Below are 41,448 nucleotides of genomic sequence, written 5' to 3'. Positions count from 1 at the left end.
GGTTTATATCAGTTATTTATGGGAGACATAGATTGTTGGGGAACCCGCCCCTACCAGAGATTTATTCTTCTTCGGATGTGACGCTGACTCGTTGCCCTATGGGGATTAAAATTGCAGTGAAAATCAACCCGACAGCCACACTAAACGCCAGAATAACTCCGACCGGAATTTGTATAGACTCGAAGGTAAGAAACTTAATTGAGACGGGGGTCGCATTTTGGACTGAAACAATTGCGATCGCACTCATTCCAACCGCTAAAATCAGACAGGTTAAAATCGGGGATATGATTTTCATAGGAAAGCGGCTATCCAATCGCACGTCTAATCACTCTAGCGATCGCCAGTATATCACATCAAAATAGAGGATAGGAAACTGTAATTATGCTTCGCCAACGTTCTACACCTTGGATTCAACGCAAATCTCGCTTTATTATCGCAACGATTGCCGCTTTTGGGGCTGTTGTTACCGCTTATCTGACGATTGTCAAGTTGACGGGAGGAAGTGCCGCTTGTCCCGTAACAGGGTGTGACAAGGTGCTGTCAAGTCCCTATGCTGTCGTGTTTGGTTTACCGTTAGCTTTGTTTGGGTTTTTAGCCTATAGCGGTATGGGAACAATGGCTGTTGCACCTTGGTTGATTAACCCGGAGTCTCAAAAAGAATTACGTCAAAAAGCCGAATATTGGACTTGGTTGCTGATGTTTGCGGGGGGAGTCGCCATGATGATTTTTAGCAGCTATTTAATGTATTTAATGGCGTTTAAAATTCAATCTCTCTGTTTATATTGTATCGCTTCGGCTGTTTGTTCGTTGAGTTTATTTCTGTTAACGATTGTCGGTCATTCTTGGGAAGATATCGGTCAACTTATGTTTACAGGCTTAATTGTGGGGATGATCACCATTATTGGGACTTTAGGTGTTTATGCTCCCTTAAACAACCCTCAAGCAGGAACTCAAGAAACTTACGGCGTGACAACAGCATCTAATCCGGCTAACATAGCCCTAGCCGAACATCTGACTCAAGTGGGAGCGAAAATGTATGGGGCTTTTTGGTGTGATCATTGCAAAACTCAAAAGCAATTATTCGGAAAAGAAGCTGTTACGAAGCTGACTTATATTGAGTGTGATTCAAAGGGGAAAAACGCTCAACCCCAGTTGTGCCAAGCTGCAAATATTAAGGGTTATCCCACCTGGGAAGTGAACGGTCAACAGTATTCTGGGGTGCAACGGTTAGATAAATTAGCTGAGTTATCCGGTTATACTGGCTCACAAAGTTTCGGCAATCCGTAAACTTTTACCCCCTAATAAGTTAGGCAAGGATAAGCAGTTGTTCAATCGTTATTTTTTATCCTTGTCTAGTTTTTAATTAATTTTTCCTTTAATTCTTGACTCAAATCTCAATATCTCAATAATTGTAAAACTGTAAACTCTGCAACAAAGCACAAGCTGGGTTGTGATAAACAATCGAATCAGAAGCTCTGCGGAGATATTGAATGAAAAGACAAAAAAATGTTCCATCTACTTGTAAAAATTGCCGCTCCTATAAACCTGAAGGGCGACGTGGTGGCTTATGTCAATTGTTTCAAGTCCCGGTTCAGAGTGAGTGGGAATCTTGTTGTTTTGGAACTCTTCCCTTTAAAATTTCTTGGGAAAATAAAGAACCGGAGTTACAGGAAATCCCTGAAGTGATTGAAACGAGTTTTGAAGTCACGAGTTAATGGATGATTAAATGAGATCAAGTCCGGTTGATTAACTCTAATATTAGGGCTGGGGCGGGTTTAAACAGTGACCAGTGAACAGTTTACAGTGACCAGTCAACAGTCAACAGTCAACAGCGCGAAGTGCGAGCTTGGGGTTACGCCTGCGTAGAGCGCTTGCCTTGCGGCGGGCGCGGTTTCCGGCGAGAGCAAAGTTTGCAAGAGAGCAACTTCGTGCATAGAGTCAACAGTCAATAGTGATAACTGAGAACTAATAACTAATAACTGTAAACTGTAAACTGTAAAAGCTGGTAACTGATAACTGTATAACTGTAAACTGTAATGAACCCGCCCCTACAGAAATCCTATTTCTTGAATCGGATATAATATCACCTAGTAGTCAGGAACTCCGCCTTATTGCTAGGTGTCACAGGATAAGATATAGCAATCGGAAATCATTTGAAAATTGTTTAGCCCCCAAACCCCCAATAATGGGGGCTGTAAACTGGTAGGATTTTTCCGAATTATTTCACACTGCTATAGACAAGTTTTATGTCGTCTCAGATTTACTCTGCACCTGCTGAAAATAATACTCAAACCGTTTTCGCAATTGTTCAATCGTTAAATCTTTTGTCCAATATTCCACCAAGGCATGACCAAATGCCCAAGCATTTTGCTCCGGTTTACCGGGATTTTCTAATAATAACGGCCACAGCATTAGCAAGTCAAAATTCCGGCGATTTTTGCCTTCATCGGGATTTAACAGAGAAAACAAATCATATCCCATTTGTAGTTTCCCAATCACAACAGGTAACTGTTCAATCGGAATTTGTTCAGCCAGTAAATAAGCCAAAGTCGGGGAACCTGTTGAGAGGGTAGCAATATATTTGAGAATTGGACTTTTGACTAATGCGGCTAAACCTTGAGTCGTTGTCATTTGGAAAGTATAACGATCTATAATCTTAGCAGAGGCAACAGTACGAGCATCTAAATTGCGTAGAAATCGGGCTAACCGGAGTTGTTTTGTCGGCGAAATTAATTCTACTAAAGCAATCGATAAAGCATCCATCCCCCAATCTTTTCGACTGCTATTTATATCTCCTGTTACTACAGGTAAAACCTGATGACAAACTTCTCCTAATCGTTCACTTCGATATTGGGTTGCTTCTCGAATTGCAATTTCTTTGGGGCGATTTCCACTTTGCCAATTATAGGGCGGTTCCCACTCTCGAAGGGGACGTAAACGATCCACTTGCGTTACAATCGTAATTGCCCGTAAATCTTCAACTTCTGCTTTTATATCTTGTAAAAAGTCTACATCCATTTGTAACGCTGGATCAAGAGCAGGGGTTACTAATAATAACAAATCCGTTTTGTTGATAAAATCTAACACTAAATCCCGCAAATCAGACCGATTAATTTGTTCATAACCCGGAGTATCCCACAATATTAACGTTTCGCCTGTGGGCGTTTGCCATTGATAACTTTGAATTTTATCGGTACTCGGTAAAACATCAACTTCGGCTTTTTCGGCTTGAAATAAAGTATTGATTAAACTACTTTTTCCCGCTCCGGTTCGTCCAGCCAGTAAAATATTAACAGGTTTTTGTTCAACTTCTTCTGTGGGTTCTGCTTGTTCAAAAATCTCTCGTAGGGTTTGAGTTTGGGCTTTCGGTAAAGTTGGGGTTTCTGTGGAAAAAACAGACGCCGGAAGTTGAGTTCCTGAATACAATGTAATGGCTTGACGACTGAGATTTCTGAGCGCAACTTCTCGCAACATTTGACTCAAATTTACCAATAATTGTTGATTAGCTTGATCATTGTAGCGTTTACTGGCAACTCTTGCAGCAGCAGCAGCCGGGTTAATCACCCACATTGCCCAATTCCAAACTTGCCAAAGTTTACGCGCAGAAGGTTCTAATTTTTGGTAAACTTCAATGGCTTGGTAAGCTTGACCAACTGTTACTTGATTCAGGGCAGGGGATAACTGTTGCATCCACCGATCCATATCATCAACAGTACCACGAATCAGTCCATAAGCTTGGGGAATGTAGATATTTAATAAAGGATATTTGACTTCAGGATAGTAAGTATTAGCGACTGTGACAACGACATCCTGACATCGTTGCCAAAATGTGACCCAATCTTGCCAAACAGGTGCATCATTGCGAGTTTGTTCGATGATTTCTTGTAATTTTGTTTCTATTTGTTGAGTCGCTGCATCTCCGGCTAAGGGCGTTTCTGCATTGTCTAAACTGGCTTCGAGATCTTTATTCACTTCTGCTATCACTGCTTCCATTTGTGCGATCGCAGGTTTTGTCCATCGGACTATCAACCACCGCCAACCGACAAAAACTAGGGTAACAATTCCCCAGATCCAGTTAATTCCCCATTGATTAATTTGATATCCTGCTGCTACCAGGATGAAGATGACAACAGAAGCGATCGGTAAAGCTAGAATAACCCATTGCCAAGGTTTTAATCGCACCATAATATTATCCTCAGTCAAACTGCACCGTTTGTATCAAGTTTAGCGTGTTCGGGTTAAATCGTTGGCGGGGATTTGTTATAATAATCTTGAAAATTTGTTCGACAGTGACACCGTTACACCAATGATAGAACCAACGATTTTAGATAAATTTGCAGCCCTTCCTGACTCCCTGAAAACGGAAGTTGTTCACTATATCGACTTTTTGTTAGAGAAATACGTCCAGACATCGCCCCAACTCGAACCCCCGAAAAAAAAGCGTGAAGCGGGATTATTGAAAGGAAAAATTTGGATGTCGGATGACTTTGATGCACCGCTTGAAGACTTAAAGGACTATATGTAGATGTTGCTAGACACTCATACTTTACTCTGGTTTCTTGATGATAATCCCAAGCTAACCCCAGAGATTAGAGACACTATTGAGACTGCTGATACTGTGGTTGTTAGTATCATTACTCTCTGGGAAATTGCCATCAAGCTTTCAATTCAAAAGTTAGAGTTACAGTTGGAATTTCAAGAACTACCTAGTTTGTTAGAACAGCTTAATATAACTGTTTTACCTCTAATTTTTGCTGATTTACAGTGTTATGCTAGTTTGCCACTTCATCATCGCGATCCCTTTGATCGAATGTTAATTGCACAGGCGATCAATCATTCTTTGGTAATTGTTAGTAGCGATAGGGCTTTTGATCATTATGAAATTCAGCGAGTTAGGTCAGAAAAGCTTTAAATTTTCTAACTGCTCAACAAACGTTAAACCGCAATAGCAACTCGGATTTGCTAGAATACTAGAATCATAGACAAACCTTGAGGTATTAAAAAATTAGCCCATGTCAATTGTAGTCAATCTAACTCCAGAAATTGAAGCCAAGCTTCGGGAAAAAGCCATACAACAAGGACGAGATATTTCTGTTGTTGCGGCTGAACTTATTACCGAAATTCTCGAAGGGGAATTGCAGGATACAGAGGAAGCGGTTAAGGGTATCCAGAAAGGATTGAATGACTTTGAAGCAGGTCGATTTCGTTCTTTTGATGAATTTGCTGATGAACAACGTAAGAAATATAACCTATCCATTGATTGATGAAATATCAAGTTGAAATTTCGAGTCTGGCTGAAGCTGAAGCTGATTCTGCGTTTCTTTGGATGTCTCAAATTACATCCATAAGTAAAGCGAGTAGTTGGTATGAAGGATTACTGAAAGCAATCTCTTCTTTATCAGAGATGCCAAGACGTTGTTCTTTAGCCAGAGAAAATGAATACTTTACCTTAGAAATTCGACAACTGCTTTACGGTAAGGGACGCAATCAATACCGCATTATTTTTACAATACTAGAGGATGATGAAGTTTCTTTAGTTCGTATTCTCCATATTAGACACACCTCACAGCAAGCCTTAAATCCGACGGAAGAAGAAACTGAATAAATTGAAAAGCTTTCAATTGTATAACTTTATTGGAAGGGTTAGAGTGATGGCGATCGCTCCTATCGCGTTACTCTTTATTTTACATAATTTTTCCTAAGCCTCTTCGGTAACATGGGGCGGGTTTATATAAATTATTGATGGGAGACATCAATTTTTGCTGAACCCGCCCCTACAAAAATTTTACCCAATTAAATAGGGTGGGCAATGAATACCCACCCCGAAAAAATTCAGACGTTAGAGTTAGTCAGGCTTGTTCGTTTTTGAGGAAACTTTCGACTTCCAAGCGGACTGATAGTAAATCGGACTTCCCGCGTTTGGAACAAAATGACAAGTCATGTAAGAGTTAATAAAACTCTTCCAAATGGGTTCGTCAGACTTGTGATAATATTCACCCAAAATCGGTTTAATTGCCTCTGTTGCGGTTTTCAAATGGTAGTGAGGCATATTGAGGAAAATGTGATGGGCGACATGGGTACCAATATCGTGATGAATGGAATTGATAAAACCATAGTCGCGATCAATGGTAGATAATGCGCCTTTTAGGAAATACCAATCTTCGTTCCGATACCAAGGAATATCTGCTTCGGTGTGATGTAAATAGGTAACAAGATCTAACCACATCACAAAAATGATATAGGGAACGAGATAATATTTCAGCAGGAATAACCAGCCAAATTCATAGGTTAGGAAACCGAGAAAACCTACCATTAATACCCAGCAAGTTGCACTGGTGATAATATCCCATTTTTCTGAAGGACGGAATAGGGGAGTATTCGGAGAAAGATGAGAACCTGCCGGATGAAGGAGGTAAACTGGATAAGCCAATAAAGGGATATAAAAGCGGAATAGCTTTTCATACCAAGGCATTTGATCATACTGACTTTCAGAAACCGGATACCAGCTTTCGTCTCTATCAATATTTCCGGTATTGGCGTGATGAGTTCTGTGACTAATTCGCCAGCCATGATAAGGTACAAGGATGGGAATATGAGACAAATGTCCGATGAGATTATTCAGCCATTTTTGCTTAGAAAAAGAACCATGACCACAATCATGTCCCACCACAAATAACGCCCAAAACATGGTTCCTTGCATTAGCCAAAAAATCGGGAAAAAGAACCAAGAATCGAGGCTATAGGCGATCGCATACAACCCGGCAATAATGGAAATATCGAGAAAGAAATAACTCAAAGACTTCCAGACTGAGGGTTCAAAACAATGGGCGGGAATTGCCGCCTTTACATCTTGGAGAGTAAAAGGTAACTCTGTTGTAGAGGAAAATGAGGCGGTAATAGTCGCCTGACTAACAGTATTTGATTGCACGAAATTTCCGATTTTACTTGAGTTAAAAAAATCTACATTTTGGGTTTAACCTAACACATTCAGCCTGTGTTAGCCGCTATTTTGACTCTGCAAAAGTGTCCAAGCGGTAGAATGCCGACGAACCTTCAGCTTGTGATTTTCTCCTAAACTGGCTTGTTGAATGCCCAGTTTGGAAAGAGGGCTTTGACTCTGTTGCTGCATCAAAATGTTCCGTGTGTTAGGCCAAACTGCAAAATGCAATTCATAAACAATGTATATTCTACCTTGGGATGGTTGTAGTTTTGACAATTAATTGCTAAATTCTGCGGCTTAGGCTTTTTTTCTTCACAAGTCTGGCATCTGTTGCCGCCCAACTCGCTTGCTGCCCAAGTTTTTCACAGATTAGTCACGTTTTCGAGACGGTTTAGGATGCCAGTTTGCCATTCTGATGAATGTTTCGCATTTTTTTACAAGGCTTTTCCGTTATATTGAAAGGCGTTATCCCAAACCCAATCAATAACAGTTCTTGCTTGTTTTAAAGGGATAACGTGACAATATCCTTGTTGATCATAGGATAATAACGGCACTTCCGGTTCATTCACATGATCTTCTATTTTACCTCTAATTTCTTGCAAGTTGTTTAACGGGCCATGAATATCAAAGTTAATTCTAATTCCTAAGTTTTCCTTCATCCAACTCTCTATTTTAGCATCTAACTGTTCAGGGTTCAAGGGGTTTTGACTCGTTAACAGATGATAATAGACTAAAATTATTTCTTTGCATTCTTCTTCTTCGGCAATATCAATGAATCGCTGAAAAACACTATCATTATTCGCTAAATTTTTAAAAAATAGTGTATCGGTGACATCTTTTTGAAAGAGGATTTTCTTATTTTTGTAATGGCTATATTGTTTGAAAGCAAACCCGCCGAGCGTCATGGCTAAAGATAACGTTGCGACTAAAATCGGCATGATATCTTGAAGTTTATCCTGTTCTACATTTAAAGACTGAATTAAATCTCTAGCATTTAAAACCAGTAAGATTGCAGCAATCAGTAATAAAATATTGGGTAAAGTTTTTAAGATTAGAGGAATTGCCGCTCCAATTGCCGGAATTCCAAACAATAACCGATCTTTCCAAGTCATACTGGTTTTCAGATTGGGAAACAATAAGTCAAGATCGAACTTGGGAATATTTTTATAAAAATAGACATACATTTTGCCGGGTGTAAATTTGAGTTCATCTAATGCTTTATGGTTGGACTCTTTGCGGCGAAAATATCCTTTTCCTTTGAATTTAAGTAGTAAAACAATTCGTTCAAAAATATCAATCGTTCTTTCTTCCTCCCAAAAGAAGAACTTTTTCACTTTAATTGTTGTCGTGGTATCACCCCGATAATAGCAGATAAATTCCTCAAAGTCATTAAAATCAACAGAAGTGTGCAAGTTAATCAAAGACTTTTTTCCTAACGCTTGATGAACGATGGATTTTGACAAGCGAACATAATTCGCTCGTTCTAAAATATGGTTAAACGCCTCAATCACTTTGGACTGCATTTTGCTATATTGATCTAAACTGGGTTCTTCTAAGGGTTCAATATCAGCATTGGGGTTAAAAACGGCGTAGTTGTCTTTGATAATTTCGAGGGTTTGATGAAAACGAAAGTGATAAAAAGCCGATATAATTTCGCAAAACTCTTTAAAGGTTTGACTATCCTCCCGGTTTAATTTGCCATCTTTAAGACAGAGTTCGATAATATCGCTACGACGATAGGGAATATAGGCTTCTAGATTGATGTTATCAGTCATAATACGCTCATAATTTTGTAATATAATTACCCTAAAAACAGTTGATAAGCGGGATTTTTATTTTCATCCCAATAGCGATAACCGAGAGTATCCAGAAACGCTTGCCATTGTTCCATTTCTTGGGGAGGAACTTGCATTCCCACTACAATTCTGCCATAGTCTGAACCATTATTTCGGTAATGAAATAGGCTAATATTCCAGTTGGGACTCATGGAAGCGACAAACTTCATTAAAGCGCCAGGACGTTCGGGAAATTCAAAACGATATAATAATTCGTGGTGAGCCAAAGGGGAACGTCCGCCAACCATGTGACGCAAATGTAATTTGACCAATTCGTTATCGGTTAAGTCTAAAGTTTTCAATCCCTGCGCTTCAAAGCTTTCCATTAATTGTACCGCATCGGCACGGTTTACAATTTGAACTCCGACAAAAATATGCGCTTCTTTTTCGTCAGCAATTCGATAGTTAAATTCGGTTAAACTGCGCTTTCCTAAACAGTCACAAAACTGACGAAGACTACCGGGTTTTTCGGGAATTGTGACTGCAAAAATTGCTTCTCGACGTTCTCCGAGTTCAGCACGTTCGGCAACAAACCGCAAACGGTCAAAATTCATATTCGCACCACAAGCGACAGCAACTAACGTTTTATCTTGAATTTGTTCTCGTTCAACATATGCTTTTGCTCCCGCAATTGCTAAGGCACCGGCAGGTTCTAAAATCGAACGAGTATCTTCAAAAACATCTTTAATTGCTGCACAAGTATCATCGGTTCCGACTAATATAATTTCATCTACATATTGTTGACAAAGGCGAAACGTTTCATCTCCAACTTCGCGCACCGCAACGCCATCTGCAAACAGTCCGACTTGCGATAATTTAACGCGATGTCCGGCTTTAAGTGACTGCGACATGGCATCCGCATCAACAGGTTCAACGCCGATTATTTTAATTTCTGGACGCAAGCGTTTGACATAAGCCGCAATTCCTGAAATTAATCCACCACCGCCAATTGCCACAAAAATTGCATGAATCGGTTGTTGATATTGTCGCAAGATTTCCATGCCAATTGTACCCTGTCCAGCAATCACATCCGGGTCATTAAACGGATGAATAAAAGTTAAGCCTTTTTCGACTTCTAATTGACGAGCATATGTATAAGCTTCATCAAAGGTTTCTCCGTGTAATACCACCTCGCCACCTCTGGTTTTAACGGCATCAATTTTCACTTGGGGAGTGGTGACAGGCATGACAATAATCGCTTTTGTTCCTAAATAATTCGCCGCCAAAGCAACACCTTGAGCGTGATTTCCAGCCGATGCAGCTATCACCCCAACGGCCAGTAAATCTGGGGTAAGTTGTGCCATTTTGTTGTAAGCTCCCCGCAATTTAAAGGAGAAAACCGACTGCATATCTTCCCGTTTGAGGAGGAGTTTATTGTTCAGTCGTTTAGAGAGGTTGGGAGCGGGTTCTAACGGCGTTTCTTGAGCGACATCATAAACACGGGCGGTGAGAATGCGTTCGAGGTAGTTGCAGTGCATGGAGTTAAGCGAGTGCGAACAACAGACAGGGTATTATTTTACAGGATTTTTGTTACTTTTATGTCAGTCCGATTAAAAGTTAATGGTTTTACAGATTGATGTTATAATGATAAAACAGATTGAATATTGTTATAGTTTAAATAAAATTTACAATTTACTCAAGCGATCGTTTAAAATGTATTGTAGAGAAGAATAGGATCTAAGTGCAGCCTATCGTCAATCTTTTCGATCCGTTAATTTCTCTCAATTTAACCGTTCTTGGTTCAACATCAACTCACCATTCGGGATCAAAACTGAGTTGTGTTTTGAGAGATAAAACTTGGCTATCATCGCCTCATCAGGGTGAAAACTTAGTAATTTTTAGAACGTTTTTTTGGAGGAATGACTCATGGATAAATCCATTATTCAGTTAGCTGACGCACTTCCCACCGATAATATTACGGTCAAAGTGTTAAAGGCACTTGATTATATCATGCCCGGTCAGTGGAATAATTTAGTCGGATTTGATAACAGTATTCGCAGCATTACTGGAGAAACTAATTCTCAGCTAATTCAGAGAATTCGCGATCGCGCTGTTGCATTATATCACGATCCACAAAAAGGTTATCAAACGGCGATTAAACTTTATCAAACTATCGATACAGCCGATACGATCATGGCGACGGCAGCTTTGGCGAATAAAATTGGTGAAAAAATTAGCTTTCTTTCCTTTTTAAGCAATTTTACCCCGAAAGCAGATTTAACACAAACCATTGATTTATTGCTCAAAATTACCGTTGAAATTATCGCGTTTTGTAAGTTAAATGGCATTCCCCAACCGAACCCCCAAGTGTTTGCAACGGCGTTAGCCAATAACTATCAAGATGCGGCGTTAATGCGGATGGTTTCATTGGTTTGTATTGATGCTATTTTACCGTTAGGCCCCGATTTTATTGGGAAAATTCACGGGATGATTGATGGTGCAGATAGTAGCGTTATCGCCCAAAATCAAGTCTTCAATTCAGTGAGTAATGCCATTCCCGGTAACAATGCTTCCGACAAATTTGGGTTTATCAAACAAGGATTTAACTCCATACAAGGCTGGATGAATAATTTAGTCCAAAAAACCGGGGTAACGCCTCAGTCTGTTCTCGACCAGGTGGGAAGTTTTATCCAAATTGCTGATGATAACTTAGACTTTGTAGCAGCCTTTCTTGATCAAAGCACCAACTATTATGAACATACCGGAATTCAAACCGTAACCCGTAAACTGATTCTCGATGCTTATGCTTCTGTTCAAGCCGAACTTCCCGCAGCTTCGGGTAATTTTACTCCGAGTTTTTCTCCCACAGAAACGGTTATCACCAGTCGTTTTTCCGTCGGTGAAACTGTAGAAGTTTGGGATAAAGACGAAGGCGAATGGTATGAAGCCACCATTAAAGAGATCCGAATCAAAAAAGAGAAGAATCAATATTTTGTGCATTATGTTGGGTATGATTCGGATGAGGATGAATGGGTGAAAGAAAAAAATATTCGTTCTCGCTAAGAGAAGAAATTAGCAACAGATTATAGGGTAAAAGAAAGCTAATTTTCTAAAACAGCGTTTAGCAATTTGAGCTGTTTAAAGAGTAGAGATGCCCCGAACATCTCTACTTTTTTTTACCAAATTATTAATCATCAGTTATAATAGAATTGATGCCTTGCAATGGTGCAGTTATGACTCAGTTAAAAACTCAAGTTTTGATCGATACTTGGATTAAAGCCACTTGGGAAGAATACCTTTTCGCTATAGAAAATCCGGCTTATGAACAAGCCAGAGGTTATTATTTTAATGGACGTATGAGGTTAGAAATGTCTCCCCTTGGAAATCCCCATTCTCGCGATCATGCAGCAGTTATTGGCTTTCTCTATTTATATGCAAGTCTTCGAGGTTTAGACTTGGATGTTCACGATAACTGCACTTATCGCAAAGTTGGCTATGATGAAGCACAACCGGATGTTTCTTTTTATATGGGTTCAAAAGCAGAAATTGTGCCTTGGGAAGCAACAATTATCGATCTTAATACCTATCCTGCGCCGGATTTGGTGATAGAAGTTGCCTATTCTTCCCTATCTGATGATAAAGGAGAAAAACGTTTACTTTATGAATCTTTGGGAGTCGGAGAATATTGGATTATTGATGTTAAAGCCGCTCAAATTATTGCCTTTAAAATTGAGAATCGAGGAAGTTATAGAATTGAACAGTCTCAAGTTTTCGCAGGTTTAGAAATTGCACTGTTAGAAGAAGCGTTACGCCGCAGTCGCCAAATGAATCACGGTAAAGTCAGTGCTTGGCTGTTGTCTCAGTTTCAAGCTTGAGGCGAGGGGAGACAAATTTCTGAAAAGGTTGTAAACTTTTATTAAGTATAACATTTAACGTTTAACAACCATGACGACAAAACAAGGATTCGCAAAAACTCAGCCCCCAGCCAAACCCTCCAAACGCGCCGTTGAACGCAGCAAAGCGGCGAAGGAATATGAGAAAATGAAGTCTGACGGCACCCCTGATTATGAGATTTATATCCGGGTTCAGGGACAAAAGAACTGGTATCCGGTTGGTGTAGTGGCGGTAAAAAGTTCAACTCAGATCAATCAAGCGATTTTTGGGAGTCAGGAAGACTTGCTACAAGGGGCGTTTCGACTCTTCCCCCGTTTGCGGAAACACCAAAATCAACTCGAATTTGGCTATCGTCTCAAAGAATTTAAAGATGAACCCATCCAAGTCGCGGTTCCGCCTCAATCTCGATCTAATGGTTTACAAACTGCGATCGCATCCCTGAAAAATCGGGTTTCATCTCTGTTGAAAAAAGGTTAAATTTTCGGTGGGGTGGGTGGATTCTCACCCCTTTTTTTCTGGACAAAATGAGCAATAAAAGAATAGGAATTTAAAAATGGGACAGTTAGAACGTCTGGTATTAATGGCTGAAGATGAATTAACTCAGTATAGCACAGATGCCCGTAAAATTCAACGATTGCGCCGCAAAATAGGGATATCTGTTTCCCTGGCAGAACAACAAAAAGTGAAAGCTGCACTATTAGAAGAAATGCCAACTGATTGGATTAGTAAGTTAATTGAAGAACAGCGTCAAACCGTTGCGTTACCCTTTTGGGGAATTGCGGGACTCGGCTTATTATTTGGGATTTCTTTTATGCAACCGTTGGATTTAATTGCTACTGTTTTCGGGGGTTATGCAGCGATAAAAATTCAACAAATTGGCTGGAAATTGCAAGCCAAACGGTTAGTGATTCAAACCTTAGAAGCAATAGAAGAAGATATTCAAAAACCCGCTACTCCCGAAACAACTTCGACTTAAAACAAAAGATTGGGTTAGCAACTGTTAACCCAGTCTATAGCAAATGAGATATTTCTGCCTATTAAATTTTATAAAGACTGAATCCTTTACTGATTTTGATATCAGTGTCAAACTTTAATCCGACCTCTATTTCCGAGGTTATTTTTACAGTCTCTTGAGAAACATCGTTAATTTTAATACTCTCAATTTTGGCTAATTGACAGCATGAAGATTCCTCATTGACGATAAAAATATTATCTCCTACTGTCAAACTTATATCTTTAACTTTTGCAACTGCTGCTCTTGGCTTCTTAAACCATTCTGTTATTTTTCCAACATTCTTAGCTTGTTTTACCCTCTTTTTTTGCTCAATGACTTGATAGGTCACTAACTCAGCTAAAGCTTTACATAACGCTTCTATAAAATCACCTAAATTGAGAAGTTCATCAGTTCCTAAAATTTCATCAATAGTTCCGTGCGCCGCTTCATTTCGATAGTCAACCAGTTGCTTTAGTTCTCCTTCGGGTGTATTTTGATTTCCTCTAATTTCTTCTACAAAATACTTAATTTCTCTATGCTTAATTACCCATCTCCAGGTATTTTCTATACCCGCATCTGAAAATAATTTTTCTAGTATATCCTTGCGTAAGTTTTGCTCATGTAATAAAAAGGCTTCCGGGAGAAGTTCATACTTTCCTGTAGCCGTAATTCCAGAAAATAAGCCTTGAATAACTGTTTCTACCGAAAGATGCTGAAATCTATTTTTATTGATATCCAGTAGTAAACGTCCTATCCCTTCTCTATGGGTATTCTGGATTTTTTCACCTAACTGTGAATAACTTGAAACTATCTCAGGTAGAAGTCGCAGCCAATCAGTAATTAAATCCTCAACAAATCGTTCATAAATAGCATACAGTCGCGTAACTACAGCACAATGATCGTAAATTTGCCATTCAGTTTCACTAGGAACAGCGTCAATTAAATCTGTTTTATCCTCCAATAGTTTTCTAATTTCATTCTCTTTTCCAAAAAGAATACCTCTCAGTATATCATTACTTTTGATGATTGCACGCACAGTAGAAATTTCTTGACTTGCCCTGTTTATCAATTCGTCAAACATTGCAAGCTATTCTCCTATAACCTGCAAAAGCATATTGTCAAATAGTTCGATTCTTTTTTGAATTTCCGCTTTTGTTTTTCCCGATCCAGTTAAGAGACGTGATTCCTCCTTGCTAAATAGCTTCTTCGTTTCTTCAATAACGATTAATTTATTTTGACTTAGTATTTCTGCTTTTGATAAATGCCGACTCAACCCGACCATCACAGCATCGTAATAGGCTTTGTAAGATTTATCTTTCCAAGTGTCTTTTTGGGGATCAAAAGGTTTAAATAAATACTCTCCATAAATTTCATAAGCTAACTGGATAGTCTGTAAAAAAGTAATTTTTAGAAATTCTATATCTTCCCGTGTAAAAGTCAAGCTTTTCATCATATAGAGGTCTAGAAATTCCTTCATTCCCCGGCGAAAATGTTCGACATTTCTGAGAGCAAAAAAACGAAGAATTAACTCAGTATCTTCCATTTTTTTATAAAGATTATTTTTGTTAATATTTGGGTTATCTTCGTCTATCGGAATTTCCCAGGCTTGAGTGAAGATCGGATTACGCGATAATTCTAGCAGTAATTTCTCCAATTCTCCATAATACAAGCAGTGTCTAACTTCTTGATTACTTAAATCCACTCCACCCGTATTTAGACGTTCAAAGGTTTTTTGCTTTAGAAATAAAGCTTCTTCGGGATCGGAAGTTGATTCGGCGATGATCACGATAGATGATATCGAGCGCCTATCAATTCCTGCACGAACTTTTACAGGTAGTTGACTATAGGTATATCCATTAAGTTCTGGCCAGAGTTCTAGTCCCGTTAATTTGAGTTTATCGTCGTAAAAATTTTGAATTGCAGTAATTCTTTGTTGACCATCCATGACTTCATAAGAATTGAAGTCTATTTCAAAAAGAATAATCGGCGGAATCGGAATATTAATCAAGAATGACTCAATTAATCGCGATTGCTTCTTTTCATCCCAACGAGATCTTCTTTGAAAAAAGGGTCGTACATTTATATACCCAGGTTTTTTTAATGCCTCAGCAAAACTTGGGAGCTTTTCACGATTAATTTCGGTCAGTATTCTTTTATCTCTTGACTCGTATTTATCGTCAATATCACCATCAGCCTTTTTAGTATCCAATTTGGAAACAGACTTATTCCACATTTTTTCTTCAACTGGTGCAAGCGGCATTCTTTCAATCCTCCTTGAGTCTACTTTTATACAATAATTGTAGCGATCTTAATCTTTAAATCGAAATTAGCTGATACTTTAGGTTGGTTGTCTCATCTCTATTATAAATTGAGTTAACGAAAAAAACAACATCGGTTTTTATATGCGATCGCCAAATCAACTCAACCTCTAAATTACTTCCGTTTGGTCTTTGCCGCTCTTGATTCTATTGTAAATTCTGGAATTTCTTGCAATTCAATTTCACTCAAATTATACTGCTCACAAACCAAACTTAAACGGGTTCCAGTGGTTCTAACTGCATTAACAGAATGGGTAAGATTTCCCTGAAAAAAGAGTAAAGTATTAACTTGAGGTTTAACCTGTCCCACTTGTTTTTTATCCGAACGTAAAACCAGTTCTCCCCCTTCTAAATTAACCGGAACTTGAACATACAAAACACTGACAACGACAGGAGGTTCAACGGTTTTACAATAAGAGCGTAAAGAGCGATCAATATGCGGATCAACTCGCGAACCGGCTTTTAACACCAGAGGGTTAAGATAAAACGCATTACAAGAAGGTTGTAACGCCTGTTCTAGATAGCTTTTAAAAAAAGGAAAACGCCGTTCAACTTCCGCCTGTTTCGAGCGTTTAAACACCACAGAAAAGCCTTTTGTATCGATAAAATCACGATTAAGGTTGTTGATGGCGAGATAGGGACAAGCTAGGATTTCTCCCCGTAGAGAGTTAAGATAGGCGGGAGAGAAAACATCTCGGCGTTGTGAATAATAGTTCATTTTTAGAGCGAATCGTTTAAAATTTATTATAGTCAAATTAGGTGACTCAATGGCACAGTCAAGGTTTTCCAACTCATTACAGTCTCAACGTTTAATTGCTGCATTCTTTGGGCTACTATCAGTTATCTACATTTATATTTTACTCCTTTCTCCGCCCCAACAACTCCTTCCCGGCGAACCTCTTTGGGCGGTTCAACCGGAAACTTTAAAGGAAATTGTCAACGAATCGATTAATTTCTTCTTTATTTTACCCTTTTTAAATGCGGTGGGCATTGAATCTATGCAAGCCCCAATTATTCATCCTTGGATCGAGAGTTTATTTAACTTTGCGGAAGCTTGGATTTTTATGTTTTTGCCTTTATTACTGCTTGATTCTAAAGGACGAGAACTCCCGAAAATTATTATTTGGAGTTTGGCAATGTTCCTGACTAATACTTTCTTACTTCCTTATATGGCTTGGTGGTTTACCGTTCCCAATGGGGAAACCGAAGACAAACCAACCAAGGGTTTATTAGCTAAAATATTTGGTTTTATCGGCTTAATAGTCGGGACTATTTCTCTGGTTTGGGCTGTTGTCGGTCGTCCTGAATTTGGAGATATTGCTGCGAGAAGTGAATTTTTTGTGCAGAATTTTATGAGTAATCGCGTCACGATAGCCTTTTGTGTTGATGTGGTTTTATTTTATATCTTTCAAATCATACTGATGGGAAGTATTGAACCTGTTGAGAGTCAAAAGCGATGGTTAAGATTTATTCCGTTTTGGGGTTTGGCTGTGTGGTTAATCTTGTAAAATTTTACGGATGAACCAATTAATTATACACTGTTATAAAGACATCTACATCGAGTTAAAATGCAAACGAATCAAACACTTTCTCTACCCGAAATGGGTTGTGGAACATGGGCTTGGGGAAACCGACTGCTTTGGGGTTATGATGAAAGTATGGATCAGCAACTCCAAGAGGTTTTTAACTTATGTGTTAGCAATGGAGTGACTTTATTTGATACGGGAGATTCCTACGGAACCGGGAAATTAAACGGACGTAGCGAGAGTCTTTTAGGACAATTTTCAAGTCAATATTCCGGTTTAAATTCCGATCAAATTTGTATCGCCACAAAACTAGCCGCTTACCCCGGTCGATTAACGCGAAATGCAATGATTTCCGCTTGTAAAGCCTCAGCCAAACGGTTAGGAAGAAAGGTAGATTTAGTGCAGATGCACTGGTCAACGGCGAACTATTTTCCTTGGCAAGAATGGCCGCTATTAGATGGTTTAGCTGACCTTTATGAACAAGGAGAAGTCAAAGGAGTCGGTTTATCAAATTATGGTTCTAAACGACTGAATAAAGTGTATCAAAAATTTCAAGAACGTGGTGTTACCATTACCACTTTACAAGTACAATATTCCCTCCTCTCTACTTATCCGATAACAGAATTAGGCTTAAAAGACGTTTGTGATGAACTCGGAATTAAAATCATTGCTTACAGTCCCCTCGCTTTGGGAATATTAACCGGAAAATATGCAGAAAACGGCCCTTTCCCCAAAGGAATTCGCAGTTTAGTTTTTCGTCAAATTTTACCAGGAGTTAAACCCCTTTTATCTTGTTTAAAAGAGATTTCCGAATCTCGAAATAAAACGATGTCACAAGTCGCAATTAATTGGTGTATTTGTAAGGGAACTATTCCCATTCCTGGGGCTAAAAATCCCGAACAAGCCAAACAAAATATTGGGGCGTTGGGTTGGAAACTCGACTCCGGTGAAGTTGAAGAACTCGACAAAGCCGCAGCTAGCGTTGATAAAAAAATGGTGCAGAATATTTTTCAAACGAAGTAATTTAAAACCCTGTAATTTATTGAGGATGGGGAAAGACAACTTAATTCAAAATATATAGCGGCGTTGCTTCGGAGGTACATCCCAAAAACCCTGTTTCTATTGAGAAACCGGGTTTTTAATCTTGAGGATGGGGAAAGACAACTTAATTCAAGATACAACTTACGCCTCTTCAATTTATTTCAACTCCGATCCGGTCAATTCCGCAAAAAAATAAAACTTATTTTTGGGGTATAAAAACTTACATTCACTCCGTTTTGAAAAGCATTTGCTAACATAGAGATAGATGCAACTAACCGTTTTTTGTTAGACATCATAACCTCAACACTTGTTAGACAAGCAGAAGGATAATAATATGGGATTAATTAGTGGTCTTCTCGGAAATGCCTCTGAAGTCAAAGCAGATGCCGCTAGACTTGATAAACTGTTTAGTGAAGTCTTGGTCGAGGGAGAAAGAATCGAAAAGGCTTATCAACTGATTCGTGATTTGTTTGTCTTTACCAACAAACGTTTAATTCTGGTTGATAAACAAGGTGTAACCGGGAAAAAGATAGAATTTCTCTCCATTCCCTACTCAAAAATTACTAAATTTTCTAAAGAAAGTGCAGGTCATTTTGATCTAGATGCTGAGTTAAAAATTTGGGTCGGAAGTGAATCAATTCCAATTTCAAAAGAGTTTAATCGCTCAGTGAATATCAATGAAGTTTATTCAGTTTTGAGCAAGTATGTTTTGAATTAAAAGAATCAAACAACTCTCTTAATTAACCCAGATTTTTGCTATAAACTAGAGAGTTTAAAAACGGGGTAGCTCATCAGAACTACCCATATAGTCAACCCTCAAAATATTTATTGAGCTATCGTTAATTGTTGCAACTGTTCGGCTGAAATATCAGGCGGTAGAATCACTTGATCGATAGCATGAACTACGCCATTACTTGCTTGAATATCAGGCTGTGTAACATTAGCACCTTCGACTTGAACCATACCGCTTGCGACATCAATATTTACTCCACTTCCTTCGGCTGTTTTAAAGAACCCTGAACTAATCGTGCTGGAGTCTGCTTCACCTAAAACAACGTGATATTCTAAAATTCGACGCAATGTGTCTTGGTTTTCTGGACGTAATAATGCTTCTAAAGTTCCGGGAGGTAACGCTTCAAAAGCTTGATCAGTAGGTGCAAATACAGTGTATTGACCTTCATTTTCCCAAGTATCTGCTAAACCGGCTGCTTCAACAGCTTGGGCGAGTGTATTAAAAGATCCCGTCTCGGACATTGCACCAACAATGCTTTCATTTCCAGAAGAACTTCCTTGTTGATTTTGCTGCATTTGATTGTCACGCATTCCCGGATTTTGCTGCATTTGATTGTCACGCATTCCCGGATTTTGTTGCATTTGATTGTCACGCATTCCCGGATTTTGTTGCATTTGATTGTCACGCATTCCCGGATTTTGTTGGGGTGAGTTCATCTGCTGGCTTATTTGATTATTCTCACCAGTATATTCATTGGCAACGGCTCTATTAATATTACCGAAAGCAGAAACAGTCGCTAAACCTCCTAAGCTGACGATAGTTGCGAGTAAAGCTTTGGGTAATTTAATTTTTAATGCTTTCATAATGATTGTTACTTACGCTTCTTAACATCTCTAATTTAAGTCTTAACGGTTTGCTTTGGTATCCTTCGGATGAGGGAGATTTAAAATTTTACGGATTTTAATTATTGGTAGTCAAGTTAACAAAATCAGTAAAATCTCTTCCGATAGAGTGATCGCAAGTTAATGAAAATTTGTCAAAACTTTCTGAGCGTAAGTGACTTAATCTGCAAAAAAAAGGGATTTCTTGGATGATGTGATCGCTTGTCTCCTTGGTTCTCTCCGGGGTTCGCCGGATGAGTTCGGTTAAAAATATGGCGAGTCATACGTCAATGGTTTATTATCTAAATAGGTTAAATCTAAAGTCATATCAATAGAACGATTCACCTTTCAAATTTTACGGAACAACTGATGAGTAACGGTCCTTCTCCCGAAAAAAAATACCCACTTCCCGAGCAAACTCGACTGGTCTATTTAAAGAATATCATCAAAAATCCCAATATTATTGTTGGAGATTATACTTATTATGATGACTTTGAGAACCCTAAAAACTTTGAACGCAATGTTCTTTATCACTTTGATTTTGAAGGCGATAAACTGATTATCGGTAAATTTTGTTCGATTGCTTCTGATGTTAAATTTATTATGAATGGTGGAAATCACCGCACAGATTGGTTTACCAATTATCCCTTTCCGATTTTTGGATCAGGTTGGGAAGTCGCAATGCCAGATTCTTGGCCGAATAAAGGGGATACTATTATTCGTAATGATGTTTGGATTGGTTATGGTGCGACAATTATGCCGGGTGTTCATATCGGTGATGGTGCGATTATTGCCAGTTTATCTGTTGTCACTCGCCACGTTGAACCCTATGCTGTTGTTGGGGGAAATCCCGCTAAAGAAATTAGAAAACGGTTTGAGGAGTCAATCATTCAAGAATTGTTAGAAATTCGCTGGTGGGATTGGGAAATTGATAAAATAACCCGTAATGTTCAAGCGATTTGTGGTTCAGATATTGATGCTTTACGAAACCCCAAGTAGCAGGGTCAAATGTCATTATTACAGAATTTAGATAAAATAGTATAGCCACCTCTCAAGTGCTAATCAGATACAGCTTACTATTGAAGAAGTATTTGGTTGGTTATTGGAGTAATAATCACAACCGAGCCAAAAATGCTATACTTGCTAGATATATAGAAATATTCTAGCTGAACTGGTGAGATAAAATGACTGAAGGTGAATCCACTCAGAAAAATTCAATGTTATCCGTGAACCCCCCTCTGACTAAAGATGATTTTATCAACTCTTCCTGGCAAGAAGTGATTAATGCTAGTGAAGTTAAAGAGTGTTTTGCATATAGTGAGGGATTTTTGGGAAAAGCACAGGAAGCAGAAAAAGCAGGAAATATTCGGGAAAAAGTTGTATTTGAGATATTAGGATATATCACTCTAGTTGAAATTCAGTCCGAGTCAAACGAGGAGCATTTTGCTAAAATATTCGATAACTTTACAGACGAGTATTTAGACTTTCTTGCTGAAATTGCTAGGGAAATTACCGATCCTGAACTGCAAGCACGAGTTACAGATATTCTCTGGTGTAAACGACGCAACTATCAAATGGCTCAACTAGCGGTTCCTGCTTATATACAGTCAGCTATAGAGTTAGAAAATTCTGCGAGGTGGGTTAGGTGCTTTACAAGAATAGAGAGAGCATTTAGATTAGCCAGAAAAATTAATTATCAAGTCGAAACAGTAGTTCAACATATAGAGACAGTTCTTGAACGCTACAACGGAGAAGATCCGCGTTGGTTGTCAGCAAGACTGATGGAACTCTTGCAAGAATACCGACTCGTTGACTCCAGAAAATATGCAAATCTCGCTGAAAAAGCGGCTACGGTTGCTGAATCAGTTTGTGATTGGGATAGAGCTAGAGCGTACTGGGAAATCAAAGCAAAATGGCATCGCCTTGAGAAAGATAAAGACAAAGAACGTGCAGCTTTAAGACTTGCTGCTGAAACTTATATTAAGGAAGGTGAGAATGATCTTAAAAATTCCCAGACTCCTTATTTAGCAGCATCAAGCATTCTCCACAAAGCTATTGAATCATTTAGAAAAATTCCCGGCACAAAGGAAGAAAAAGAACAAGATAAAAAAAGAGTCGATGAAGCACACAAACTTCTACTTCAGAATCAAGAGAAATCTATGAATGAGTTAGTTACAATCCAATCAGAGCGGATTGATTTTAGCAAAGAAGTAGAGAAAGTTCGGGCAAGTGTTAGAGGCAAGAAATTGCAGGATGCTCTTTTTGCCTTAGCATTATTAGCAACTCCTCCTAAAGTCTCTCAGCTTCGACAACAAGCGGATCAAATCGCTAAAGATGATCCTCTGTTTCCCTATATTTCTATTTCAAAAGTTATGATCAATGAAATGGGTAAAGTTGTTGCCAGACAATCTGGAAAGACTGAAGAAGAAACTAAATTTGAAATGTATACCAATGCAGCCTACTATCAAAGTATCCAAGCCCGAGTATTGATTGAACCTGCAAGAGATCAAATCAATTTAGAACACCCTATCCAAGTCAAAGATTTACTTCCCATTGTTGCTAATAGTCCTTTTGTACCACCAGATAGACAATATTTGTTTGCTAAAGGTTTATACGCTGGACTAACTGGAGATTTTTTCACCTCTACCCATATTCTCATCCCTCAAATTGAGAATTCTATACGTTATCTACTTTGGAAAAAAGGCGTATTACCCTCTAGTTATGATGATCAAGGAATTCAAAACGAGCATAACTTGAATACAACTCTTTACTACCCTGAGACTGCTTCTATTTTTGATGAAGATACTCTATTTGATCTCAAGGGTTTACTGGTTGAACATTCAGGTAGTAACTTGCGAAATCGCATGGCTCATGGTCTAATTAATGATGATGGTTTCTTGAGTTATTTAATGTCTTATTTGTGGTGGCTTACACTCAGGCTGTGTTGCTTGCCTATGATAATCTATCAACAGAAAGTTGAACAGTCTAACCCTTGGGTTAAATTTGCGGGTATGTTTAAAGATGATCCTTTATTTGATGAGTTTGTAGAAGAGATGGCTGCCTATAGACGAGAACTGGATGCAGAAATTAATACCGATGAAGGAACTTCGGAGGAATATTAGTCAGTGTGAGCCGATATATTTTGGATACCGATCATGTTACTCTTTTCCAACGCAATCATCCCCAAATTGTACAAAAAGTTAGAGAAATAGATACTTCTAATCTATTCGTTACGATAGTTACATTAGAAGAACAACTTCGAGGAAGGTTAGCAGTTATCAGCAAAGCCAATCAAACACCTGAGCGGTTAGCAATTGCCTATCAAAATTTGCGCTCAACTCTTGTTTACTTCTGTAATGTGCAGTTACTAGATTTTGACGAGGCTGCATACAACTGTTATCAAAATTTGCTTCAAAATTTGGGTCAACAGAAGCTTTTAGTTGGCACACAAGATTTAAAAATTGCTGCTATTGCCATCGCAAATCTAGCAATTGTTGTTACACGCAATCAAAAAGATTTTAGTAAAGTTCCTAATTTACCTCTAGAAGATTGGACTCTTGATCATTCCTCTTAGTGCTTAATTTTTTTTATCACTTTTTCGCTTCCTTAAACGCATCATATCATGTCCGATTAATCGATGATGATGTAGGGGCAGGTTCTACACTATCTCTGACACCCATTACTCAATTTTAAAAACCCGCCCCGCCTTCACTAACTCAGTTTTATGCCAAAGAAACATCTTCATAAACAGCAGCAAGAGAACAAGAGAAATTAATGCTTGTTAACTCCAATTCTTGATCGCCTCGATAACTATAAAGCTCCCATCTCCCTTGAGTATTGCGTCGAAAACAATCAACACGCTGACGATTTTGACTAATTAAAACATATTCTTGTAAAGTTTCCAATTCTTGATAATCAATAAATTTATCACCTCTATCAAAGCCTTCTGTAGAAGCAGAAAGAACTTCAATAATTAAACAAGGATAACGTTTGAAATATTCAAAACTTGCATCTCTCGGATCACAAGTTACCATCAGATCGGGATAGTAGAAAATATTTAGCGTTTCGATGCGGGCTTTCATATCCGCAATATAAACCCGACATCCACTTCCGCGAATATGATTTCTTAATAGAGTGAGTAAATTTGCAGTAATCGTAACATGGGCATCACTCGCCCCCGCCATTGCATAAATTCGCCCTTGGATATATTCATGTTTGATTGGGCTATTTTTTTCCGTTTCTAGGTATTCTTCGGGTGAAAGTTCAAGATGAGACTGGCTAAAATTCATAACAAATACCGTTAACGCTGAATCCCTTTAAACCGTTCTTTTGCTTCCTTAAACGCCTCATTCATCACCGACTGAATTTTCTGCGGATCGGGTTTTTTTCCACCCATTAAATCCCCAAAATAAACACAAGCCCCTTCACCTAGCGCCCAAGTATAAGCCGCTGCCCAAGATGCTGAAATAATACTCCCAAAACCGGGTATAAATTTAACTAACTCCCGCCCGACTGCTTGGGCGAGAAAACCGCCTGCGATCGCACTGACAACGCCCCCCGCCTGAGAAGGATTAAGCGTTTGCCCGTAAAGCTGCCCCAACAACCCCACCATCGACACTTGTAACGTCGTTAAAACAGGCATCGTCGCAAAGGGAAGGGGAACCGCAGCCACCGTCGCCGTAATCACCGTAAACGCCAAAATATAACGCCGCCCCACATCTCGATACAGATTTCCCAGTTGTTGACTGGCTTGTTCATCGAGTAATTGATTAATAGTACGGGCTTCGGCTTCAGGAAGCAAATCTGCTAACGTATCTCTAAACGCTTCTAAGCCATAAAATACCGGATGATAACCATCTTCTTCTAAGGTAAAATCAATCATCACCGCGCGATCATATAACCCTTTAAACCCGTCTTGAATTGCAGCAAAAGCCCGATTTACAGCCTCAAACTCTGGGGGATAGTCAGGATGATCTTGAACATCAGGTGGATAAACTTCATGCAGACAAGTCACCACTAATAAACAAGGAAGATTCGGATATTCTTTGCGGAGTTGAGTCGCAATTGTTTTGAGGGTATCTGTCGCAAAGTCATTAATTTTTATAGTCCAAATTAAAACTCTTGCCCGATTATTATCTTCTTTTAAATCACCGACTAATTCTTTAATAATAACCTCAGTTTCCTGGTTAACATCCCCTAAACCAACCGTATCCGTAAAAATCAGTAACGGTAAATCCTCAGACGGATAGGCGTAACGTTGTGTATGTTGCGTATGGGGACGAAATCCTTGTCCGATAATTTCGGCTGAAACCCCGGTTAATCCCCGAACAATTGAACTTTTTCCCGCTTGCGGTTTCCCAATTAATAAAGCTTCGGTTGTTGGAAGTTCGGCGCGAACTTGTTCTAAAATTTTAGCGATTTCTTCTTCAGGAACCGTCAACCATCCGAACACTGTCTTTTTAATTTGTTCGATTCCTGTTGCTGCATTATTCCAAATATCCGCAATGGGATTTTTCCTAACATTTTTTCCCGCCTCAGTCATCTTCCCTTCGGTGGATTCGCTGGACTCTTTAGAATTGGGGGAGGGGGTATTAGTATCCTGTGGCTCAATCATGGGCAGCAAAATCAGTAAACAGTTAAAATTTACAATATACAGAGCGCATTGAGAAGGTGAGATTTAGGAGACTGATTTATTATACAGCACTTTAAGTTGACTGGAAACTCCAATTCGGTTAACAACCCGTTTAATTTATCCTTGTTTCTGTACATTAATAGTAAAAACGCTCAATAATTGTTATGAATTCCTAAATTTATCCCCGTCTAAAAATTTAGTTTAATTATCTCAGAAGTACATCCCAAAAACCCGGTTTCTCTGAGAAACCGGGTTTTTAATCTTCCCTAATAAGGAAAGGGCGATCGCATTTGATCGCCCCACCAAGCCTAATTTTGACTCATAGAGACAAACTTTTAAAAACTTTAAATCTGCGCTTCTTCCTTGACTAACTTATCCCAACCCAAATCTTTTAGATTATTATTGCGGCGTAGAGGACGGGTAACTAACTCTAGAATATCCCGCGCATTGGTAAAGCCATGAATTTGAGCAAAGGTAAACTCAACTGACCATTTTGTATTAATTCCTCGCGCTTCTAACGGGTTCGCATGAGCCATTCCCGTAATCACTAAATCCGGTTTAATTTCATGGATGCGTTGAAGCTGGTTGTAATTATCCGGTTTTTCAATAATTCTCGGAACAGCAACCCCCATTTCATGGCAAGTTGTTTCTAACAGATCCAACTCTGCTTTTTGATAGCGTTTATCCATGTAAGGAATGCCAATTTCCGGACAAGTCATTCCACAGCGAATCAGGAAACGCGCCAGAGAAATTTCGAGTAAATTATCTCCCATGAAGAACACAGACTTACCGCGAATAAGCTGAATATAATCTTCGAGATTTTGCCAAATTTGCGCTTCCCGTTCATCTAAACCTTGAGGTTCAATTCCGAATACAGAGCAAATTTTTTCAATCCAAGCGCGAGTTCCATCTGGGCCAATCGGGAACGGAGCGCCTATTAATTTACACTTGCGACGCCGCATTAACGTTGTCGCGGTGCGAGACAGAAAAGGATTAACACCACTAACATAATATCCTTCTTCTAAAACGGGAAGTTCAGTATAACGTTTAGCGGGAAGCCAACCGGATACTTTAATTCCTTGTTTTTTCAATTCTAGGGTTAGGTTTGTAACAACTGGATCAGGGAGAGAACCAAATAAAACTAAAGGCGGATGATCAACATATTCCGACTCAGTTTGAGCAGTTTCCTCTTTTTTCTGACCAAAATTGAGCAGTTTTTGAATGGCGTTGCGTTCATTTTTTTCAGATTCGATCACTTTATTAGGACAACGAGCCGCCATCGCTGCGAGTACCGTATCTTCTCCTTGAGTAAAGGCATAATCTAAGCCATTTGCGCGAGCCACAACAATCGGAATACCGATTTCTGCTTCTAATTTAGGGGCTAACCCTTCCAAATCCATTTTAATAATTTCAGTGGTACAAGTCCCGATCCAAACAATCACACTCGGGTTGCGATCGCGTTTAATTTGTAAGCATAATCGCTTCAATTCTTCATAGTCATTCAGTTGAGCGGAAATATCCCCTTCTTCTAATTCTGCCATTGCATAACGAGGTTCTGCAAAAATCATTACTCCCATCGCATTTTGCAGAAAATAACCGCAGGTTTTCGTACCAATAACTAAGAAGAAACTATCTTCTATTTTTTGATACAACCACGCCACACAACTAATCGGACAAAAGGTGTGATAATTTCCGGTTTCACATTCAAAGGTTAAAGCTTCAGGTTCTTGAGCAACAGTCATCAATTTATCCTCTTAATTTTTAACGATTTTGCAGAAATCTTTTGTCAGTCTAAAAGTCAGATATTCAACGATTCATGTATAGCGCTACTTGAATCGGGAACAGGGAACGGGGAACAGGGAACAGCAGACTATGAAAGGGTTTCAGAATCTAAAAATGTCCTAACCAATTTGCGTAGTGCTATAGCACTTAATCGTTTGTCTAACTCGGTTAACTCAGGATAATTTTGCAAAAACCCTCCCCTGATTTTGAATGACAAACTCGATCCAAAATCTCCAATTCTAATTTCAATCTCTTTTGGGTTTCTGCTAGAGACACGCCATCATAGCGCATCTCTACATCTAGACGTTGGGATTATTTAAAATCCGATAAAGCAATATCATCATCTTCATCCGACTCCGTGAGTCCTTCTAGATCGAGATCATCAAAATCCCCATCACCCGAAGTCACTTCTCCCAACTCATCGAGACTGAGATCATCTAAATCATCGGAGTCTGACAAACTTCCAAACTCATCATCTCCGAGATCATCAAGTCCCAAATCATCCATGTCATCAGAAGAAAAATCACCCTCGTCTAAATCGTTATCCGATCCGAAATCCCCGAGATCTAGATCTCCTATATCGTCTGAGGTATCGATCTGAATATTCTCCTCTCCAAAATCATCGAGTCCCAGATCCCCCATCTCCGACTCCGAGTCTAGGGAGACTTCTTCTTCTAAACCCAGTCCATTATCAGTCCCCAAATCCAACCCAAAATCGTCCTCAGAACCTAATTCGGTATCGGAGTCGAGATCCATGTCCATCTCCATACCGAGATCTTCATCAGACTCTAGACTGACATCCATCTCGTCATCTAAGCCGAGTCCTTCATCAGTCTCCATGTCTAACCCGAAATCGTCATCCGTTGCATTATCTGTATCGGAGTCGAGATCCATGTCCATCTCCATACCGAGATCTTCGTCAGACTCGAGATCTTCATCCATCTCGTCATCTAAGCCGAGATCTTCATCACTCCCCATATCTAGGTTGATCTCTTCATCGTCTCCCATATCAAAATCGAGAGGTTCATCGGAGTCGAATTCGGTATCCATATCCATCTCGGAGACAGCTTCTGTGTCATTCCAAGCATCAGCGATCGCCATTCCACCGCCGATTGCTGCGGCTGTACCTACGGCTGCGACAGCCATTCCCCCGAGATTGGATGGGGACTTTTCGGGAGGGGGAGAAACAATTTCTGGGGCGGTTTGAGAATCAGTTGGAACTTGGACTTCCGGTGGCGGATAATATCCGGGAGCCGATTGTACAGGAGGTTGTTGATAACTTGGTGCCGCTTGTACGGGTGTTTGTCCGGCTGGGGGTGGGGAACCCAAAGCGATATCGGGATCGAAATTTAACCCCAAAACTTCGACTAACTTCTCCGGATCAGGGTTGAGTGTTGAAAAGGGGAGCATCAACTGTGATGCTTCTGGATCAAGCGCGTTGATTACTCCTAAGATGAGGCTAGAGGGAGGTCTTCGACCACCATCTGGAGTTTTCACTGAACTGAGTTGCATTTGCAACAGTAGCCAATCCCGATTGGCTTGGTAATAATGTAACCATTTATCTCGGAGATTAGCAGTAAAGTCTTTGAAGAAAGCCATAACCTCTATTCCTCATCCTGAGCCGCTAGACATATTAAACCATCATAAGGTCTAGCTCCAATTCCTTATTTTGCACAGGGGGTTGACTCGGATTCAGGTAAAAATCAGAAAGTAAAGAAAATAATTCGCGATCCGGAGTATCTTGGGGAACAACGCCCTCGGGTTGAGAGAGAATTTGATCGGCGATATTCAGGTAATAATCGCAAACATAGTTCAGAGAAGGATCGGTTTCTGCCATTTCAAATAGGGTTTTTCCCTTAACGCGAGAAACGCGAATATCTTCAATGAGCGGCAGTATTTCTAATACAGGCATCGGAACCGAGTCAATATACTTGTCAATCAGATCTCGTTTGGAGGTACGGTTGCCAATCAGTCCAGCTAGACGCAGAGGGTGAGTCCGTGCTTTTTCTCGTACCGAAGCGGCGATCCGGTTGGCTGCAAATAAGGCATCAAAGCCGTTATCTGTAACAATCATACAATAATCTGAATAGTTCAAGGGTGCCGCAAAACCGCCACAAACCACGTCACCGAGAACATCAAACAGAATTACATCGTATTCGTCAAAGGCGTTGAGTTCTTTCAGCAGTTTAACGGTTTCACCGACAACATAACCGCCACAGCCTGCACCTGCGGGTGGGCCACCTGCTTCTACGCAGTCCACACCCCCATAACCTTTGTAAATCACATCTTCTGGCCAGACGTCTTCATAATGATAGTCCTTTTCTTGCAGGGTATCAATAATGGTCGGAATCAGAAAACCTGTGAGGGTGAAGGTGCTGTCGTGTTTGGGATCACAGCCAATTTGCAACACTTTCTTACCCCGTTTGGCAAGCGCAACAGAAATATTACAGCTTGTTGTTGATTTTCCAATTCCACCTTTACCGTAAACTGACAGTTTCACGCGGGTTCTCCTTCAAAGAGTGTTTATCAAATTCGTTCAAACGGATATCGCATTTCTGAGAACTGGACGTTTGATTAAGTTCTTTTCTCGATTGCTCTCATTATTGTCTAACTCTTGCACAAAAGAAAGCCGTTCAAATGCTCAATAGGAGTCTAAATCGATGCTATCGCTTTCCTGAAATTTATAAATGCTTTCTATGCCTTCAAATCCAGTGTAGTCGCTTTATATTTAATTTTTAATTATTTTACTATACTTTTTTTATAAAAAGAGTTACAATAAACAAAAAAACCCAAAAGAGTCAGAATCAGTAGAGTCTGTAATCGCAACTGAAGGCGATCGCAGTTTGTCAAAGTCCTGAAAAATCTGGTTTTGAGCGTCTAAACCCCAGAAAAATCACATCATCTCAGGGATTTGTTAACTTTAATGAATTTTATACTTGCTTGATTCAAAACCTTGTTGGACTGCTGCGCCTACCTCGGTGCTTTGCGCCAACCTGATGCGATCGCTTCTGACTCCGTACAAAACCACCTTTCTCCCCTTGCTGGATCGATAACTGTTGATTGGTAAGCTTCCATCCCGGGAAGGTGGTGAAGTACCCAACACCAACGATGCACGCTTATGGTGTGGGCTTCCTGTTTCTTTGACAATCGCCTCTACCAGAATTAACTTTCAGCTTTGGTCTTACATCGTCTCCATAGGCTAAAACGCCACTTCCTGACGCTAAAAAATCAGAAACAGATATTAAAAGGAAGAACGGATTAACTTAACTGTTAGCAACCGAGATCTGTGTGTTTTACAGATAGCTTAATCCGTTTTTCCGCAACAGTCTCCGTTATAAAATAGTCACGCAAATTGAGTGCGGCGTTGATGTCTCTATTTTGAAGAGTTAAGTCTCTATCTATCAAATGAGAATTTGGTAGACAAGCTTTCTCGTTGAAGAAGGAACCCCGCACTGTACCGCTTGCGGTCAGCGTCGGGAGGATGTCAGACTGCTGTTACAATTGATTAAGAAAGCATTGTAAACTTGTTCCTCTCAACTCGAATCGAAGTAACCGGAGGTGAGACAATAAAGTTAAGCACTTCCATGAGCATTGATCATGTCGATTAATTCTAATCTGGCACAAGAAATTCAAGAGCAACCCCAAGTTTTAAGCCGACTCTTGGAGACTCAAGTCGCCGCCATTCAACAACTGGCTGAAGCCATTCAACAGCGACAAATTACTCATATTGTCATAGCCGCCCGAGGAAGTAGCGATAACGCCGCTCGTTATGCTTTATACTTGTTTGGAACGATCAACCAATTTTTAGTCACTTTAGCCGCACCCAGCCTTTACACCCTCTACAAACGCCCTCCCCAGCTTGGAAATGCGCTTGTCTTAGGCATTAGTCAAAGTGGTGAAAGTCCAGATTTAATTGCGGTTTTAGCTGAAGCCCGCCAACAGGGTGCTTTAACTGCGGCATTTACTAATATTTCCGACTCCCCACTCGCCCAAGAAGCCGATCATGTGATTAACTTGAGTGCAGGGGTTGAACGTTCTATCGCTGCGACAAAAACCTACACGGCGGAATTATTGGCTTTGGCGATGTTGAGTTCTCAGTTAGCAGGTGATCAGTCCATGTGGACGTTGTTGCGACAGGTGCCGCACTGGGTCGAACAAACTTTTGAACTCAACCCGAATATTTACCAAACCATTAAGCCTTATTGTCAGATGAGGCGTTGTGTTGTGATTGGTCGAGGGTATAATTATGCAACGGCTTTTGAACTGGCTTTAAAATTAAAAGAGTTAACCTATACCCTAGTTGAACCCTACAGCAGTGCGGATTTTTTGCATGGCCCTTTAGCATTAATTGAACCGGGTTTTCCGATTGTGGTGATTGCGGTTTCTGGGCCGATTTTAAACGAGATGCAACAGCAGTTAATGCCTTTATTAATTGAACGAGGTGCAGAAATTATTACGCTAGGAAATGATCCACAAATTTTAAGCCAAGCCCAGACCACTTTACCTTTACCTAATGATATTCCCGAATGGTTATCACCCATTTGTGCGATTATCCCTGGACAGCTTTTTGCCCTCCATATCGCCACGATGCGGGGTTATGATGTGGATCAGCCTCGGGGATTAAAAAAAGTAACCAAAACTCAATAGAATCCAAATCAGATTAAAATTGCCGTCGCCGGGTTTGTGATGGCAACTCACCAAACATTTGTTTATAGTTTCTTGAGAAATGTCCGCCGCTCCAAAATCCCCATTTTTGAGCCACGCTCATCACCGTTGTTGTCTGAGGGTCAGCATTTTTCAGTGCGCGACGGACTCTGTTGAGCCGTTGAATTTTTAGATAAGCCATCGAACTGATCTGAAAAACCTTTTGAAAGCCATAGGATAAAGTGCTGGCGCTTGTTCCCAGTTCGTCGCACAATTTTTTTAGTGTTAAAGGTTCGTCAACATAAGATTGAGCTATTTCTTCGGCTTTTTTGATCAGGGAGTAACAACAGTATCTTTTGAGCGTCTTTAGCTTGTTTTTGGCAACCTTTCCGAAAGTATCGATCAGCAAGGGACAAAAATCCTCTACAATTAATGATTCCATCTGGGGTAACATTAATAATAGGGGTTGGCGGCTCAATATCCGGCTGACTTGCTGATAATAATCTCTTAAAACACGCAATGAATTCGGGTGAAAACGGATGCAGTTTTGCTATAAAAAGTTTCGCCCAAAGCAATCATATCCCATTTGCTCGGATAAGGACTGGAAAAGTTCTACGTTAACGCTGGCGAATATAATGGGGGAGTCTGCCCCAGTAATAATATCAGTTTCTTTGTCAGAATCAAACCCAAATAAATCCTGTTTTGTGATTCGAGAACCGTGATTGATTATCGGCGTCCGATCGGCTTGTTGGGCGATCGCAAATGCGAGGTGATCGGGGGATTTTGGCCCGATTGCTTCAAAGGTTTGATGGGACTTTAGAGAAAAAACATCGTAAACCCAAGCTTTGACGAGATTTTCGTCGATTTTTGGTTAAGTATAAGCGATTTTTCCATCTAAAGGCGGATGAAAAACTTGGAATTTTGGTATAAGCGTTTTTCTGAAATTCCCTTATGATTATGTAGCGTTAAATACATAGAGCCGTTTTCTAGGCTGCTCGCTTACTGGCACATCAGCGTGAGCCTTCCTCACCCGGAGCAGTATCCAATATATTTGTCGCCAAGCAGATCTACTTAGTGGAACTCCAGCAAAATCAGTCTATTAGTTAGACATAGACATAACAAATCAACATTTCATTCTTTTTTATTCACCCAACTATGGAAGCTCTTTGGAATTCGCTATCAAATATCAATATCAACTATTCCGGCATACCCATCGGTAAAATAGTTACAGTTATCATTATCTTGACGCTGACACAGACCTTAAGGCGGTTCTTGATTTCAGTGGTCATTAAAACGATCGAACGCTTTACAAGTAAAACGGAAACGACACTTGATGATGAGTTAATTGCGATTATCAAACCCGCTTTAAGTTGGTTAATTCTGATTGCTGGCTTTTGGATTGTTAAGGAAATTTTGGCGGCGGAAATAGGCCCAAATCTGATCCAAACCATTAATAGACCCCTCACCCTGATTGTTGTTTTTATTGTGGCTTACGTTGTCTACCGAGCCTCTTCTATCTTCGGTCAAATTATTGCTAATGTTGTCCTACATACCGAAACCGAGCTAGACGAGTTGCTCCGACCTTTAATGCCGAAGATTTTTCAAGCCGCAGCAATTATTGTGATTGCAATTAAGGCGAGCGAAATCTTTTTAGGACAGTCGGCGGCGGCGTTGGTGGGTTTACTCGGAGGTGCAGGTATTACTTTGGGTTTGCTGCTCAAAGATATTGTATATGACTGGTTTTGTACGGTTATTGTCTACTCGGATAACCTTTATCGGGAAGGGGATTGGGTAGGGATAGTTGGGGTTCCCGGTTTTGTGCAGATTATGAAAATTGGATTTAGAACGACGACGCTTCATGTTTATCAGTGGGGTTCTATCCTGAAAATGCCCAACTCTAAAATGATCGGGGGAATTGTAGAAAACTGGTCACAAAATCCGGGCAGTGAGTTGAAATGGGGGATAAATTTACAGCTAAAAATTGACGGGATTTCATCAAAGAAAACCGCAAGAATCTGCGACACTATAAAAGAGGCTACCCAGTCAATCGAGGGATTGTCAAAAGAAGTAATCGTTCGGTTTAGCAATATTGAAAATAATGCCAGGGTGATTAAAATTGTCGTCTTTGTTAACAATGAAAATCTCTACTTTGATGTGGAGAAAAACTTGAACTTAGCTATCCTGGAAATCCTGGAAAACGAGGGAATCGATTTTCTCTATGTGGATTTGCGAACCGAACCGGAAAAGTTCAAACAACAAAGCGAGAAAGCTGCCAACAATTAATTAAGTTGTCTTAATTTTCTGAATCGACCAGCGCAGCCCGATCTCAAAGAAGTCGCGATCGCCATGAAGTCCAACTTCAAAATTTTGCTGCAAAATTTTGAAGTGATTATTACCGCGCTAGTTTTGGGGAAATGTGAATTTTTTTGAAACCGTATTGACGCAAAAATTCAAGCAGTAAATAATGTGGATGTACCTAAAATTTGAAGATAAAAAAGGGGCATGAAATTCACAACTTATCTGCACAGTCTTGAAGACTCTAATCCATCGATAATCCGGCAGGGTGAAGATGTTATCCAAGGATTATCAAAAGAGTTTAAGAGTTTGCCCGCAAAATATTTTTACGACGATCACGGCTCTGAATTATTTGAACAGATTTGTGAGTTACCAGAATATTATCCTACTCGAACAGAAGCCTTGATTTTGCAGCAATATGCAAATGAAATTGCTCAGATTACGGGGAATTGTGAACTGGTAGAATTGGGAAGCGGCAGTTCTACAAAGACGCTTTTTCTGCTAGAGGCTTACCAAAAAATTACAGATCGCTGCAAATATATTCCGATTGATGTTAGCGGGGGGATTCTCAAATCTACCGTTGTCAAGCTCCAAGAAAAATATCCAACTTTATCAATTGAGGGATTAATTGGAACCTACGAGCAAGCCTTAGCCAAGTTAGAATCAACCCCAGTCGCATCGCGCATGATTTTTTTCTTGGGAAGTTCTCTCGGCAACTTTAATCCCGAAGAATGCGAGGTTTTCTTAAGTCAAATTTCCCGAACTTTACAACCCGGAGATTACTTTCTTTTGGGAGTTGACTTACAAAAACCAAAAGAGATATTAGAGCCGGCTTATAACGACAGTCGGGGAGTCACGGCGGCTTTTAATTTGAATATCCTTTCTCATTTGAACTGGCGTTTTCAAGGCAATTTTGATTTGAATCTGTTCGCCCATCAAGCCATTTACAATCAAGCGGATGCTGAAATCGAAATGTATTTGCGCTGTCAAAAGAGTCACTGGGTATCCCTAGAAATCCTAGATTTAAACGTTTTCTTTCCCGAGGGAGAATCGATTCTCACTGAAATTTCTCGCAAGTTTGATTTGGAAAGCTTGCAAAAACAACTCCAGGAGCAGAGCCTGAAAACGGTAAAAATTTGGACAGATCCCAAACGGTGGTTTGGGTTGATTCTCTGTCAAACTTCAAACATTCATGTCGATCCTGTTGAGCTTTCTCAACAAGACTTAAGATTGTTCAAAGTATAAATTTACGGGGGATTGTTATGACGTTCACATCTGAGAAAGTCTCAACGATTGGATTGGTTGAAGTTCCTGCCCTTGGATTATATGACGAAGAGGGCAATAATTGGACCGCTTTGTACAGAAAAAGCACTCTTCTCAGCAAGCAAGTTTTAATAGCCGATTTGCAAGCGGGTGGTTTTGATGCAAAATTAGTTAATCTCAAAGATGGTGATTGTCGAGAACCTTTCGGAGAAGTAACTTGGAAAGGCATGAATCTCACCAAAGCTTATGTTGGGCGACGGATTTTTGATGTCGATCCAGAAGCTTACGATGCTTGGGGAGTGACAGTTAATTACACTCAAGAACGGGAAGTTACTTGTTTGGCGATCGCCCATTTTTCGAGCAAAGGAAAATCGGTTGTTGTGGGCGGTTCCGATGCCATAGCTGAACCCGATCATTACTTGAAAGCAGGTGCAGCAGCAATTGTTCTTGATAAATCCGGCGCCGCTAATTGGCCGATTTTCGACTATGTGTTAGGAAAAACCCCACGCGAAAATCTCACAGGTGTAATTTTGCCAGACGGTAGTTATCATCCTACCCGCACTAAAGCGATGAGTCCCGATGAATGGGCGCTACCGTCGGTGGAAGTGGCGAAACAATGTTTGGGTGAAGAATACTCTGAAGAACCTTTTATTGAAGAATTAGTACCTATCGGTTCGGTATTTCCTGATATTGGATGCGATCGCAAATGTGACTTTTGCCAAACTCCAACCTACGGAACCGGTTTTCGTCGAATGTCGCCGGAAACAACTCTAAAATGGGTTGCTCGTCAGAAAGAAGCCGGGGCTAAATGTACGGTTATGGGTTCGGATCAATTTCTCGGTCGGGTTTTGTTTCCGGGGGGACGAGAAGAAGTTCTCGAAATTACCCAAGGCGCGAGAGAAATGGAAATGCCGCTTTTGTGGCCCAATGGTTTGGAACTGAGAAAAGCAACTTTGGGACGAGGACGCAACTACGATCATACTGACCTGACGCCCGATGAGGAATTAATTGAGGCGCTTTGGGGATGGGATGGCAAAGCGGGGGGTTTTCTGGGTTATATTCCCGCCGAACGTCCGGTTTTTGGCCGAGAATCCTACGCTAAACTTCTTCCTTGGCAACAGCATTGTGAGATGATGCAAGCAATTGTTCGGGTCGGTCTTCCGGTGATTGTTTATGGTTTAATTATTGGCTTACCTGATGATAATCACGACAGTTTACTTCGTCTTGAAGAAGCAATTTTAGAACTCCATCAACAACTCAGAGAAATTAACTCAGATTTAGAATTTCAAGTGGCTTCCTATTCGATTTCTCCCATACCCGGAACACCGCAAGGGGAAACCATTCGGAAATCGGGTTTATTGCGCTTTGACGATCCTTCGATTATTGGCGGGTTCTGGACTCCAAGTTGTGACACCCACCACCTCAGCTATGAAGATATTTCCGAGTGGCAATTTAGGCTGGCAAAAATCGGCAAAGCGGAATCTAAATTAATCAACTATCACGGGGGATTAACCAAGATGGCCGGCGGCAGTCAATCGAGATAATTCTAAGGTTTTGGCATCTTTCCCCATTCAACGAAAAACAGGAATGGGGAAAATGCAGAAGTTCATCGATCAATCCGATTGATTGGAATAATCAACTTAAAATTATGAACAACCTCTTAATTATCTTGGCTGAAGTCGGTTTGGTGATTGTAACTTTTTTGTTGATCACTTGGCTGATTGCCAATTTATTAAAGATCCTGGCCAAATTCTCAATCCTGAATTTTGAGAATAACCGCATCAGGATTTTGCGGCGGAACCTGATAGGAGTGGTGCTGCTTGTTGGCTTTGTGCTGTGTATTTTGGTGGTGGCTGGCAATGTTTTCTTAATCTATCGGGGCGAAGATCTGCAACAATATACCCTGGATCTCATTCGCCGTATTCCGTCAGGATTTTGGGTAACGTTGGGAATCGGAATCGCCAAATGTGTGGGCATCATTATTGTAGCAGCACTGGGCTTGAAAGTTATTCAATATTGCCAGAAGATCGCCAGCACTCGCGCCAAGAATATAGACAAAAGCACCGCCGATGATGAAAGTATTGATGCTTTTTTTAATGCGCTTTATCAAAGAATCAAAGGCGGGACTTGGATTTGGGTAATTATTAACTGTAGTCAGTTTCTTAAACTCCCGGTAATTGTTTCAGAATATCTCTATATCGGACTCAGAATTTATTTGATTATTGGGGTGGGATTGCTCATCCTGAAAGCCATTGCAGCAATTGTTGATACTCTCGATGCTCTTAGCGTTAGATATTCGAGTCCTGATAACTTATTAAGATTTTATGATCGCCTACAACATTTGATCCCGTTTTTAAAGCGGTGTCTGGAGTTTGTTCTCTACGTTTGTATGGCAACATTGGTCACTCAACAGATTGAGTCCATTGCCAAAATGTCCGATTTTGGTCTGCGAATCATCAAAATCATTGCCATGATATTCTTAAGTCAGGTGATTTTTGAAGTGATTTATTTAGTTGTTGAAGAAATAGTATTTAAAGAACAAAATTTGACGGACATCCAAAGAAGCAGACGCTTAACTTTGATTCCGTTGTTTCGCAGTTTATTGCAATACTTAATTTATTTCACCGTCGGGATTTCCATCCTTTATACTCTCGACATTAATCCAGCTCCCATACTAGCTGGTGCCGGTATTGTTGGTATAGCGGTGGGTTTAGGCGCACAAGCACTAATTAACGATATAGTTAGCGGCTTTTTTATTCTGTTTGAAAACTACTATTTAGTGGGTGACTATGTTGAAGCAGGAAAAGCTGAAGAGAAAGTAGTAGAGGGTGTTGTAGAAGCGATCGAACTGAGAACCACCCGCATCCGACATCCCAATGGTCAATTACAGATTATTCGCAATGGCGAGATGGGATCAATTACCAATTACTCCAAAGAGTACATTTTTGCACTGGTAGAAGTGGTTGTACCTTACGATGCTAATTTGGGTCATGTCTATCAAATTATTGAGAAGATCGGACAACATTTAAAAGCCAACTATTTGGATGTCCTCGAACCGACCCAAGTTGATGGCATAGAAACTTTAGGTGAGTCGAACTTGATGCTGCGAACCTTGACAAAAGTTAAGCCCGGAAAGCATCTTCAGATTCAACGTATTCTGCGAAAGATGTTTATAAAAGTATTGCTGCAAAAAGGAATTCTAGTTCCGGCTTCTAGGGAAAGTAGCGAAGATTAATTTGCCATATCAGTTGATTAATTAGCAAAAGGGGACGATAGCGTTTTAGCATACGAAGAAAGGAAAAGCAGATAAAGAGGGTAACTAACCCTGGTTTAGCATTATCATTTTGCAAGGAAAATATTAAAAAAATATGAAACTTTTTCATCTTACATATTTCTTCACCTATCCTTTGAATTTATAGAAAGTTGGTTATCCGATTTATCTTTCCGCCCCAAAGATTGGGAGTGTGGCTCCTTAAAAAGTTTTAACTGTAATCTACAATTACCTACCCTGAACTATGGAAACGAAAAAATCTCCCACAATTGGATTAGTTGAAGTTCCAGCAACAGGACTATTCGATTCTGAAGGCAAAAATTGGACTTCTTTGTACAGAAATCGTTCTTTAATTAGCAAGCAAGTTTTGATACCTGACTTGCAAGCAGGGGGATTTGATGCACAATTGGTCAACCTCAGAGATGGTGATTATAGTGAAGAATTTGGGCAAGTTTTCTGGAAAGGGATGACTCTACGGAAAACTTATGTAGGAGGTAGCATTTCGGCTCTCGATCCTCACGCATTCGATGCTTGGGGAGTTACAATTAATTTCTCCCAAGATCGTCAAGTTAGCTGTATGCTGATTGAGCATCTGGCTAAGGGGGGTCGTCCCGTTGTTGTTGGGGGCTCGGATGCTTTCGCTGAACCGCACCACTACTTGAAGGCTGGTGCAGCAGCAGTTGTTCAGGATAAATCAGGGGCAGCAAATTGGGCTATTTTTGACTATGTGTTGGGAAGAATCCCTAGAGAAGAACTCACGGGTGTGATTCTCCCAGATGGTAAACAATATCCCAGGAAGACTAAAGCCAAAACTCCAGATGAGTGGGCACTACCTTCAGTAGAGGTGGCACGAGATTGTTTAGGCACACTTCCCAATGTCCAAGGATTTGTGCCAGTCGGTTCGGTAGTAGCGGATATTGGTTGCGATCGCACCTGTGACTTTTGTATGACACCTACCTACGGCACAGGCTTTCGGCGAATGTCCCCACAAACAGCCCTCAAATGGTTGGAGATCCAGAAAGAAGCGGGGGCTCGATCGATCAATATCGGGTCCGATCAATTCCTCGCCCGTGGACTATTTCCTGAAGGGCGACAAGAGATCATCGAAATTACCAATGGCGCACGGGAGATGGGAATAACTCTCATGTGGCCTAATGGTTTAGAACTGAGAAAGACAACTATCGGTGCTGGGCGTAACTACGAAAGCACCGACCTCAGACCTGACGAAGAACTGATTGAAGCACTGTTTGGCTGGGATGGCAAAGTCGGTTGTCCTTTGGCTTATATCCCTGCCGAACGTCCCGTTTTTGGACGAGAAGCCTACAAGAAACTCCTGCCTTGGCAAGAGCATCGTGAGTTGATGAAATCTGTAGTCAGAACTGGTGTACCTGTGATTGGTTATGGCATCATTATCGGGCTACCCGATGATGACCATGAAGACTTGTTACGTCTTGAGGAAGCGATCGCAGATCTCGTGGATGAATTGGTAGAGATTAATCCCAATCTGGAATTTCAGACTTCCTGCTACAGCATTATCCCCTTGCCCGGAACTCCGCAAGCCTACAACTTAAGCAAGACAGGATTACTACAGTTTGAAGATACCTGTCTTTGGGGAGTATGGACAACAACTTCCAATACTCATCACCTGACCTACGAGGAGGTTTCCGACTGGCAAATTCGTCTATCTAATATTCGCCGAGCACCGTCTGAATTTACCAACTATAACGGGGAATATTCAGGGATGGTGAGTACAGCTTCCTCCAACGACTCAGAGATTGCATTGGCGAAATTTCTCAACGAAAGCGCGGGAGTCCCCACGCTCAGTGAAGCGTAGCGAAACGGCGTGGGGAGGAATAGCGCAGCAATTGAGGGGCTCGATGCCCCGAAAATTGCTACTTGACAATTCATCTTCACCTTCGTTCAATTAGAAAAACATTTCGTGAAGGTTTATCTGTGAAGCAAGTTGTGACCGCCAAGTTCAAATTAGACCTGTCTCCAGAGCAAAAAGAAGCTGTGAGACAGGTCACTTTAGCTTATCGGGATGCACTGAGCTACGCTTCTCGGGTAGCCTACGCCAACAACAAACTGAGTAATGGAACGAAACTCCAGAAACTCGTCTATTACGACATCAGGGATTTATTTAAGCTTCCTGCCCAGATGTCGTGTAACGTCCCTCGCCAAGTCGGTGCAACCTACAAAACGCAGTGGACAAAATTCAAACAAAACCAGCAAGCGATTAAAGACGGGAAGACGAAGAAACTGTTTAAGGGGTTAGATCACCCTTGCAAGTTTTCTTCCCGAACCTGCACCCTCAATTACCAACGAGATTATTCCTGGAAAAAAGATAATCAGGTGAGTTTAGTTACCCTGTCAGGTCGCATTGTTGTTAAATATTCTGGCTACAACAAGCACATTGACTGGATTAAACAGGGAGCAAAAATTGGTTCCGCCAAAATCTA

Annotated in this window: 38 protein-coding genes and 1 pseudogene; 23 read left to right on the top strand and 16 right to left on the bottom strand. The window is 40.3% G+C overall.

Going from position 1 to position 41,448, the window contains the following annotated elements:
• Nucleotides 1-61: 61 nt before the first annotated feature.
• On the bottom strand, nucleotides 62-295 hold the full coding sequence (locus WN50_RS07420) for a LapA family protein (RefSeq protein WP_046279658.1): 234 nt from the start codon (nucleotides 293-295) through the stop codon (nucleotides 62-64).
• A gap of 86 nt (nucleotides 296-381) precedes the next feature.
• On the opposite strand from WN50_RS07420, the gene WN50_RS07415 reads away from it, so the two are divergent.
• Both WN50_RS07415 and WN50_RS07410 read left to right on the top strand, forming a co-directional pair.
• Nucleotides 382-1,287 (top strand): vitamin K epoxide reductase family protein, encoded by a 906-nt coding sequence (locus tag WN50_RS07415; RefSeq protein ID WP_046279657.1) that lies wholly within the window; start codon nucleotides 382-384, stop codon nucleotides 1,285-1,287.
• A gap of 203 nt (nucleotides 1,288-1,490) precedes the next feature.
• Nucleotides 1,491-1,715, top strand: a complete 225-nt coding sequence (locus WN50_RS07410) for a hypothetical protein (RefSeq protein ID WP_046279656.1) — start codon at nucleotides 1,491-1,493, stop codon at nucleotides 1,713-1,715.
• Nucleotides 1,716-2,244: 529 nt separating this feature from the next.
• Here WN50_RS07410 and WN50_RS07405 read toward each other — a convergent pair.
• Nucleotides 2,245-4,185, bottom strand: coding sequence for a GTPase family protein (locus WN50_RS07405; RefSeq protein WP_046279655.1), 1,941 nt, complete (start codon nucleotides 4,183-4,185; stop codon nucleotides 2,245-2,247).
• A gap of 121 nt (nucleotides 4,186-4,306) precedes the next feature.
• Here WN50_RS07405 and vapB point away from each other — a divergent pair, with 121 nt between their 5' ends.
• From vapB to WN50_RS07385, 4 genes are all read left to right on the top strand, one after another.
• Nucleotides 4,307-4,525, top strand: coding sequence for a type II toxin-antitoxin system VapB family antitoxin (vapB, locus tag WN50_RS35195; RefSeq protein ID WP_046279654.1), 219 nt, complete (start codon nucleotides 4,307-4,309; stop codon nucleotides 4,523-4,525).
• Nucleotides 4,526-4,912, top strand: a complete 387-nt coding sequence (locus tag WN50_RS35190) for a type II toxin-antitoxin system VapC family toxin (RefSeq protein ID WP_046279653.1) — start codon at nucleotides 4,526-4,528, stop codon at nucleotides 4,910-4,912.
• Between the two features lie 100 nt (nucleotides 4,913-5,012).
• The gene (locus tag WN50_RS07390) at nucleotides 5,013-5,264 is read left to right on the top strand and encodes a hypothetical protein (protein ID WP_046279652.1); all 252 of its coding nucleotides are present in this window, start codon (nucleotides 5,013-5,015) and stop codon (nucleotides 5,262-5,264) included.
• Nucleotides 5,264-5,605, top strand: coding sequence for a type II toxin-antitoxin system RelE/ParE family toxin (locus WN50_RS07385; RefSeq protein WP_046279651.1), 342 nt, complete (start codon nucleotides 5,264-5,266; stop codon nucleotides 5,603-5,605). Before WN50_RS07390 ends, WN50_RS07385 begins: the two co-directional genes overlap by 1 nt.
• 240 nt (nucleotides 5,606-5,845) lie before the next feature.
• Here the strand turns inward: WN50_RS07385 and WN50_RS07380 are convergent, their stop codons facing one another.
• From WN50_RS07380 to ilvA, 4 genes are all read right to left on the bottom strand, one after another.
• Nucleotides 5,846-6,928 carry a DUF3474 domain-containing protein gene (locus WN50_RS07380; RefSeq protein WP_046279650.1) on the bottom strand — a complete coding sequence of 361 codons (1,083 nt, stop codon included), beginning with the start codon at nucleotides 6,926-6,928 and terminating at the stop codon, nucleotides 5,846-5,848.
• Between the two features lie 69 nt (nucleotides 6,929-6,997).
• Nucleotides 6,998-7,129, bottom strand: coding sequence for a hypothetical protein (locus tag WN50_RS36860; RefSeq protein WP_281062867.1), 132 nt, complete (start codon nucleotides 7,127-7,129; stop codon nucleotides 6,998-7,000).
• Between the two features lie 245 nt (nucleotides 7,130-7,374).
• Nucleotides 7,375-8,715 carry a TMEM143 family protein gene (locus WN50_RS07375; RefSeq protein ID WP_046279649.1) on the bottom strand — a complete coding sequence of 447 codons (1,341 nt, stop codon included), beginning with the start codon at nucleotides 8,713-8,715 and terminating at the stop codon, nucleotides 7,375-7,377.
• Nucleotides 8,716-8,741: 26 nt separating this feature from the next.
• Nucleotides 8,742-10,253: a threonine ammonia-lyase, biosynthetic gene (gene ilvA / locus WN50_RS07370; protein ID WP_046279648.1), complete on the bottom strand. Its 1,512-nt coding sequence runs from the start codon at nucleotides 10,251-10,253 to the stop codon at nucleotides 8,742-8,744.
• Nucleotides 10,254-10,641: 388 nt separating this feature from the next.
• On the opposite strand from ilvA, the gene WN50_RS07365 reads away from it, so the two are divergent.
• The 4 genes from WN50_RS07365 to WN50_RS07350 all read left to right on the top strand — a co-directional run bounded on the left by WN50_RS07365 (nucleotide 10,642) and on the right by WN50_RS07350 (nucleotide 13,585).
• Nucleotides 10,642-11,778 (top strand): Tudor-knot domain-containing protein, encoded by a 1,137-nt coding sequence (locus WN50_RS07365; RefSeq protein WP_046279647.1) that lies wholly within the window; start codon nucleotides 10,642-10,644, stop codon nucleotides 11,776-11,778.
• Nucleotides 11,779-11,948: 170 nt separating this feature from the next.
• Nucleotides 11,949-12,590, top strand: a complete 642-nt coding sequence (locus tag WN50_RS07360) for a Uma2 family endonuclease (protein ID WP_046279646.1) — start codon at nucleotides 11,949-11,951, stop codon at nucleotides 12,588-12,590.
• 70 nt (nucleotides 12,591-12,660) lie between these two features.
• The gene (locus WN50_RS07355; protein WP_046279645.1) at nucleotides 12,661-13,086 is read left to right on the top strand and encodes an HHL1-like protein; all 426 of its coding nucleotides are present in this window, start codon (nucleotides 12,661-12,663) and stop codon (nucleotides 13,084-13,086) included.
• Between the two features lie 76 nt (nucleotides 13,087-13,162).
• Complete coding sequence (locus WN50_RS07350) at nucleotides 13,163-13,585, top strand: hypothetical protein (RefSeq protein ID WP_046279644.1); 423 nt, start codon at nucleotides 13,163-13,165, stop codon at nucleotides 13,583-13,585.
• Between the two features lie 61 nt (nucleotides 13,586-13,646).
• Here the strand turns inward: WN50_RS07350 and WN50_RS07345 are convergent, their stop codons facing one another.
• The 3 genes from WN50_RS07345 to WN50_RS07335 form a co-directional block, all read right to left on the bottom strand.
• Nucleotides 13,647-14,684 carry an MAE_28990/MAE_18760 family HEPN-like nuclease gene (locus tag WN50_RS07345; RefSeq protein ID WP_046279643.1) on the bottom strand — a complete coding sequence of 346 codons (1,038 nt, stop codon included), beginning with the start codon at nucleotides 14,682-14,684 and terminating at the stop codon, nucleotides 13,647-13,649.
• Nucleotides 14,685-14,690: 6 nt separating this feature from the next.
• Entirely contained in the window at nucleotides 14,691-15,863 is a 1,173-nt protein-coding gene (locus WN50_RS07340; protein ID WP_046279642.1) for a DUF262 domain-containing protein, read from the bottom strand.
• Nucleotides 15,864-16,036: 173 nt separating this feature from the next.
• Nucleotides 16,037-16,639 (bottom strand): 2OG-Fe(II) oxygenase family protein, encoded by a 603-nt coding sequence (locus WN50_RS07335; RefSeq protein ID WP_046279641.1) that lies wholly within the window; start codon nucleotides 16,637-16,639, stop codon nucleotides 16,037-16,039.
• Nucleotides 16,640-16,688: 49 nt separating this feature from the next.
• On the opposite strand from WN50_RS07335, the gene WN50_RS07330 reads away from it, so the two are divergent.
• From WN50_RS07330 to WN50_RS07320, 3 genes are all read left to right on the top strand, one after another.
• Nucleotides 16,689-17,429 carry a hypothetical protein gene (locus WN50_RS07330; RefSeq protein ID WP_046279640.1) on the top strand — a complete coding sequence of 247 codons (741 nt, stop codon included), beginning with the start codon at nucleotides 16,689-16,691 and terminating at the stop codon, nucleotides 17,427-17,429.
• A gap of 60 nt (nucleotides 17,430-17,489) precedes the next feature.
• Nucleotides 17,490-18,470 carry an aldo/keto reductase gene (locus WN50_RS07325; protein ID WP_046279639.1) on the top strand — a complete coding sequence of 327 codons (981 nt, stop codon included), beginning with the start codon at nucleotides 17,490-17,492 and terminating at the stop codon, nucleotides 18,468-18,470.
• 352 nt (nucleotides 18,471-18,822) lie between these two features.
• Nucleotides 18,823-19,206 (top strand): PH domain-containing protein, encoded by a 384-nt coding sequence (locus WN50_RS07320; protein ID WP_046279638.1) that lies wholly within the window; start codon nucleotides 18,823-18,825, stop codon nucleotides 19,204-19,206.
• 107 nt (nucleotides 19,207-19,313) lie between these two features.
• Here WN50_RS07320 and WN50_RS31330 read toward each other — a convergent pair whose 3' ends face one another.
• Entirely contained in the window at nucleotides 19,314-20,084 is a 771-nt protein-coding gene (locus WN50_RS31330; protein ID WP_046279637.1) for a fasciclin domain-containing protein, read from the bottom strand.
• Nucleotides 20,085-20,471: 387 nt separating this feature from the next.
• On the opposite strand from WN50_RS31330, the gene WN50_RS07310 reads away from it, so the two are divergent.
• From WN50_RS07310 to WN50_RS07300, 3 genes are all read left to right on the top strand, one after another.
• On the top strand, nucleotides 20,472-21,101 hold the full coding sequence (locus WN50_RS07310; protein ID WP_046279636.1) for a CatB-related O-acetyltransferase: 630 nt from the start codon (nucleotides 20,472-20,474) through the stop codon (nucleotides 21,099-21,101).
• Nucleotides 21,102-21,286: 185 nt separating this feature from the next.
• Nucleotides 21,287-23,224, top strand: coding sequence for a DUF4209 domain-containing protein (locus WN50_RS07305; RefSeq protein WP_235440870.1), 1,938 nt, complete (start codon nucleotides 21,287-21,289; stop codon nucleotides 23,222-23,224).
• Nucleotides 23,225-23,229: 5 nt separating this feature from the next.
• A complete protein-coding gene (locus tag WN50_RS07300) occupies nucleotides 23,230-23,676 on the top strand; it encodes a type II toxin-antitoxin system VapC family toxin (protein WP_046279635.1) in 447 nt (148 codons plus the stop codon).
• 148 nt (nucleotides 23,677-23,824) lie between these two features.
• Here the strand turns inward: WN50_RS07300 and WN50_RS07295 are convergent, their stop codons facing one another.
• From WN50_RS07295 to bchL, 5 genes are all read right to left on the bottom strand, one after another.
• Nucleotides 23,825-24,391 carry a Uma2 family endonuclease gene (locus WN50_RS07295; protein ID WP_046279634.1) on the bottom strand — a complete coding sequence of 189 codons (567 nt, stop codon included), beginning with the start codon at nucleotides 24,389-24,391 and terminating at the stop codon, nucleotides 23,825-23,827.
• Nucleotides 24,392-24,402: 11 nt separating this feature from the next.
• Nucleotides 24,403-25,716, bottom strand: coding sequence for a YcjF family protein (locus tag WN50_RS07290; RefSeq protein WP_046279633.1), 1,314 nt, complete (start codon nucleotides 25,714-25,716; stop codon nucleotides 24,403-24,405).
• 362 nt (nucleotides 25,717-26,078) lie between these two features.
• Nucleotides 26,079-27,476, bottom strand: a complete 1,398-nt coding sequence (locus tag WN50_RS07285) for a ferredoxin:protochlorophyllide reductase (ATP-dependent) subunit N (RefSeq protein WP_046279632.1) — start codon at nucleotides 27,474-27,476, stop codon at nucleotides 26,079-26,081.
• A gap of 352 nt (nucleotides 27,477-27,828) precedes the next feature.
• Nucleotides 27,829-29,115: a DUF5331 domain-containing protein gene (locus tag WN50_RS30830; RefSeq protein WP_046279631.1), complete on the bottom strand. Its 1,287-nt coding sequence runs from the start codon at nucleotides 29,113-29,115 to the stop codon at nucleotides 27,829-27,831.
• Nucleotides 29,116-29,149: 34 nt separating this feature from the next.
• Complete coding sequence (gene bchL / locus WN50_RS07275) at nucleotides 29,150-30,016, bottom strand: ferredoxin:protochlorophyllide reductase (ATP-dependent) iron-sulfur ATP-binding protein (protein ID WP_046279630.1); 867 nt, start codon at nucleotides 30,014-30,016, stop codon at nucleotides 29,150-29,152.
• A 1,097-nt stretch (nucleotides 30,017-31,113) separates the two neighbouring features.
• On the opposite strand from bchL, the gene WN50_RS07270 reads away from it, so the two are divergent.
• Nucleotides 31,114-32,163: an SIS domain-containing protein gene (locus WN50_RS07270; RefSeq protein ID WP_046279629.1), complete on the top strand. Its 1,050-nt coding sequence runs from the start codon at nucleotides 31,114-31,116 to the stop codon at nucleotides 32,161-32,163.
• 13 nt (nucleotides 32,164-32,176) lie between these two features.
• Here WN50_RS07270 and WN50_RS07265 read toward each other — a convergent pair whose 3' ends face one another.
• Complete coding sequence (locus tag WN50_RS07265; RefSeq protein ID WP_152964738.1) at nucleotides 32,177-32,680, bottom strand: helix-turn-helix domain-containing protein; 504 nt, start codon at nucleotides 32,678-32,680, stop codon at nucleotides 32,177-32,179.
• A gap of 722 nt (nucleotides 32,681-33,402) precedes the next feature.
• Between WN50_RS07265 and WN50_RS07260 the strand changes: the two genes are divergently transcribed.
• From WN50_RS07260 to WN50_RS07235, 6 genes and pseudogenes are all read left to right on the top strand, one after another.
• Nucleotides 33,403-34,443 (top strand): mechanosensitive ion channel family protein, encoded by a 1,041-nt coding sequence (locus WN50_RS07260; RefSeq protein WP_235440869.1) that lies wholly within the window; start codon nucleotides 33,403-33,405, stop codon nucleotides 34,441-34,443.
• Nucleotides 34,444-34,662: 219 nt separating this feature from the next.
• A complete protein-coding gene (gene egtD / locus WN50_RS07255; protein ID WP_082172363.1) occupies nucleotides 34,663-35,700 on the top strand; it encodes an L-histidine N(alpha)-methyltransferase in 1,038 nt (345 codons plus the stop codon).
• Nucleotides 35,701-35,717: 17 nt separating this feature from the next.
• The gene (locus tag WN50_RS07250) at nucleotides 35,718-37,262 is read left to right on the top strand and encodes a radical SAM protein (protein ID WP_046279627.1); all 1,545 of its coding nucleotides are present in this window, start codon (nucleotides 35,718-35,720) and stop codon (nucleotides 37,260-37,262) included.
• 104 nt (nucleotides 37,263-37,366) lie between these two features.
• Complete coding sequence (locus WN50_RS07245; RefSeq protein WP_046279626.1) at nucleotides 37,367-38,953, top strand: mechanosensitive ion channel family protein; 1,587 nt, start codon at nucleotides 37,367-37,369, stop codon at nucleotides 38,951-38,953.
• Nucleotides 38,954-39,233: 280 nt separating this feature from the next.
• Nucleotides 39,234-40,823 carry a radical SAM protein gene (locus tag WN50_RS07240; RefSeq protein ID WP_046279625.1) on the top strand — a complete coding sequence of 530 codons (1,590 nt, stop codon included), beginning with the start codon at nucleotides 39,234-39,236 and terminating at the stop codon, nucleotides 40,821-40,823.
• Nucleotides 40,824-40,942: 119 nt separating this feature from the next.
• Nucleotides 40,943-41,448, top strand: a pseudogene (locus WN50_RS07235) (RNA-guided endonuclease InsQ/TnpB family protein); the annotation flags it as partial.

Source organism: Limnoraphis robusta CS-951 (assembly GCF_000972705.2).
This window is presented reverse-complemented; position numbering and strand designations above follow the sequence as displayed.

Bases quoted from the DNA above. Each gene is read 5' to 3' on its own strand.
- WN50_RS07410 (WP_046279656.1), top strand. From the start codon at position 1,491: ATGAAAAGACAAAAAAATGTTCCATCTACTTGTAAAAATTGCCGCTCC.
- WN50_RS07390 (WP_046279652.1), top strand. From the start codon at position 5,013: ATGTCAATTGTAGTCAATCTAACTCCAGAAATTGAAGCCAAGCTTCGG.
- WN50_RS07285 (WP_046279632.1), bottom strand. From the start codon at position 27,476: ATGACTGTTGCTCAAGAACCTGAAGCTTTAACCTTTGAATGTGAAACC.
- WN50_RS35190 (WP_046279653.1), top strand. From the start codon at position 4,526: ATGTTGCTAGACACTCATACTTTACTCTGGTTTCTTGATGATAATCCC.
- vapB (WP_046279654.1), top strand. From the start codon at position 4,307: ATGATAGAACCAACGATTTTAGATAAATTTGCAGCCCTTCCTGACTCC.
- WN50_RS31330 (WP_046279637.1), bottom strand. From the start codon at position 20,084: ATGAAAGCATTAAAAATTAAATTACCCAAAGCTTTACTCGCAACTATC.
- WN50_RS07245 (WP_046279626.1), top strand. From the start codon at position 37,367: ATGAACAACCTCTTAATTATCTTGGCTGAAGTCGGTTTGGTGATTGTA.
- WN50_RS30830 (WP_046279631.1), bottom strand. From the start codon at position 29,115: ATGGCTTTCTTCAAAGACTTTACTGCTAATCTCCGAGATAAATGGTTA.
- WN50_RS07240 (WP_046279625.1), top strand. From the start codon at position 39,234: ATGGAAACGAAAAAATCTCCCACAATTGGATTAGTTGAAGTTCCAGCA.
- WN50_RS07310 (WP_046279636.1), top strand. From the start codon at position 20,472: ATGAGTAACGGTCCTTCTCCCGAAAAAAAATACCCACTTCCCGAGCAA.
- egtD (WP_082172363.1), top strand. From the start codon at position 34,663: ATGAAATTCACAACTTATCTGCACAGTCTTGAAGACTCTAATCCATCG.
- WN50_RS07345 (WP_046279643.1), bottom strand. From the start codon at position 14,684: ATGTTTGACGAATTGATAAACAGGGCAAGTCAAGAAATTTCTACTGTG.
- WN50_RS07295 (WP_046279634.1), bottom strand. From the start codon at position 24,391: ATGAATTTTAGCCAGTCTCATCTTGAACTTTCACCCGAAGAATACCTA.
- WN50_RS07335 (WP_046279641.1), bottom strand. From the start codon at position 16,639: ATGAACTATTATTCACAACGCCGAGATGTTTTCTCTCCCGCCTATCTT.
- WN50_RS07350 (WP_046279644.1), top strand. From the start codon at position 13,163: ATGGGACAGTTAGAACGTCTGGTATTAATGGCTGAAGATGAATTAACT.
- WN50_RS07420 (WP_046279658.1), bottom strand. From the start codon at position 295: ATGAAAATCATATCCCCGATTTTAACCTGTCTGATTTTAGCGGTTGGA.
- WN50_RS07340 (WP_046279642.1), bottom strand. From the start codon at position 15,863: ATGCCGCTTGCACCAGTTGAAGAAAAAATGTGGAATAAGTCTGTTTCC.
- WN50_RS07320 (WP_046279638.1), top strand. From the start codon at position 18,823: ATGGGATTAATTAGTGGTCTTCTCGGAAATGCCTCTGAAGTCAAAGCA.
- WN50_RS07360 (WP_046279646.1), top strand. From the start codon at position 11,949: ATGACTCAGTTAAAAACTCAAGTTTTGATCGATACTTGGATTAAAGCC.
- WN50_RS07375 (WP_046279649.1), bottom strand. From the start codon at position 8,715: ATGACTGATAACATCAATCTAGAAGCCTATATTCCCTATCGTCGTAGC.
- WN50_RS07355 (WP_046279645.1), top strand. From the start codon at position 12,661: ATGACGACAAAACAAGGATTCGCAAAAACTCAGCCCCCAGCCAAACCC.
- WN50_RS07290 (WP_046279633.1), bottom strand. From the start codon at position 25,716: ATGATTGAGCCACAGGATACTAATACCCCCTCCCCCAATTCTAAAGAG.
- ilvA (WP_046279648.1), bottom strand. From the start codon at position 10,253: ATGCACTGCAACTACCTCGAACGCATTCTCACCGCCCGTGTTTATGAT.
- WN50_RS07330 (WP_046279640.1), top strand. From the start codon at position 16,689: ATGGCACAGTCAAGGTTTTCCAACTCATTACAGTCTCAACGTTTAATT.
- WN50_RS36860 (WP_281062867.1), bottom strand. From the start codon at position 7,129: ATGCAGCAACAGAGTCAAAGCCCTCTTTCCAAACTGGGCATTCAACAA.
- WN50_RS07305 (WP_235440870.1), top strand. From the start codon at position 21,287: ATGACTGAAGGTGAATCCACTCAGAAAAATTCAATGTTATCCGTGAAC.
- WN50_RS07365 (WP_046279647.1), top strand. From the start codon at position 10,642: ATGGATAAATCCATTATTCAGTTAGCTGACGCACTTCCCACCGATAAT.
- WN50_RS07415 (WP_046279657.1), top strand. From the start codon at position 382: ATGCTTCGCCAACGTTCTACACCTTGGATTCAACGCAAATCTCGCTTT.
- WN50_RS07250 (WP_046279627.1), top strand. From the start codon at position 35,718: ATGACGTTCACATCTGAGAAAGTCTCAACGATTGGATTGGTTGAAGTT.
- WN50_RS07385 (WP_046279651.1), top strand. From the start codon at position 5,264: ATGAAATATCAAGTTGAAATTTCGAGTCTGGCTGAAGCTGAAGCTGAT.
- WN50_RS07325 (WP_046279639.1), top strand. From the start codon at position 17,490: ATGCAAACGAATCAAACACTTTCTCTACCCGAAATGGGTTGTGGAACA.
- WN50_RS07405 (WP_046279655.1), bottom strand. From the start codon at position 4,185: ATGGTGCGATTAAAACCTTGGCAATGGGTTATTCTAGCTTTACCGATC.
- WN50_RS07270 (WP_046279629.1), top strand. From the start codon at position 31,114: ATGTCGATTAATTCTAATCTGGCACAAGAAATTCAAGAGCAACCCCAA.